This is a genomic window from Halomonas sp. DP5N14-9 (genome assembly GCF_019802175.1).
In the GTDB taxonomy this organism is placed as follows: domain Bacteria; phylum Pseudomonadota; class Gammaproteobacteria; order Pseudomonadales; family Halomonadaceae; genus Halomonas; species Halomonas litopenaei.
The window spans coordinates 1-57671 of record NZ_JAHVHR010000010.1 but is presented as its reverse complement, the minus strand read 5'-3'; the positions used below and the strand labels follow the sequence as shown (position 1 = coordinate 57671).

Genomic DNA, 57671 nt, shown 5'->3' with positions numbered 1-57671 from the left:
GTCGGATCGCTACATCCGCATGCAACTGCTCTACACCCAGGAGATCGAAAAGGCCGAGCGCGAACACCATGGGCTGCTCGACTTCGCCCGTCAGGGCAAGGCCGACGAGGCCTGCGAATTGCTCCAGCGCCATATTCAGGAAGCCTGTGAAGGCATCGTGACCCTGCTCGAAGAACGCGCCCAGCGCGGCGACGCCAACTGAAGCGCCATCCCTCCCCTTGTGCTTGCCCTGTCGGCGCCTTGCGGGCGCCGACTCGCTAGAACCCTGGCGTCAACGCCATAGCCCCCTGAACGTCCGCGGGTGAGCTGCCCGCTTTCGCTGTCGTCGCCCTTGGCCTGCCAGTGGCGTTATCGCCCCCGTCGTCGCCAGCCGCCTGTCATCAACGTTTCCTCCTGCGCTGGCTTGTTCAAGGCCCTGCCCTGAACGCACCGTCCTGACGCTCCATCCCCTTGGCACGTTTTCAGCGCTCCGAACACGGCGCGGTTTTTCATGCGCCCCGAACCCGGCGCGTTCCTTTGCGCTCCGACCCCAGCACAGCTTTCTCGGCGCCCCGAACACGGCGCGGTTTTTCATGCGCCCCGAACACGGCGCATTCCTTTGCGCTCCGGCCCCAGCACGTCGTTCATGCGCTCCCCCTCAGTGTATCGCCCATGCAGACCGTCCCAGCGGATAACGCCAACGTTGAACATCGCCGCTATTGATCCGAAAGGGCACCTATCTTATATTTTATACAATCGACAAAGACAAACGCTGCAGAGGCAAACCATGGGTTCACCCGGCTCGCGACAAGACCGCCAACCCGGCGACACGCGCATTACCGTGATCGGTGCTGGCGTCATCGGCCTCGCCTGCGCACTCGAGCTGCGTCGCCAGGGCTTTTCGGTGCAGGTACTGGATCGTCAGGCTCCCGGCATGGGGGCGTCATACGGCAACGCCGGGCACATGGCCACCGAACAGGTCTTTCCCATCGCCGACGCCTCGATCCTGACGCAGCTTCCCGCCATGCTGCGTGATCCGATGGGGCCACTGCGACTGGACTGGCGCTACCTGCCCCGCGCCCTGCCCTGGTTCACTCGTCTGTTGCTGAACCTGCGCTCTGCCCCCTACGCCAACAGCGTGGCCGGGATTCGTGCCCTCAACGAGGTCAGCCTGGACGCCTGGCGCAAGCTGCTCGATTCGATCGATGGCCGCCATCTGATGAAGGAGGACGGCTCGCTGCTGGTCTATGAGCAGGACCAATCAAAGCCCCGGATCGACCACCTGGCTGGTGCCATGTCGGCCCAGGGGGTAGCCCTCGAATCCTGGTCGGGCGACGCCATACGCGAGCTCGCGCCGTCCCTCTCGGCCAAGCTCCGAGGCGGCCTCTTCTTTCCCGCTACCGCCCATGTGGTCGACCCCGCCGCCATCTCCCGGGCCCTGGTCGACGCCGCCCGCCATGAAGGCGTTACCTTCGCCACGGCGGAGGTACGCGCTGCTCGTGTCCATGGCCAGGGCGTCAGCCTCCAGACCGATTCTGGGGCGCTGGACTGTGAACGGGTACTGCTGGCCTGCGGCGCCCACTCGGCCCGCCTGGCCGCAGACCTCAGCGGTCGCGGTGTGCCACTGGATACCGAGCGTGGCTATCACCTGATGCTGCCGGCAGAGCGGCACCGATTGCCGGTGGCGGTCACCTCGCTGGAGCGCCGCTTCATCATGACGCCGATGAGTGACGGCCTGCGCCTGGCCGGCACTGTCGAATTCGCCGGCCTCAAGCGCCCCCCCAACATGGCCCGCGCCTGGCAGCTCCACCGCCTGAGCCAGGGTCTGTTCGAGCACGACCTGGACAGCACCGATGCCAAGCCCTGGATGGGCTTTCGCCCTTCCCTTCCCGATTCGCTGCCGATCATCGACAGCGCCCGGGATGGCCGCGTGCTGCTGGCCTTCGGGCACCACCATCTGGGACTGACCCAGGCCGCTGTTACGGCACAGCTTATCGCCCGCCTGGCGACGGGGCGGACGGGCCCAGCGACCGGATCCGGCCCGGTGTCACTCCCGCCACTCCCGCCACTGTCGCCCTATCGGCTCGAGCGCTTCTGAGCATGACCGCTCGGCCCCTGCACCGCAGAACCCACAACAACACCAAAGGAGATCCCATGACGTCGTCTTCCACCCCCATCCGCCTACCCGGCATGGCCGAGGTTCTGGCCGTCATGATCGGCTTCATCGCCATCATGTTCTTGAGCATCAATGTCCTTGGCCTGCCCATCCAGCTTGCCCTGTTCGCCTCCTGGTTTCTGGTCATGGCGCTGGGCGTCAGGCTCAAGATCCGCTACGCCAGCATGCAGGAAGGACTGATCAACGGCATTCACAACGGCATGGAAGCCGTACTGGTGCTGACTACCGTCGGCGCCCTGATCGGCACCTGGATCGCCGGTGGTATCGTGCCGAGCATCATCTACTACGGTCTGACGGTGATGGACCCGCAGATCTTCCTGTTCGCTGCCTTCATCATCTGTGCCCTCACCTCGCTGGCCACCGGTACCTCCTTCGGTACCGCAGGCACCGCCGGTGTCGCCATGATGGGCATCGGCCACAGCTTCGGCATCCCGCTGCCGCTGGTCGCCGGCGCGGTGATCTCCGGTGCCTACGTCGGCGACAAGATGTCGCCGCTGTCCGATACCACCGTGATGACCGCCTCGCTGTGCAAGGTCAATCTGATCGACCATATCCGCTCGATGATGCTGGTCAGTGCACCGGCAATCCTGATCGCCGGCGTGCTGTTTCTGGTGGTCGGCTTCTTCTTTATCGACGGCGACGTCGACACCTCCCGTGCCACCGTCGCCATGCAGGCGCTGGAGACCCACTTCACCATCAGCCCCTGGCTGTTGCTGCCGGCGGTGATCGTGATCGGCCTGCTGACGCGCCGATTCCCCGCCATCCCGGTAATCACCTTCGGCGCCGTGCTGGGCAGCATCTGCGCCTGGTGGGCCCAGGACGTGTCGCCGGTCGATGCCATTCGCATCGCCTATGACGGCAACGCCATGGCCTCGGATGTGGAATTCCTCAATACACTGCTCAATCGCGGCGGCATCCAGTCGATGCTCGGCGTGGTGGCACTGATCCTTTTCGCCCTGGGCCTCGGTGGCCTGATGGACCGGGTCGGCATCCTCAAGGCGATCAGCAACGGCTTCCTGCGCTGGGCCAACAACCCGGGCCGGCTGACCCTGTCGACCATGCTCGGTGGCTTCTTCGGCAATTTCTTCGGGGGCGCCGCCTACGTCTCGCTGATCACCGCCAGCACCATCACCGAGAAGAACTACGACGACCAGGGCATCGATCGTCGGGTGCTGTCGCGCAACGCCGAAGCCGGTGGCACCGTGACCACCCCGATGGTGCCCTGGACCGATGGCGGCGTGTTCATGGCCACCACCCTCGGCGTGTCCACCATGGCCTACCTGCCCTTCCTCTGGTATCACATGCTGGTCATCGCCATCTCGTTGTTCTACGGCTACGCCAATATCGCCATCTGGCGCACGACGTCGTCCACCGAGAAAGCGACCACCTCCAGCGGCGAATTTCAGACCACCTGAGCCGTCACCAACAGCAGGCAACCAAAAGCCCCCGCTCGCCTTCACGGTGAGCGGGGGCTTTATCTTGTGCAATGGGGCCAAACAACCAAGGCCTAGCCCAGGCAGTGCTCCAGCACCTCTTCCATGGCCTCGACCAGGCGACGGCATCGGCCATCGTCCATGGCGTGGGCATGCGGCGGCGAGAAGCCCTTGCCGTCGTTGTCGTAGTACTGGCCGCCGGCGTTGTCGAACTCCTCGGACAGCGCCGCCTTCACCAGAATGTCGACGCCGATGGACAGGTCGTTACCGGCCACGCCAAAGCCTTCCTTGACCATCTTGCTGGCCAGCAAGGAGCCGGGGTTGACCGCCACCACCATGGGATCACCGGCACTGGACCTGGAGGCCAGGTCGCGGGTCCACATGATCAGCGCCAGCTTGCTCTGGGCGTAGGCGTCGAAGTCACCGTCGGCGTCGGCGGTGCCGGCAAGCGCCGCCAGCGACACCGGCGCCTGGGCAGCGGAGGCCAGATTGACCACCCGCCCCTTGTCTCCGAGCAAAGCCGCCAGGCGACGGGCCAGCACATAGGGCGCCAGGGTATTGACGGCAAATCGCACATCGAGGCCGTCTGCGGTACGGGTGTCCGGGGTGCGGTAGACCCCGGCGTTGTTGATCAGCACATCGATGCGCTCGTCACTCTGCTCGATCTCCGCCGCCAGCGCCGACGCTTCGGCCAGGCGTGACAGGTCGGCGACATGCCCTGCGGGCACCTCGCCTTGCGAGATCGCTGCCAGCTGCTCACGAGCCGCCGCGAGCTTGTCCGGGTTGCGTCCGTGCAGGATGACGCGATGGCCCTGGCGCGCCAGCTCGCTGGCGGTGGCAAGGCCAATCCCATCGGTGGACCCGGTGATCAATATCGTCTTCATGGCAATCTCCTGGCGGCGCCGGTCACCGGATAACGGTGCGGCGACATGTTTTCCCCCATGCTAGTGCAGCCCTGTGCCGACGATAAGCCGGCAAGCGGCGCAATCAGTTTTCGGTTTTCTAGCAAAGCCATCGCCTGCACCACGCCGGCAGCCTCGCCTATCCCGACCCTGTCGCCACGGCTGCGACTTGCGCCCGACATAAAAAAGCGCTACCGAAGGAGGACGGTAGCGCCAATGGGCGATGCAAAGAGATGAGGCTCAGCCTTTAGACAAGCCTTAGGCGCTGTCCGAAAAGTCGACGAGCGAAGGTTAGACAAGGCAAAAATCGGTGAGAAAGCGCAGTTTACGGGGTGTAAATGAGCATGTTGATCCGATTTTTAACGCCGTATTACCGAGCGCAGGCACTTTTCAGACAAGCCCTAGAACAGCAGATGGGTCGCCAGCGCCACCATGGGCATGGCCACCAGGGTGCGCAGCAGGAATACCACGACCAGGTCACGCACCGTCAGCGGGATGTCCGACTCCAGCATGGCGTTGGCACTCTCGGTGAAGAAGATGATCTGCACCGACGACAGGGTGCACACGAAGAACACCGCCATGGGGTCGACGTCGGCGCCGGAGATGATGATCGCCGGCAGCGCGATCTCGGCGATCGACACCAGCACGGTGGGGGCAATGGCGCTGGCATCCGGCAGCTGAAGCGCAGAGATCAACGGCTCCACCAGCACGCCCAGGTAGTCGAATACCGGGGTGTAGGTCGCCAGCAGCAGCGCCAGGGTGGCGATGGCCAGGATGTAGGCGACGATCTTCTGGGCGAAGGTGATGGCCTCCCAGAAGCCCTTGTAGAACACATCGAGACGGGTCTGGGAGGCGCGCTCGGCGGCGGCACCACAGGCCCGGGCCAGGATGTGTCCATCATTGGAGACTTCGAGATCCTGAGCCGTCTGGGTGTTGCCCTGATGGTAGACGTCGAGCTTGCGCGACAGCGGAGGAATCCTGACCATCAGCGCCGCCAGGGTGAAGTTGATGATGAAGGAGACGATGATCATCTGCGGCAGGTAGGCCATGATGCCGCCGATGGACGCCAGCAGGGCGAAGAAGCCCAGGCTGCAGATACTGAAGTTGGTGGCAATGCTGGCCGACTCCCGCTGGGTATAGTGGCCTTCCAGATAGAGCTTGTTGGTGATGAAGATGCCCACCGCCGGGGCGGCGACGAAGGAGGCAACCGCGTCCACCGCAGACTTGCCCGGCAGACGATAGAGCGGACGCATCAAGGGCTCCATCAGGGTGCCGACAAATTCCAGGAAGCCGAACTCGGTCAGAAACAGCACAAACAGGCCGGCGATGGCCACGGTCAGAAAGACGCTGCCCCCCAGATACAGCGCCAGCCCACCGACATCCTTGTGCAGCAGCCAGTCGGGGCCGATCTGGAACACCAGCATGAAGGTGAACACCGCCGCCAGCAGGAAGGTCAGCCCGGTCATGGTGCCATCCTTCTCATGGTAGGCGGCGACGGCTCGGCGCCAGGGAGACGACGCCCCGGAGGAAGCCACCCGGCGTGACAGCAGCCAGGTCACACACAACAGGGCGACCAGGCCAAGCGTCAGATACTCGAGGGCCCCGCCGAGCGAAGACTTCAGATAGTCGATGATGATCACCAGCGGGATCTTCAGCGAGCCATCTGCCGTCGGGAAGGGGAAAAAGAAGATGCAAAGGCCAATCAGGCTGCCAACCAGCGAGGTCACGCCAGCGCTGCGTGGAGGGGCTGCCACCTTGGGATTGTTCATGTTGTGTCTCCAGTGGGGCTTGGGATGAGCACCGCCCGCGGGGGCGGATGCTCGGTGGTGCCGGCGCCGTCATCGGCGCCAGCGGAACGGATGATATTCAGGGGTTGAATGGCCAGCGCCGTTAAGCACGGAACTGTGGCCAGCCGCGTCAGCGCTCGGCCAGTGCCTGGTCGAGTTCGGGCAGAGCCTGGAACAGGTCCGCGACAAGACCGTAGTCGGCGACCTGAAAGATCGGCGCCTCCTCGTCCTTGTTGATGGCGACGATGACCTTCGAGTCCTTCATCCCTGCCAGGTGCTGGATGGCGCCGCTGATACCCACCGCGATATACAGCTCCGGCGCGACCACCTTGCCGGTCTGCCCCACCTGCAGGTCGTTGGCCACGAAGCCGGCGTCCACCGCCGCCCGCGACGCCCCGATGGCGCCGCCAAGGGTATCGGCGATACCTTCGAGCAGGGCAAAGTTGTCACCGCTGCCCATGCCGCGACCGCCGGAGATGACCACCCTGGCAGCGCCCAGCTCCGGGCGCTCGCTCACCGCCCGGGTCTCGCCGACAAAGTGCGAGTGCTGATTGACGATGGCGATGTCGACGGACTCGATGGGTGCTGCGCTTGAGGCCTCGGCCACCGCCTCGAAGGCGGTGACCCGCACGGTGATGACCTTGACCGGGTCCAGGCTCTGTACCGTGGCGATGGCGTTGCCGGCGTAGATCGGCCGCTTGAAGGTATCGGCGGACTCGACCGCGATGACCTCGGAGAGCTGGGCGACATCCGCAAGCGCCGCTACCCGCGGCAGCACATTCTTGCCGCTGGTCGATGCCGCCGCCAGCACGTGGGTGTAGTCCCCGACCAGCGCCGCCACCAGATCGCCCATGGGCTCGGCCAGTTGATGAGCAAGGCTCGCCTGATCGGCCAGCCGTACCCGGCTGACGCCCTCAAGCCTTGCCGCCGCCTCGGCGATGCCCGCGACGCCCTCACCGGCTACCAGCACATCGATATCGACGCCACTTGGGTCCGCTGCGGTCTGTGCGATCTGCCGGGCGGCGGCGACCACCCGCGCGGTGGCCTCGCCAAGCTGTCCTTTGTGATGTTCCCCCACGACCAGAATCTTCATGCGATCACCTTGGCGTCGTTCTTGAGCTTGTCCACGAGTTCGGCCACCGAGGCCACCTTGATCCCGCCCTGCCGCTCGGGCGGCGGCTCGACCGCCTTGAGCCTGAGCCGAGGGCTGACGTCGACGCCCAAGGCGTCGGGTGTGGTCATGGCCAGGGGCTTCTTCTTGGCCTTCATGATGTCCGGCAGCTTGGCGTAGCGAGGCTCGTTGAGGCGCAGGTCGGTGGTGATAACCGCCGGCAGCGCCAGCGACAGGGTCTCGAGGCCGCCGTCGATCTCGCGGGTGACCTTGATCTGGCCCTGCTCTACCTCCAGGGCGGAAGCGAAGGTGCCCTGGGGCATGCCGCCGAGGGCGGCCAGCATCTGGCCGGTCTGATTGTTGTCACTGTCGATGGCCTGCTTGCCGAGCAGCACGAGCTCCGGCTGCTCCTGCTCGACGACCGCCTTGAGCAGGTGCGCCACCGCCAGCGATTCCAGCGCGACCTCGGTGTCGATGTGCAGAGCACGGTCGGCGCCGAGGGCCAGCGCCGTGCGCAATTGCTCCTGCACCGCCTTCGGCCCGGCACTGACCACCAGCACCTCACTGGCCACGCCGGCCTCCTTGAGGCGAACCGCTTGCTCCACGGCGATTTCACAGAACAGGTTCAGGGCCATCTTGACGTTGGTGAGGTCCACGCCGGAGTGGTCCGGCTTGACCCGGATCTTGACGTTGTGATCAATGACGCGCTTGACCGCGACAAGGATTTTCATGGGCTATCTCCCTTGCTGGGCGGTCAGGAGGTGATGGCACGGCCGATGATGATCTTCTGGATCTCCGAGGTGCCCTCGAAGATGCGGGTGATGCGGGCGTCACGGTAGTAGCGCTCGATCGGCAGGTCGGAGATGTAGCCGTAGCCACCATGGACCTGCACCGCGGCGTCGGTGACCTTGGCCGCCGCCTCGGAGGCCACCAGCTTGGCCACCGCCGACTCCAGGCTGAAACGCTGGCCGGAGTCCCGCGCGTCCGCCGCCTTGTAGGTCACCAGCTTGGCGGCCTCGAGCTGGGCGTGCATCTCGGCCAGCATCCACTGGATGCCCTGGTGCCGGCACAGCGGCTTGCCACCGACGATGCGCTCCTTTGACCAGGCCAGCGACGCATCCCGAGCGGCCCGCGAGATACCGACGCTCATCGCCGCCACCTCGACCCGACCGCGATCCAGCACCTCCATGGCGGTGGCGAATCCGGCCCCCTCCTCGCCCATCAAGGCATCCAATGGCAGCACACAGTCGAAGCCGATCTCGTAGATATGGCTACCGCGCAGGCCCAGGGTCTTCTCGGGACTCGAGAACTCGAGACCCGCGGTGTGGCGGTCGACCAGAAAGGCCGAGATGCCGCGGTGGCCCTGATCGGGGTCGGTCTTGGCGTAGACCACCAGGAAGTCGGCGAAGGCGCCGTTGGTGATGTAGTGCTTGGTGCCGGTCAGGTGCCAGCCGTCGCTGGTGCGTACCGCCCGGGTGCGCATCTCGGCGGGATTGGAGCCGGCCCCGGGTTCGGTCAGGGCGAAGGCGCCCAGCTTCTCGCCGCTGGCACACTGGGGAAGCAGCGCCTGCTTCTGATCCTCGGTAGCACCGATCAGCACCGAGTCGGTGGCCAGAAAGTGAGCGGTCAGCGATGAACAGGTGGCCGCGCAGTGGTAAGCGATCTCTTCTACCGCCAGCGACATGGCGATGCTCGAGATCTCCACACCGCCATACTGCTCGGGCAGGTTCATGCCCCAGAAGCCCAGCTCGCCCAGGGCGTCGAGGCTCTCGCGGCAGAACTCCCGCGTTTCGTCGTAGCGCGCCGCATTGGTCTTGAGCACCTCAGCGCAGACGCGGTGAGCTGCGTCCTGGAAGGCGATGTCATCTTCATTGAAGGTAAAGTTCATGCGTCGATCTCCTTGTCGAGGTGCTGTGATTCGAGACAGGCGTTGTGTTGGCCAAGCGTCGGCGCGGGGCGATCGCAGACGACCCGTCGGCCATTGAAGAACACCGGTTGAGCCGGCGAGCGCCAGTGCCCCATATCGAGCAGCAGCTGGCGGTCTTCGGCATGCCAGGATTCGGCAAGCTGGGCGATGTTCCAGATCGGAGACGCCGGCACTCCCGCCTGATCGAGACGCGCGCAGACCTCCTCCACGGTGAACTGGCCGGTCCAGTCTTCGATCAGCGACTTGAGTTCGGCCTGGTGGAGACAGCGCTGCTCGTCGTCGACAAAGCGCGCATCCTCGGCGAGCTCTGGCGCCTGCATGCACTCGGCCAGGCGAGAAAACAGCGTGTTGTTGATCACCGCGATGATTACCTGGCCATCGTTGGCCTCGAAGCTGTCGAAGGGCGCCGACAGCGGATGGCGGTTGCCGATAGGAGAAGGCGCCTGGCCGCTGGCGACGAACTGCGCCAGGTTGGTGACCTGCATCGAGAACAGGCAATCGAGCATGGACACATCCAGGTGACAGCCCTGGCGCTCGGGGTCACGTTCACGCGCGAACAACGCCGCTGCGATCGACCAGCTGGCGAACATTCCTGCGCACACATCTCCCAGCGACTCGCCGATGCGGGTCGGCATGCCGCCATCGGGACCGGTGGCCGCCATCATGCCCGACAGCGCCTGGGCGATGATGTCGTAGGCCGGCTTGGCGCGCATGGCACCGCTCTGACCGAAGCCGGAGATCGAGCAGTAGATGAGACGGGGGTAGCGCGCACGCAGCGTCGCCTCGTCGATTCCCAGGCGCTCGGTCACCCCGGGCCGGAAGTTCTCCACCACCACGTCGGCGCGCTCGCAAAGCCGATGAAAGCGCTCCAGGTCCTGGGGGTCCTTGAGGTTCAGACACAGGCTCTTCTTGCCACGATTGAGCATCGAGAAGTACAGGCTTTCGCCCTCGACGTAAGGCGCAATATGACGGCTGTCATCGCCCTGCCCCGACTCGACCTTGACCACTTCGGCGCCCAGGTCGGCCAGCATGGCGGTGCAGTAGGGCCCGGCGAGCACCCGGGACAGGTCGAGGACGGTGATCCCCTTGAGTGGTTGCATAGCGTCTTGCCTCCGGTCTTGTTGTTGGCAGTGACATCGAGCGCTGACGGCCGCTCAATATGTATATACATATCTATCGCCAAACTGCTCAGCTTTCCACCCAGACATTCTTGCCAAAAATCTCACAACAAAACTTATTTATTGTTTTTTAAACATTTTCTATAAACCAGGCCTTGAAAATTATCGACCAAGGTCTAATGAAAAATGGTGACACCAGGCGCTTGTGGCATATATTGGTATATACATCTAGCGTCATCGACGGCCCGCACCGATGTCGAGGGAGTCCGCGGCACGACACCCTGAAGCCCGCCGGGAACCCGAGAGATGGTCATCGAGGGCAACGTCAGGGAGGGGGAGAACGACGGGCGCCAAGCGTTCGTCAGCGCTGCCAGTAGAGAGACAGCAGAGAGATAGCAGGGTGATAGGAGGGTGATAGGAGGGAGTTCGGCGAGAGAGCTTGCCGGGGGAGATCACCGAGAGAGTGAGGTGAAAACGCGAGCGCTGCATGACACCAAGCCACAGCCGTCGCCACCCTCACAGTAAAGACCTGCGAAGGGAAGCCGTCCGAACAGCGCGGCGATGCGCCAGGGTAGCTTCAGGTATTGCGGGAGGCGTTCAGCTTGTAGCGCTTGCCGGGATGCAGAAGCTGGGTGTAGCTGATCAACAGCTCCCCGGACCAGGTGCGACGAATCACCAGCAGGCAGGCGTCGCTGGGAGACATCTCCAGCAGCGCCGCTTCCTCGTCACTTGGCAGCATCGCCTCGACGCTGTTCTCGACGTCGGTGACCGGATAACGCGCCACCAGGATGGCGTTGGGCGTCTGGCGCTCGAAGTCCTGCTGCAGGTAGTCCGGCGCCAGCTTCGGGTTGACGTGGCGCCGCTCGAGCTGGATCGCCACGCCATTTTCCCGATGCACGATCTCGGAGTAGAACACCCGGGTCCCGGTCCTCACCCCCAGAAAGACGGCGACCTCTTCGGATGCGGCCACCTCCTTCAAGGCGATGATCTGGCTTGAGTGCTCGCCGCCTCGCAGGCGGATCTCGTCGGCGATATTACGGATGTCGAACAGCGACGATTCGGACTTGCGCTGACTGACGAAGGTACCGGACCCCACCCGGCGCACCAGCAAGCCCTTCTGTACCAGATCGCGTATGGCCTTGTTGGCGGTCATGCGGCTGACCCCAAACTGGGTAGCCAGCGCATTCTCGGCAGGGATTCGATCACCGGCGACGTAGGCCCCGCTCTCGATCTCGGACAGCAGATATTCCTTTATTCTTGCGTAGCTGGGCCGCGAGCTTGCCATGCAACGTCCTGTGGGCAATGGGAAACGCCAAGTGTAGCCATGTCCCTGACGCCAAGGAAAGCGAAAACCTGTCGCCACCTGAGCCAGCCATTGTCCGTAAATTCCGAATAGTGTGTTTGGCGGCCGCCGGTGTTTCACGACTCCATAGCACGCTAAGGTGTTGCCATTGATGAACACCTTACGGGAGATCCCATGAAAGCTATCGGTTACCACGCCCCCGGCCCCATCGACCACGACGACGCCCTGGTCGATCTGACCCTCGACACACCACAGGCCAGCGGTTTTGACCTGCTGGTCAAGGTCGAGGCGATTTCGGTCAACCCGGTGGACGTCAAGATTCGCCAGGCCCGTGCACCCGAAGAAGGCCAGCCTGCGGTAATTGGCTGGGATGCGGTCGGCGAAGTAGTCGCCGTCGGCGACCAGGCCTCACGCTTCGCCGTGGGCGACCAGGTCTGGTACGCCGGCGATATCTCCCGCCCGGGCACCAACAGCGAGTACCACCTGGTCGACGAGCGCATCGTCGGGCATGCGCCTCGCTCCATCCCCACCGCCCAGGCAGCGGCGCTGCCGCTCACCACCCTGACCGCCTTCGAGATGCTGTTCGATCGCCTGCGGGTGCTTGATCCGGTCCCCGGTGCCGCCCGTGCGGTGCTGGTGATCGGCGGTGCCGGCGGCGTGGGTTCCATCACCATCCAGCTGTTGCGTGCCTTGACCGACCTGCAGATCATCGCCACCGCCTCACGCCCGGAGACCCAGGCCTGGGTGAAGGAACTCGGCGCCCACCATGTGATCGACCACAGCCAACCGCTGCCCGAACAGGTCGAGGCGCTGGGCCTGGGTGCGCCAGCCTTCGTCTTCTCGACCAACTATTCGGAGCACTATGCCCCCCAAGTGGCCGAGTTGATCGCCCCCCAGGGCCGCTTCGGGCTGATCGATGACCCAGAGACGCTGAACATCACCCCGTTCAAGCCCAAGGCGGTGTCGATCCACTGGGAGCTGATGTTTACCCGCGCGCTCTTCACCACCGACGACATCGCCCGCCAGGGCGAGATCCTCGACAAGGTCGCGGGGCTGATCGACACGGGTCGGATTCGCTCCACCGCCACCGACAGCTACGGCACCATCAACGCCGACAACCTCAAGCGCGCCCATGCGCTGATCGAGAGCGGTAAGGCCAAGGGCAAGATCGTGCTCGAAGGTTTTTAAGGCGCAGACGAAAAGACGCCCGCCCCGCTCGGCAGTGCCGAACGGGGCGGGCGTCTTGCGTATCGAAGACGGTCCGATCGAATCGAAACCACGACCAGCGTCAGTCGAGCTCCAGAACCTCGGTCTCGAACCTCGGTTTCGAACCTTGGTCTCGAAACTCAGGGCCGAATCAGGCCCGGACCTCGGCCCCGAATCTCGGAGCCTGACCTCGGTCTCGCACCTTCCACTCTGCGGTCAGGACAGGCGTTCGCGGAAGTCCTGATAGCCGAACTCGCGGATCACCCTGAGCTCACCGGTCTCTGAGTTCCACACCGCGATGGCCGGCAGGCGCGTGCCATTGAAGGTGGTGGTCTTGACCATGGTGTAGTGGGACATATCCTTGAAGATCAGCTTCTGACCGATCTCAAGCGGCTCGGGAAAGCTGTAGTCGCCGATCACGTCCCCGGCCAGACAGGTCAGCCCGCCCAGTCGGTAGGTGTGCGGGTACTCGCCTGGCTTCCCCGCCCCCAGCAGACCGGGACGATAGGGCATCTCCAGCACGTCCGGCATATGGCAGGTGGCCGAGGTGTCGAGAATCGCCTGGTTCAACGCATTGAAGCTCGTGTCCAGCACCGTGGTCACCAGCACCCCGGAACCGATGGCAATCGCCTCGCCGGGCTCCAGATAGACCTGCACCTGGTGACGCTCGGCGAAGTCACGCACGCAGCGGATCAGGTCGTCGCGCTGGTAGTCGGGACGGGTGATATGGTGGCCACCGCCGAAGTTGACCCACTGCATGCGCCCGAGCAGATGGCCGAAGCGCTCTTCCACCGCCGCCAGGGTACGCTCGAGCGGCGGGAAGTCATGCTCGCACAGGGTATGGAAGTGCAGGCCGCTGATGCCGTCGAGGCTCTGCTCGTCGAGCTCGGACAACGGGATACCGAGCCGCGACCCCGGTGCGCAGGGATCATAGATCGGCACATCGCCCTCGGAGTGCTCCGGATTGATGCGCAGCCCGAAGCGCAGCCCCGGACGACGCGCCAGCGCCTCGCGCACCAGCGGTTGAGCCCGCCGCCACTGAGCCGAGCTGTTGAACACCACATGGTCGGCGATCTTGAGGATCTCGGCCAGATCGGCGTCACTGTAGGCGGCACCGAAGACGTGGACCTCGCCACCATAGTGCTCACGCCCGAGCTGCGCCTCGTGCAGGCCGCTGGCGCAGGTGCCGCTCAAGTAGCGCGAGACCATCGGCGCGAAGTGCCACATGCTGAAGGCCTTGAGCGCCGACAGCACCTTGGCACCGCTGGCCTCGGCGACCTCGGCGAGGATCGCCAGGTTGCGCTCCACCGCCACCTCGTCCACCACGTAGCAGGGTGACGGCAGCGCCTCGGCGTCCAGCCGCGTGATATCCGTGAACTGAAGGATCTCCACGCCTTAGAGGTCCTCGCCCTTCTGCACGTCCAGACGGAACGACGGATCCAGCTCGATGACCTTCCACGGCAGACCGTACTCGTTCATGTCGGCCATGAACGGATCGGGATCGCACTGCTCCATGTTCCACACGCCCGGGCGCTTCCAGTGGCCCTCGAGGATCATCTTGGCGCCGATCATCGCCGGCACGCCGGTGGTGTAGGAGATCGCCTGGGACTTCACCTCGGCGTAGCAGTCCTGGTGGTCGCAGATGTTGTACAGGTACATGACCTTTTCCTGGCCATCCTTCTTGCCGCGCACCACGGTGCCGATGCAGGTCTTGCCCTTGGTGCGCGGACCCAGGGTGGAGGGGTCGGGCAGTAGGCTGGCCAGGAACTGGATGGGCACGATCTGCTGGCCGTTATACTCCACCGGCTCGATGCCGGTCATGCCGACATTCTTCAGCACCTCCAGGTGCTTGAGGTAGCTGTCGCCGAAGCTCATCCAGAACTGGGCGCGCTTGAGGCTCGGGAAGTGCTTGGACAGCGACTCCAGCTCCTCGTGGTAGAGGCGGTAGATGTTGTAGTCACCGACCTCTTCGGGGCAGCTGAAACGCGCCATCTTGGACATCGGCGGCGTGGTGACGAACTCGCCATCTTCATAGTGGCGGCAGTCCGCGCTGACCTCCCGGATGTTGATCTCCGGGTTGAAGTTGGTGGCGAAGGGGTAGCCATGATCGCCGCCGTTGACGTCGATGATGTCCAGCTCCTCGATCTCGTCGAAGTAGTGCTTGGCGAGATAGGCGGTGAACATGTTGGTGGCGCCCGGATCGAAGCCGCTGCCGAGCAGCGCGGTCAGGCCGGCCTGCTTGAAGCGATCCTGGTAGGCCCACTGCCACTTGTACTCGAACTTGGCGGTATCCAGCGGCTCGTAGTTGGCGGTGTCGAGGTAGTGCACGCCGGCGGCCAGGCAGGCATCCATGATGCTCAGGTCCTGGTAGGGCAGCGCCACGTTGATGACCAGCTCCGGCTTCTCGGCTTCGAGCAGGGCAGTCAGCTCGGCGACGTTGTCGGCGTCGACCTGGGCTGTGCGAATCGGGCGCGGCAACTGCTCGGCGATGGCCTTGCACTTGGACTCGGTGCGACTGGCCAACAGGATATCGGTAAACACCGATTCAAGCTGCGCACACTTGTGAGCGACGACACTGCCCACACCGCCGGCACCGATGATGATCACTTTTGACATAACAATACGCTCCCGCCTGAGTACAACGACCCGTCAAGATGGATAGGCCCGGTCGAGGTGAGCCGAATCGCGACCCACGAGGCTCGTCCACCCGACGAGCCTCCTACCCTACTACCGGACGGCGCATGCTAACCAGATTTGCCGTTTCACGCCACGGCTTTTCGCCCCTTGCCTGTGCGTCGCCGAGGTGGATGTTAAGGCGCCCCACCGACCTGGCGACAGTGTAGTCAATCACCACCAGATGACAGCTTGATGTGACGCTGTCGAGCGCCTGGTGCGAGCCCATGCACGACCCGCCCTCACCTCGCGCCAGCACACTCCAGCTCATTCCAGCTCATTCCAGCTCACTCCACTTCAGGCCACCTGACGTCACTTGCCCCAGCCTCCACCCGACGCTACAGAGCTCGCACACCATCCTTAAATCCATAAAAAAGACTACGTAGTCACTAAATTAAACTAAAGTATATTTAATTGATATTCAGCAACTTACTTCACATACATGGATCATAGAATTTTCTATTGTTGAATACGTATGTCGTTTGGATTTACAAGTGTGCACTCCGCAGCGCCACCACCTCGAGCGCCGCCGATTGCCCCTCGCTGCCGGCCAGGGGCTCACAACGACAACAGGAGAGCTCCATGCGCCACTTTCACCCCCTCCCCTTCAGTCTGACCGCCCTGACCGCCGCTGTCGGTCTTGGCCTGTCCGCGACCGCCCTGGCCCAGCAGGAACGCACCATCGACGTCAGCCTGCCGCTGGGACCCGAGTCACAGCAGGGCATCGGTATCCTCAAGTTCGGCGAGGAACTTGAGCGCCTGTCGGATGGCCGTCTGACCATCGAACCTCACTACGACAACGCCCTGGGGGCCGAGCGCGAGGTCATCGAGGGCATGGGGCTCGGCATTATCGACGCCGGCATCGCCTCCACCGGCCCCATGGGCGGTTTTGTCGACGAGTTCCTGCTGTTCGACCTGCCCTACATCTTCGAGGACCACGAGCACGCCTACGGCTTCCTCGACAGCGAACACGGCGAACAGCTCGCTCAACTCGCCGAAGAGCAGATGAACGTCAAGTTCCTGGCCTGGATGGAAAACGGCTTCCGCCACAACACCAACTCGGTACGCCCGCTCGAGCACCCGAGCGATCTCGACGGCATCAATCACCGCACCCAGGAAAGCCGCGTTCAGGTGGACACCTGGGAAGCGCTGGGCGCCAACGCCACGCCGATGGCCTGGACCGAGGTCTACACCGCGCTGCAGCAGGGGGTCATGGATAGCCAGGAAAACCCTCTGGCCACCATCTACGACGTCAACTTCTACGAGGTCCAGGACTACCTGAACATCACCCAGCACGTCTATTCGCCGGCGCCGCTGATGATGAGCCTGAACCTGTTCAACTCGTTCAGCGAAGAAGATCAGCAAATCATCCTCGAAGCCGCGCAGATCGCACTGCCGGTGCAGCGCGAGGCCAGCCAGGAACTGGAGCAGCGCTACAAGGGCGAACTGGCGGAACTCGGCATGACCGTGACCGAGCCGGACCTGGCCCCCTTCCGTGAGGCCGTCCGTCCGGTCATCGACAAGTGGGCGCCGACCGTGGGCGAGGACCTGGTCGACGCCGCGATCAACTTCGACCACTAAGCAACAAGGCGCCAGCCGAGCCCATGGCAAGGCGGGCGCCGACTCTTCCTGCGAGGCATCCCATGCAATCCTTCCTGCAATTCGTCAACGCCGGGATCGGGCACTTCAACCGCTTGATCGGCTGGGGCCTGGCGCTGCTGCTGCTGGTCATGACCGTACTGATCTTCTGGCAAGTCTTCGCCCGATTCGTGGTCGGCAGTCCCTTGTTCTTCTCCGACGAGATCGCGCGCTTTTCGATGCTCTGGCTGACCTTTATCGGTGCCGGCTACGCCTACCGCAAGGGCACCCTGATTTCGGTCGACATCGTGCTGGAGTATTGCGGCGAACGCGTGGGCCGCCTGATGCGCATCCTGGTTGTGCTGTGCTCGGCGGTGTTCGCCTTCGTCATGATCAAGTACGGCTTCGAGCTGGTCGGCCGGGTCTCCAGCCAGACCGCCCCCAGCACCCGTATTTCGATGATGTGGCCTTACCTCGCCATCCCGGCAGGCGGCATCGTGATCATGGTCAACAGCCTCGGCCTGCTGATCGACGAAGCCCTGGGCCAACCGGTCCACCACCATCAGGAGGTGAACTGACCATGGCACTGTTACTGTTCGTCCTGCTGATTTCACTGTTCATTCTTGGCGTCCCCATCGCCTTCTCGCTGGGCTTGGCCTCGGCCATCACCGTCTGGCACGGCGACCTGATGCCGATGCTGATCGTCGCCCAGCAGATGCTGGCCTCGGTCAATTCCTTTCCGTTGATGGCGATCCCGTTCTTCATCCTGGCGGGCTACCTGATGCAGGGTGGCGGCATCTCCAAGCGCCTGGTCGACTTTTCCAACACCCTGGTGGGCAGCATGACCGGCGGCCTGGCCATGGTGGCTATCGTCACGTCGCTGTTCTTCGCCGCGATCTCCGGCTCCGGCGCCGCCACTACCGCCGCGATCGGCGCCATCCTGATTCCCGCCATGCTGTCCAAGGGCTATCCCGGTGGCTACGCCGCCGCCAACCAGGCCGCCTCCGGCGCCCTCGGCGTGATCATCCCGCCCAGCATCCCGCTGATTCTCTACGGCATCGCCGCCAACGTCTCGGTGGGCGACATGTTCATCGCCGGTATTCTGCCGGGCATCCTGGTGACCCTGACCCTGCTGGTATTCGCCTACTTCTTCGCCCGTGCCAATGGACTTGGCGGCGGAGAAAAAAGCTCGCTCGGCGACGTCTTTCGCGCCGGTAAAAAGGCGATTCTGGCCATCCTGATGCCGGTGATCATCCTCGGTGGCATCTATGGGGGTGTCTTTACGCCCACCGAAGCCGCCGTCATCGCGGTCGCCTACTCCTTCGTCATCGGCACGCTGATCTACCGCGAGATCAAGTTCACAAGCCTGGTCGGCATCCTCAAGCAATCCGCCGTGACCACCGCGGTGGTGCTCAGCATCATCGGCGCCGCCGGGCTCTATGGGCGCATCCTGCAAAGCCTGCGGGTCCCCGACATGATCTCGGACTTCGTGATCTCGGCCATCGACAGCCCACTTCTTTTCATCTTGCTGGCGAACCTGTTGCTGCTTCTGGCCGGCATGTTCATCGAGGCCGCCGCCGCCATCCTGATCTTCGTGCCGATCCTGCTGCCGATCGCGGTGAGCTACGGCTTCGACCCGATCCACTTCGGCATCATCATGGTGGTCAACCTGGCCATGGGCATGTTCACCCCGCCGGTCGGGCTCAACCTCTTCGTCGCCTCCCAGATCACCAACATCGGCATCGCTCGTCTGACCTGGGCGGTCATGCCCTTTGTCGCGATCGTGCTCGCCAACCTTCTGATCATCAGCCTACTGCCGGTGTTGTCCACCTGGCTGCCGTCGCTGTGACCCCACACAAGGAGAACACCATGAACGTCGTTGAAAGCCTCACCCCGCGCCAGGGACTGCGCGTGCTGGTCACCGCCGGCGCCTCCGGCATCGGCCTGGCCATCGCCAAGGCCTTCGTCCAGGCCGGCGCCAGGGTCCACGTCTGCGACATCGACAGCGAGGCCCTGGCCGCCCTGCCAGACGGCATCACCCATACCCGTTGCGACGTCAGCCGCGAGGACGAGGTCGCCCGCCTGTTCGATGACGCCCGCGCACTCGGCGGTCTCGATGTGGTGGTCAACAACGCCGGGATCGCCGGCCCCACCGCGGGCATCGACGAGATCGATCACGCAAGCTGGACCCAGACCATCGACATCAACCTGAACGGCCAGTACCGCGTCGCCCACCGCGCCGCGCCGCTGCTGCGCGACAGCCAGGGACTGCTGGTCAACCTGGCCTCGGTAGCCGGACGGCTTGGCTTCGCCTACCGCACGCCCTACGCCGCGAGCAAGTGGGCGGTGGTCGGCCTGACCAAGAGCCTGGCCTGCGAGCTTGGCCCGGACGGCGTGCGGGTCAATGCCATCCTCCCGGGCATCGTGCGCGGGCCACGCATCGAGAAGGTGATCGAGGACCGCGCCGCCAAGCGCGGCATCAGCTACGCCGAGATGGAAACGGAGAACCTGTCGAAGATCTCCATGCGGCGCATGGTCGAGCCCACCGATATCGCCGCCATGGCGCTGTTCCTGGCGGCGCCGGGGGGCACCAACATCAGCGGCCAGGCACTCAGCGTCTGCGCCAACGTCGAATCCCTGTGACCACGGAAGCCTCCTTATGACCAGACCCGTAGGTATTCTCGGCGCCGGCCTGATCGGCCGCGCCTGGGCCATCGTGTTCGCCCGAGCCGGCATCGACGTGCGCCTGCATGACGCCGCAGACGAGGCGCTCGAGCGGGCCCGCGACGCCATCGCCACCTCCCTCGATGACCTCCACCAGGCGGGGCTGATCGAGGACCCGGAGCGGGCGATTTCGCGTATCCGCTACGACAGCGACCTGGCATCGGCCATGGCCGGGGTCGGCTACGTGCAGGAGTGCGGGCCGGAAGATGTCGAGACCAAGCGGCGCATCTACAGCGACCTTGAAGCCGTGGTGGCCAAGGACACCGTGCTGGCCAGTTCGACCTCCGGTATCGCCGCTTCGCGCTTCACCGATCACCTCCATCACCCTGACCGTTGCCTGGTGGCCCATCCGGTCAATCCGCCCTACCTGATCCCGCTGGTGGAAGTGGTGCCGGCGCCGGCCACCGGGCAAGCCGCGGTGGCGTCCACCATGGCGCTGATGGAGCGGGCCCGGCAGACACCGATCCTGGTCAACAAGGAAGTCCCTGGCTTCGTGCTCAATCGCCTGCAAGGCGCCTTGCTCAACGAGGCGCTGAGACTGTTCGCAGACGGGGTGTGCTCCGCCGAGGATCTGGACAAGACGGTCAAGCACGGGCTGGGCCTGCGCTGGTCGTTCATGGGGCCCTTCGAGACCATCGACCTCAATGCGCCCGATGGCGTGGTCGACTATGGCAACCGCTATGGGCCGCTGTATCGCGACGTCGACCGCGAGCGCGGTGACGACGATCCCTGGCAAACCACGACCCTGGCGGCACTCGACCAGCAGCGCCGTCAACAACTGCCGGCCCAGCGCCTGGGCGAGCGACAGGCCTGGCGCGACCGACGCCTGATGGCGCTGATCGCCCACCAGCAGACGCTGACAAACGATTGACCCGGGCCAACGACGGACCCAGACCAGCCACTGTCCCACCTTACCCGCCTATCCATCATTCAAGGACCCGACCCATGGCAAAGCAACGCAAGGTCATCATCACCTGCGCGGTCACCGGCGCGATCCACACCCCGTCCATGTCGCCGCACCTGCCGGTCACCCCGGAAGAGATCGCCGAGGCAGGCATCGCCGCCGCCGAGGCCGGCGCCTCGATTCTGCACCTGCATGCGCGTGATCCCGACAACGGCAAGCCGACCCAGGACCCGGCCATGTTCGAGCGCTTCCTGCCCCGCATCAAGGACGCCTGCGACGCGGTCATCAACCTCACCACCGGTGGCAGTCCGCACATGACGGTGGAGGAGCGCATGCGCCCGGCCATGGAGTTCAAGCCCGAGCTTGCCTCCATGAACATGGGCTCGATCAACTTCGGGCTGTTCCCGATGCTCGACCGCTACGCGTCGCTTGAGCACCAGTGGGAGCGTGAGCACCTGGAGAACAGTCGCGACCTGGTGTTCAAGAACACCTTCGCCGACATCGAGAAGGCGATGACCCTGGGCGCCGAGAACGGTACCCGTTTCGAGTGCGAGTGCTACGACATCGGACACCTCTATTCCCTGCGCAACCTGCTCGACCGCGGCGTCATCGGCGGCCGCGTATTCGTCCAGAGCGTGTTCGGCATCCTCGGTGGCATCGGTCCTCACCCGGAGGACGTGATCCACATGCGGCGCACCGCGGACCGGCTGTTCGGCGACGCCTACGAGTGGTCGGTGCTGGGCGCCGGCAGCAGCCAGATGCGCATCGCCGCCCAGGCCGCCGCCATGGGGGGACACGTGAGGGTCGGGCTCGAGGATTCGCTGTGGCTGGGCCCGGGCAAGCTGGCCGAGACCAACGCAAGCCAGGTCGCCAAGGTGCGCGAGATCCTCGAGGGTCTGTCGTTTGAGGTGGCGACCCCGGACGAAGCGCGTCAGATGCTGGGACTCAAGGGCGCCGACCAGGTCGGCTTCTAGGGAGACGGACGATGACCCTGTATCGACTCGGGGGCGAGGCCCCCGATATCGCCGCCAGCGCACTGGTGTTCGACGAGGCCACGCTGATCGGCGACGTACGCCTGGGTGAGCGCGTCAGCGTGTGGCCCGGGGCCGTGCTTCGTGGCGACAATGCGCCTATCGTGGTGGGAGACGACAGCAACCTGCAGGACGGCTGTGTGGTTCACTCGGACCCCGGCTATCCGGTTACCATGGGACGCCAGGTCACGGTGGGTCACCTGGCCATACTGCACGGCTGCCGCATCGGCGATGACGTGCTGGTGGGAATGAATGCCACGGTACTCAACGGTGCCGACATCGGTGATCGATGTATCATCGGCGCCGGCGCGCTCGTCACCTCGGGCAAGCGCTTTCCCCCTGGCTCGTTGATCGTCGGCAGTCCAGCCAAGGTGGTCAGAGAACTGACCGAGGACGAGATACAGTCGGTGCGCGACAATGCCAGCGTCTACACCGACAAGATCGCCGCCTATGCGTCTCTGGAGCCTGTCGAGCCGGCGTGATCGCCGGCCATTTCTGCCACCCGACACGACATGACTCGATGAAAAAGAAATCCGTCACCTCACACGATGTCGCCCGTCTTGCCGGGGTCTCGCAGTCTGCCGTCAGCCGGACCTTTTCGCCGGATGCCAAGGTGTCGGACAAGACCCGCAAGAAGGTCATGGAAGCGGCGCGGCAACTGGGCTACCGGCCCAACACCATCGCCCGCTCTCTGATCACGCGATCGAGTCGCACCATCGCGGTGGTCGTCTACAGCCTCGAGAATCCCTTCTACAGCTATATGCTGGAAAAGGCGTCCCGCTTCTTCAAGCAGCAGGGTTACCACCTGCTGCTGTTCTCGGCGTCCAGCAGCGACGGCTTCGATGACGTGCTCGACGACATCCTGAGAAGCCAGGTCGAAGGCATCCTGATGCTGGCGATCACCCTCAATGACGACCAGGCAGCTCTGGTCTGCGACTACGGCATTCCGGTGGTGATCATCAACCGTACGGTCGACTACGCCGGCATCAGCCAGGTCGCCTGTGACAACTTCCAGGGCGGCTACTGGGCGGGCCGCCACCTGGTTTCTCTGGGCCATCGCCGCATCGCCTACCTGTCTGGCCTGGTCGACTCCTCCACCGACATCCAGCGTCGAGCAGGCTTTGTCGAGGGTCTGGCCTCCATGGGTGCCGCGCTTCACGACAGCGGCATCGGCCACTATCAATACACCAGCGCCTGCCAGGCCACCCGTCTGCTGTTCGCCAGCACCACCCCGCCCGACGCCCTGTTTGCCGCCAACGACCTGATGGCCATCGCCGCCATGGAAGTCATCCAGAGCGAGTTCTGCCTCAAGGTGCCCGAGGACGTCTCGGTCATCGGTTTCGATGACGTGCCCATGGCCGCCTGGCCGAGCCACTCGTTGACGACCCTGCAGCAGCCGGTACAGACCATGATCATGCGTGCCACCGAATTGCTGCTGGCCCAGATCGACCAGCCGGACACCCCACCACAGCAGATCACCCTGCCGGTCACGCCGATGCTGCGCGGCAGCGTCAGGCGCCCTTCAGGCGACGTCAACGACACCTAGTGAAGCGACGACCCTCTCGCCATCCGCCGACGCATGCGTGAGCATGCGCCGGCGGATGGGCCAGCGCCTATTCCACCTCGAGCTGTCCATGGTCGATCAATCGATCGAGGAAGGCGTCGCTGGATGCTCCGCCCATGCGCACGCCGGCCAGGACGATAAACTGATCGGCGCCGGCGCCGTGTGCGCCGATACCACCATCGGACTTGACCGCGATGACGGTATCGTCCCCCTCCTGACTGGCGTGCAGGAAGTCCGACACCTGGTGGTCACGGGCGTCATCGAGCAGATCAGACAGATCGAGCCGGTCTGCCTCGGGGTTGCGGGCGGTGTTGCCCAGGGTGAAGTCCTTGATCTCGTCTTCTGCAGGCCTGCGCACACTGCCCGCATCCCCCGCCTCGTAGCCAAAGGTGTCGGCGCCAAAGCCGCCCCACATCACGTCGCCACCGCGACCGCCGATCAGCACGTCGTCACCACCACCGCCGATCAGCACATCGCGCCCCCCTTGCCCAAGCAGGGTGTCGTTGCCGCCATCGACACGGTCTGTATCCATCAGCTCCCGGTAGTGGTCCTGGATATAGGCAATGATCTCTGCGTCGCTCGCCTCGGCGCCATTGCCATGGTGAACCGACCACTTGAGGTACTCGGTCAGCCCTTCGTAGCCGAGGCCGTCGTGGCTGCCGGCGGCAAAGCTCTCGTTGGTATCGCCGTCTCTCCAGCGGAGGTGGTCGGAGTTGACGGTGTCGCCAAACAGAATATCGGCCTTCACCCCGCCGGCAAGCACATCGTCACCGAGCACCTCGAGCGGTGCGTCGGGGCCACCCTGCGCCAGCGCGGCGTTCAGTACCTCCTGGGTGTTGACGATGACCGACTCACCGGCGGGTGACGTCCACTCGGTGCCGTCCTGCAGGGTGATGGTGCGAGCCCCCTGGGTCTCGGTATTGTCGAAGATGTCCAGATAGTCCTTGCGCAGTAGACCCGCAGGATCCGGCTCCCCCGCGACCTCTTCACCGATGCCGAAGGTATGCACCTCGGACAGCCGACCGAGTTGAAGGAACTGTTGATACGCCTTGTGGACAGGGGTAAAGGCCCCCGCCACATCGCTCTCCACGATGTGTCCACCCTCCCGGTAGGCGGTTGGGAGACCATCGGTCAGGAACATGGTCAGCGACCTGTCTCCTTCATCTTCCTTTGCGACATGGTATTTTCTGGCGGCGGAGAGGGCTGCCTGATAGTTGGTGGAGCCCTGGGCGGCCGCACCGTTGACGTAAGCGATAAGGCCAGCCACGTTATGTTCGTTCAGACCATCGACCGCTCTGGGTGAATGCGCCTTGTCGTCAAAACGCACCACTTGTACGTCGACATTTCCGTCGTGACCCGCCAGACGTGTGAGCAACAGATTGACGTTCTGCTGCAATAGCTGTAGCCGACTCAGACCATCGGTGCCGGACGGCTGGCGCATGCTGCCGGACTCGTCGATCAGGATCGAGATATTGTAGTCGACACCTGACGCAATCAATCCCTGCTTGCCGCCCAGGTCGCCGATCAGGACGTCATCACCCGGGCCGGTCGACCCATGATTATTTCCGTTGTCACCGACATAGAGTTCGCCATCTTCCCGGCCCGCCATCACATCGACCGTCAGTGACGCCGAGGTAATATCACCGTCGCCATCGGTGCCGGTGTAGTCGATCACTGCGTCACCGGCGAAGCCCTGGTGCGGGACGAAGGTCAGGGTGCTGTCGGGGTTGATGGTGACGCTGCCGACGCCAGCACCACCCTGAACGCTGGCCCTGATGACATCGCCCGGGCCATCGGCACCATGCTCATCGTTGGCCAGCACATCCACACGCACCGGCGTGCCGCTGGCGGTAGTGGCACTGTCGTCATGGGCGATTCCGCTGTCGTCATCGATGATGATCTGCACAGCTCCGTCAGCGCTGTCGCCGTCCCCATCCGTGACGGTGTAGCCCACCGTGAACTTGATATCGTCTTCAAACGTACCGCTGCGGTGGTCCAGCGGACCTTCGACAAACAACTTGTAATAGGCCGTTTCAGGGCCATGCAGTATCCAGATAACGCGGTCACCGTTGTCGTCGAAACCTTCCAGCGAACGACCGTTACCACTGAGCTGCCAATTGATCGGGACGCCGCCGGAGGTCAGTGCCGGCAGCCCGGCGGTGTGCCAGGTGAAGGAGCTCACGCCGTCGTTACCGACGTCATAGTTCAAACGAGCGGCGGTAAAGCTCTGGAAAGTCAAGGCGTCCCCTACGCCACCTCGAATGCCGCCGGGCAGGCCCTCTTCGTCAACCACCGACCTGATCAGACCGGCGGTCGGGGTATGGTCGTGTGGACTGTCGATCGAGGTGTAGGTGCTCGCATTGTCTGTTTCGGAATCGGTATTCATGACAGTCTCCTGTCCTTTAGTGGGTCGAAATTCGTGTATGACTCCTTGAAGCTAGGCGGTCGATACCGACCTCGACACTGGACTGGTGGCCACCACTTTTCGCCCCATTACTCCTCGATATCTTGCGCCAAACGCGACTTTCATAAAAAACCGACACTTGCGAATCAGCAAAAAACCACTTCGCATAAAAAGCCACGCGAAAGAAAATTCACGAAATCTCTTACCGACTGATACATAACAACTTTATGTTTTTCCACCGATTTTAAGACATGAGATTCCGGCATCGAAAAACTCGAAACAACACACTTCTGTAGGCCGGGTCAACGCCGGCGCTGCCATGGCTTATAAAAGCCAACAGACCACCTTGTAGGTCACCGCTACCTTTTGGAATATTGATCGATCAACATTGATCACACGACAGGAAAAACATCCATCAATCATCAAGACGTCGAGGCAGCGTTTCAGCCGGTTTATCGACACAAAAAGACGCGAAGAATATCGCGATAGCCGACAAGACATCACCCAGCCAAAGGCCGGGTGATCGAAGGGAATCTTCGCTGGAGTGATCCACCGCTTACTCCACTCTCTACTCCACTCCACTGCCTACTCCACCAGCAGCGCAGCCTCCTGGCCGATGCGCTCCAGGGTGGTGTCGCCGGCACCGGCGCCGTTCAGGGCCAGTGCTTGTTCACTATCTGCGCCGCTGTCCATGCCGCCACCACTGCCTCCACCACTGCCCCCTGCCGACGCGGGGCCTACGCTGTCTGTCTGGTCCTGTGGCAGCCAGGCCGCTACCTCCTCGTCGCTCTCGTCATCGAGCAATTCCGACAGCGCCAGCCGGCCCGCCTGGGCAGCGATTTCCTCGCCTGTCACAAGCACACCCGTGTCGCCAATGGCAGAGGCACTGACGTCAGCATCCGCTGGCGCTGGCGCCACGTTGGCTCTAGCGAAACTGCGAGCCTCATCGTATTCGCTATCAGCAGCATCTACCCAGAGACTCGTTTCACTGATAAAGCCCCCGTCGTACAAGAACGTCACCGTATGATCGGGATTGATCGTCACCTGGCCACCATCACCGCTGGAGACTCTCACCCCCAGGAAACCGTAGCCATCGCCGCCGAAGTTCACCAAATCGAGGGTCACCGGAATGCCGCTATAAAAGGTAAAGCCTTCCAGATCAGCAGTGATCACAGGCGTGTCGTCATCTACCGTCAGCCGGAGTTGTCCTTCAGCAGTATCGCCGTCACCGTCGGTAATGACGTAGCCGACCGCGACATTGATATCAATCTCCCCAAAGCCACCTTTGTGGTCCAACGGACGATACAGCTCGACGCGGTAGTCGCCGCTGTCGATATCGGTCATCTCGATGCCAATCACAGTATTACCGTCGCTATCGGAGGCCAGGAGGCTGTGGCCGGAGCTACCGAGTGACCAGGCCAGGGGGCGTCCTTGCGACGTTAAAGACGGCATGCCTTCTGTCGTCCAGCGGAAGCTGCCACGCCCTCCCTCACCGAAGTCATAGCCCAGCGAACCGGTCACCACGGTCTGCTCACCGGGAACGTCATTGAAACCGCCGGGGTTGCCGCCGAGGCCATCCTCATCGACGACGGCCTCGGCCACCATGGTGGCGGGGTCGCCATCGGTTTCCGGGGTCGTCGGTCTGGTGGGGTCGCCACCCGTCACATCGATAGAGAGCGTCGCCTCGCTGCTGTCACCGTCGTTGTCGCTGCTGCTGTAGTCGATCTCCGCCACGCCGGAGAAGCTCGGGTTGGGTATGAAGGTCACGGTGTCATCGGCATTGACCCTGATGCTGCCGACCCCTGCCCCTCCCTGAAGGCCAAACCCGCCGATGCTCCCCGGCCCATCGGCGCCATATTTATCGTTGGTGGACACATCCACGGTAATCGGGGTGTCACTGTCGGTACTGGCGCTATCATCGCTGGCGCTGCCGGCGTCGTCGTCGACAAAGAGCAGGAAGACACCCTCGGCACGGTCCCCGTCGCGATCGGTGACGGTATAGCCAACCTCTAAGGCGCGGTTATCCTCTACAACATAAGACAACGAGGGGGACGGCTCGTGATCCAACGGCTGGAACAGCGCCACTCGATAGCTACCGCTGGCAACATCGGTCAATTGCACCGAGATCACCCGGTCGCCACTGCTATCTACGCCCAGCAGCGAACGCCCGTTACCGCTTAACTGCCAGGTCACCGGATCTCCGCCGGTCGTCAGCGTCGGCAGATCGTCGCTATGCCAGGTAAAACCACCCTGACCGTTATTTCCGAAGTTGTAGCCCAGCAAGCCGGTGGCGACGGTGCGTTCGGTGGCAACATCCCCATCTCCTCCCGGGATACCGCCTGGCAGCCCGTCTTCGTCGACGAAGGTCCTGACAGGGACAGTGTTCGGATCGTCATCGGTTTCCGGGGTAGTCGGGATGTCATCGGTTTCGACGTCCACGACAAGCGTGCCGGTACTGATGTCACCGTCGCCGTCCATTGCGTCATAGTGAACACGCGCAACGCCAGAGAAAGACGAATCGGATTCAAAGGTCAAGGTACTGTTAGGGTGGATCTTGAGGGTGCCGACGCCGTCGGCGCCACCCTGAATGCGGGCGCCGACAAGACGTCCCGGCCCATCGGCGCCGAACTCATCATTGGCCAGCACATCCACCCTGACCCGGTCACCGCTCACGGTGCTGACACTGTCATCATTGGCGCGAACGCTGTCGTCATTCACGCTGACATTGAGCACGCCTTGCGCAGCCTCGCCGTCACGATCGGTGATCACGTAGCCCAGCGCCATGTCGATACTGTCCTCGCTCATGGCATCATCGTGATCAAGCGGTCGGAGCAGTGACACGCAATACTCTGCGTTGAGAATATCGATGATTCTGACGCGCAGGACGTCATTGCCCTCGGTATCGGAGGCCGTCATGGTATGGCCGGTGGCATTGAGCGACCAGCTCAATGGGCGGCCTTGTGACGTCAAGGAGGGCAGACCGTCGGTGCTCCAGCGGAAGGTTCCACGCCCATCAGAGCCAAAGTCATAGCCCAGCGAGCCGGTCACGACGGTCAGCTCGCCTGGCGCATCACCCGGACCACCGGCAACACCACCGGCCAGGCCGTCCTCGTCGACAACCGCCGTGGCGGGTCCGGTGGCTGGATCGTCATCGGTCTCCGGGGTGGTAGGACGATCCGTGCCCTGGTCGACACTGACGCTGAGCTGTCCAGCGGTAATGTCGCCGTCTGCATCGCTGCCGGTGTAATCAATCAGCGCGGTGCCGGTAAAGCTTGCCTGTGGCACAAAGGTCAACACGCCAGCGCTGGTTAGCGTGACGCTGCCGACATCCGCGCCTCCCTGGACACTGGCAGCGATCACCCGTCCCGGGCCATCGGCGCCATGGTCGTCATTGGCCAGCACGTCCACATCGACCGCTGTCGCGCGATCGGTGCGCGCACTGTCGTCGTTGGCACGACCACGGTCATCATCCACGGTCACGCGCAGCACACCCTCAGCAGTGTCACCGTCAGCGTCGCTGACGCTGTAGCCCACGACGAAGTTGAGGTCGTCCTCGACCCTGGCGTTGGCGTGGTCCAGCGGCCTTGCCACTGCCACCTTGTAGCTGCCGGTCGCCTGATCGACAAGCTGAACCGAGATGGCCCTATCGCCATTGCTGTCAAACCCCACCAGCGAACGACCGTTACCGTTGAGCCGCCAGGTCACCGGATCACCGCCGCTGGTCAGCGACGGCAGGCCGTCGGTGCTCCAGCGAAAGTCTCCCTGGCCATCGCTGCCGAAGTCATAGCCCAGCACGCCCGTCGCGACCGTGAGTTCGGTGGGCGCATCCCTGACACCGCCGTGGATGCCGCCCGCCAGGCCATCCTCGTCGACCACGGCCTTGGCGGGGTTGGACAGGGGGTCGCCGTCGGTCTCCGGAGTGATGGGAATACCGGCATCATCGCTCTTGACCACAACGCGGAGCTGTGCACTGCGGGTATCACCGTCGGCATCGCTCGCGGTGTAGTCGATCAGCGCACTCCCTGAGAAGTCAGGGTGGGGGATAAAGGTCAGGGTGCTGTCGGGATTGATGGTGACGTTGCCAACCGCTGCCCCACCGCGCACGCTGGCGGAGACGAGACCACCCAGGCCATCAGCGCCGTACTGGTCGTTGGCCAGCACGTCCACGCTGATCGGGCTGGCCTTGTCAGTAGTGGTGCTGTCATCGACCAGCAGCATACTATCGTCATCCACGCTGATCCTTAGCTGGCCCTGGGCAGTGTCGCCGTTGCCGTCGGTGATCATGTAGCGAACGGTCAGATCGATATTGTCCTCGAGGCTGGCATCGTCGTGGTCAAGCGGCCGGTGCAGCTCGACACGATAGAGCCCCTGCTCGAGATCGGTGATGCGGACGCTGATCACCTCGTTGCCAAGCGCATCCACGCCCGTCACCTCATGCCCGGTACCGTTGACCAACCAGCTCAACGGGCTACCCTGTGAGCTCAGCGCCGGCAGGCCATCGGTGACCCAGTGGAAGGGAAACAGCCACGGCCCGTCCTTGCCGAAGTCATTGCCCAACGATCCGGTGACGACCCTGGCCTCTCCGGCCACGTCCCCCGGGCCGCCGGCGATGCCACCGGCGAGGCCTTCCTCGTCGAGCACGGCCCGGGCCGAGACGGTGGCAGGGTCGCCATCGCTCAGCGGCGTGATCGGTACATTGTTGCCAGAGGCGCCGACACTGACCTCGGCACGTCCGCCGGTCTCATCGCCATCACCGTCAGTGTATCCGAGCTGCAACAAGGCCGTGCCGTGGAACTCGGGATGCGGCGTGAAGGTGGCATAAAAATCACCCTCTTCGTGGCTGACCTGGCCAACGCTATCGCCGCCGACGACCTCGGCGCGAAAGTTGGCGACCCGCTCGAAGTCGGCGCCGATAAGGATGTCATCCCGCAGATCAAACCTGACCGGGGTATCGGTGCCAGTGAAGTACCATCCCCTGTACCCACCACCACGGGGACTGTCGTCGTCCACCAGGATGTCCAGCGAGCCTTGCGCACTATCGCCGTTGCCATCGGTGATGACGTAGCCGACGCTGAAGGTGATGTCGTCTTCCAGGTAGGGGTCGCTGTGATCCAGTCCCTTTAGCAGTTCAACTTTGAAGATGCCCGGCTCCAGGCCCAGGAGCTTTATGCTGATCACGTCTACCTGGTCATAGTAGCCGAAAATATTGAGACCGCGGGCCTTGCCGATCAGGCTGTTACCAGCGGCGTTGAGCGACCAGGTCACAGGCTCACCATTCGCACTCAATTCGGGCAAGCCATCGGTGGACCAGCGGAAGCTGCCAGGCCCAGCCTCTCCAAAGTCGTAGCCCAGAAAACCGTCGTAATAGGCTTGGTAGTATCCGATATCGCCGGAACCACCTTCCAGGCCAGTCATTTCATAGGCATACAAGTAAAGCCGGTCCTCATCGACGATGGCGGTGGGCGCCACGTTCTCAGGATCACCGTCGCTGTCCGGGGTGGTGGGGCCGCCGGCGTCGCCACCTTCGACGACGACGCTGAGTGTGGCGGCGGCGGTGTCACCGTCGGCGTCACTGACGACGTAATCGATCAGCACCTCTCTGCCGAAAAGCTCCGGGTGAGGCACGAAGGTCAGGCTGTTGTCGGGGTTGATCGTGACGCTGCCGACCGCTGGCCCGCCGCGCACGCTGGCGTCGATGATGCCCCCAGGACCATCGGCGCCCAGCCCGTCGTTGTCCAGCACCGCTACCCTGATCGCCGTGTCGACGGCGATTGTGGCGCTATCGTCTCGGGCCACCAGGCTGTCGTCGTCCACCACGATGTCAAGCCTGCCGGCGGCAACGTCTCCGCCACCGTCGGTGACGGTATAGCCCACCTCGATAGAGAGGTCGTCCTCGATGCCCGAAATGACATGATCCAGCGGCTTGTCCAGCGTCACCTTGTAGCGGCCGGTCACCACGTCGACAAGCTGCACCGCGATGACCCTGCCGCCACCGCTGTCGACGCCCAGCAGCGAACGGCCATTGCCGCTTAGCCGCCAGCTCACCGGATCGCCACCGGAGGTCAGTATCGGCAGGCCATCGGTGTGCCAGCGGAAGCCACCCGGACCATCATTGCCGAAGTCGTAGCCCAGCGATCCGATGGTCACGCGACTCTGGGTAGCCGTGTCGCCGGCCCCCCCGGCGATACCGCCTGCCAGGCCATCCTCGTCGACCACCGCCTTGGGCGACCGGGTGTCGGGGTCGCCATCGGTCAGTGGCGTGATCAGCCCGTCAGGATTGACGGCCGCAACAGACACGGTGAGGGTGCCGACGGGGAAGTCACCGTCGCCATCGGAGCGGGCGTAGTCGATAAGCGCATCGCCGGAGAATCCCACAGCGGGAACAAAGGTCAGGGTGCCATCGGGATTGATCGACACGGTGCCCACAGCGTCGCCGCCCTGAACGCTTGCCTGCATGACCTTGCGTACGCCCTCGGCGCCGATCTCGTCGTTGCTCAGCACGTCCACGATGACCGGGGTGGCACTGAGGGTGGCGGCGCTATCGCTGTTGGCGCGGCCGGCGTCGTCATTGACACGGATCTCGAGTACGCCTTCAGCCGTGTCGCCGTCACCATCGGTAACGACATAGTCGATCACAAAGTCGACATTGTCCTCGATGCTTGGATCCGAGTGATCCAGCGGCTGGAACAGCTCGAAGCGATATTCACCCGTCGTGATATCGACAAGTTCAAGCCTGAATACCGAGCCGAACTGCGCGTCCTTGGCAATCAAGGTCCGTCCATTATTCACCCGTGACAGGCGCGGCACTTCCCCTCTCACCTCCACATCTACCAAATAGGAGCTACGAATCCAGGAGAAACCAGCAACCCCAGCGTCGCCAGCGTCATAACCCAGGAAACCGGTGGCGACCGTTGACTCGCCGGCGATATCGCCGATACCGCCAGCAATGCCGCCGGGCAGCCCCTCCTCATCGACGACGACCCTGGCCGGTTGGGTGTCGGGGTCGTCGTCGGTTTCCGGAGTGGACCGCGTCGTCGAGGCAGCGTCGCGGACATTGACGGTCAGACCTCCTTGAGTGGTGTCACCATCGCCATCGCTGCTGGTGTAATCGATCAGGGCATCGCCCAGAAAGTCCGGGTGAGGCACGAAGGACAAGCGGCCATCGCCCCGGACCGTGACGCTACCGACATCGGCTCCCCCTTGAACGCTGGCCGCGACAACCCCACCCGAACCGTCGGCACCGAGAACGTCGTTAGCCAGCACGTCGACGATGACCTGGGTGTCCTTGGACGTGGAAGCCCTGTCGTCGTTGGCGCGAGGAGCGTCATCATTGACCGTGACCTCGAGCACGCCGAAAGCGCTGTTGCCAGAGACGTCGACGACGACATAGCCCAACTCGAAGTGAATACTGTCATCGTTGCCAGCGCCTGAGTGATCCAGTGCGGCAATCTGGTCGCGGTCAGCAAAGTGTCTAACGTCAGGCAACCGTACCTCATAGCTGCCGGAGGCTAAGTCGGTAAGCACCACCTCGATGACCGCATACTCCTCCTGGGCGTCACTATCGTAGGCAACCCCACGCACCCTGTGGCTACTAGCGTCAATCAACCATGACACCGGATAGCCGTCGGCGGTCAGACGCGGCAAACTGGCGACATCCCAATCGAAGCTGCTCACCCGTTGAATTTCGTAGCCAGTTTCTTCTGAGCAATCGCTGCCGAGGTCATAGCCCAGCGACCCGGCCGCCACGACCGTTTCGCCTGTGCCTGAGCCGCTGGCACTGCCGTAGTAAGAGGCGGCTTCATCGACGATAGCGTGGGCCGGTTCGGTGGTGGGATCGCCATCGGTCTCCGGGGTGGTCGCCACCTCGCTGTTCTCACATTCTCGGATATCGAAGTGGGCCTCGATGTTCACCCGGTCGCCGTCACCATCGATGACAACGATCTGGAACTCGAACGATCCCTCGGCATCGGGGTCGGCCTTGAACACCCAATATTCCAAGTTGACGGCGAGCAGGCCTTTGTCGGTGTCGATCATCGCCCCCAGTGGATATTCGGTGTCGTCACCGGGCAGGCTGACAAAGACGCGGTCGAGGCCTTCTTTGCCAGCATCCATCCTCCAGCGATCGACGACAAAGTTCCCCGGAACGACCGAACTGGGAGTATCGATGCCGTTGTACCCCGAGTAGGTGGGTGGCGCTACATCAACCACATTGATGTCGACCCAGGCCTTCTCTTCCCTGCCCTCGTTGTCGGTGGCGATGAAAGGAAACGATAACGACAGAATGTCGTCGAAATCAGGCCCGGTATGGTCCAGTTTCCGATTCACCGAAACAGTGACCAACTCGTCGTCGTCAGTCAGTTGCAGGATCAACAGGGCTCGACTCGGATCCTCGTTCAGCAAACTCTCCTCGAACAGCATCAATCGCTGCCCGTCGGGTGAAATCCGAAACCCCACTGGCTCACCGTCCGCCGTCAGTTCGGGGAGGTCAGGAGCCACCCAGCGATAGGGCTCATTGCTGGCAGGATCTCTGTTGTATCCAAAGTCGTGGTTCAGCCTGAAGCTATAACTCCCACCGCCATCGGTGACAGAGAGAAGGACAGCAGCCTCCGCGCCGCGGGTATTCATCAGCGCAGTGGCGCTGGCATTGGCTCTTTCAGTGTCGGTATTCATGGGAGTGTCCTCGCCGCCGGTTGGTGGCGGCAAACAACGAAAACAAGGCAACAAGCACGGTGTGATTCCTGCGTCTGCCTTAAACCTAGGCACTGATTTTCGCTCTCGACACTGGACTGACGAACATCATTATCACTCGAAGCCTCCTTGTTTTCCGACATCAAAAATTTCTTTTTCATAAAACAGATAATTGCGCGTCAGAAAACGCCTCAGCCACCAATTCACACTTTGTGATAAAAAACTCACAAATTTTTAAATGATTGATAATTCGACACTTTACTTTATAAACAAATACCAAGGTCGCTGCTATCAAGCGACTACACAATCGATTAAGCACAATTTTGCATGCTTATTCCACGCCTCGGGCAACGATGACTGCGAACAATCACACAAAACACTCTATATTTTACGTCACGATTTTCTTCCCTTGTCAGTTCGACAACTGAAAAAACAAAAACCACGCTTCCATCTTTCCATAAGCGAGTACACGCCGGCCTTTACGCACGTCGCTATAACGCCATAACAAAAAATTATCACCTTTTGATAAAAACCCCGATTGGCCGAATTCAAGTGCTGATGTTGTGGGTCGAGATCACCGCCCGAAGAACAGCCGATAGTTGCTGCGCTTGCAGGATGCAGTGCACGGCCCTGTCGCTGGGAGGGGGCTGGGAGAGAGGGCTGGGAGCGCTCGTAGCGATGCGAGATAGCCGAGGCGTCTCGTACTCGAGGGAGGCTCGTCGCTATGCAAAAAACATCACCCGGCCAAGGGCCGGGTGATCGAAGGGGACTTTCGCTGGAGTGATCCACCACTTGCTCCACGGCCTATTCGACCGCTTGCTCCACGGCCTATTCGACCGCTTGCTCCACTCTCTACTCCACTGCCTACTCCACCAGCAGCGCGGCCTCCTGGCCGATGCGCTCCAGGGTGGTGTCGCCGGCACCGGCGACGCTCAGGGCCAGCGCTTGTTCGCTGTCTGCGCCGCTGTCACTGCCGCCACAGCGCCATTGGGATGATCAGCCCAGCAGCCTTCGAAGCTCGAATGATCGCATAGACCGGTGTCCACTTTTGTTGGGCAAGATCAGGAAGCACCCGCCTGGCGATGGAGCCCAGGCCGTTATGCCTTTCGGGGGATGGCGCCCTCCCACCTCACTCGCCACACTGCGACCACGCCCGAGCAACACGCCAATGCTGCCCATCCTGGCACCACCCGACGGATACCGGGAAGACATCAGGCGCCAGACAGCGTCCTGCTTCAGTGATCACATGTCTCCCCTGGCACCGCGGCTCTCTTCTTTCCCTGGGCCCGACACATGGAGTGGAAAATGAGGACTTCCATCGCTGCGACAATGCTGACCGTGGCCCTGTCGGCAGGCCTGTTGGCGGCCAAGGCCCCCATCGCCATGGCCAGCACGCTGTCCCGGGCGGTGGCGGAAAACGACCATCGCCAACCGGCCATTCCCCACCCCCAGCAGCAGGCTGCGGCCGCCCAGGCACTGGCGGACTTCGAGGCCCGCGCGGGCCAGAAGCCTAATATCCTGCTGTTTATCGTCGATGACCTGGGCTACGGTGACCCCGGCGCCTTCGGTGGTGGCGAGGCCGTCGGCGCCCCCACCCCGCATATGGACCGGCTGGCCGATGAAGGCCTGATGCTGACGTCGACCTATTCGCAGTACACCTGCACGCCCACACGTGCGGCCATCTTTACCGGCCGTCTGCCGGTACGCACCGGACTGATCCGCCCGATCCTTGCCGGCGACAGCGTCAGCGTGAATCCATGGGAAGGCGAGACGTCCATTGCCAGGCTGCTGTCGAACCAGGGCTACTACAGTCTGCTGGTGGGCAAGTGGCATATCGGGGAAGAAGAAGGCATGCGCCCCCACGATGTGGGCTTCGATGAGTTCTACGGCTACTATCGCGCGCAGAAGGAGTACACCCAGCGCTTCGACGAGCGTCGCTATCCCGACCTGGTACTGGATGACGACAAGCTTTCACGCTACGACCGAATCGGTGCCGATGACAACCTGGTCCACGGCCTCGCCGACGGCACCACCGAGGTGGTCAGCCAGGTCGACTCCATCGAGGACATGGCCGAGGGTGACGCCCGACTCAGGGACTACACCGTCGACAGCATCCAGCGGCTGTCGCAGCAGGACGCGCCCTTTTTCATCACCCACGCCTTCATGAAGGTGCACGCCGACAACTGGCCATCGGAGGCGTTTCGCGGCGCCAGTCCATCGAAGTATCCCTACAAGGACGCCGTCGTCGAGGTCGACAGCTATATCGGTGACATCGTTCAGGCGCTGGATGACAGCGGCGAGCTGGAGAACACCTTCATCTTCGTCACCTCGGACAATGGGCCCCAGATGGATAGCTGGCCGGACAGCGGCTACACCCCCTTCCGTGGCGCCAAGGGCACCACCTGGGAAGGCGGCGTGCGGGTCCCGGGCATCGCCTACTGGAAGGGCATGATCCCGCCCGGCCAGCGCTCCGACGGCCTGTTCGATCTGATGGACCTGTTCAATACCTTCGCCACCCTGGGCGGCGCCGAAGACGGCATCCCTCAGGACCGCTACATCGACGGCATCGACCAGACGTCCTTCCTGCTTACCGAGAACGGTCAGTCCCACCGCGAGCAGGTCTACATGTGGCTGGGTAACCAGTTCACCGCCCTGCGCATGCGTGAGTACAAGATGCATACCGCCGTGGTGCGCGCCGACGATGGCCTGCGCTGGATCGACATGGCGACGGTGGAAAGGACCGCCTTGGCCCCTTGGCTGTTCAATCTTTACATCGACCCCAAGGAACAGATGACCGTCGGCCACCGACGCAACGCCTGGCAGGCCTCGATGGTGGCCGAAGCCGGCGCCCATCGCGCCACCTTCGAGAAATTCCCGGCCAAGAACATCGGACTGGAGTAGCCCGGGCGCCGAGCTCAAGGCCCGCAGCGCCCCTCGCAGGACTGGTCTCTGCCAGGTCGGCAGACGGTGACGACCGTGGCGCCGACGACGTCTGTGCTATCGAGGCGACTTGCCTACTCTGAGGCTGTCGCCGCACGGTGCTTGAGCAGGCTGATACCGGTCACCGCGCCGAGAATCAGCAGCATGCCCCCGACCTGAGGCAGGGTCAGGCTCTCGTCCAGCACGAACAGCCCGAACAAGGTCGCGGTGACCGGTTCGACCATGGCGACGATGGAGGCCATGGTCGGCAGCGTATAGCGCACGCCGACAACGTAGCAGAAGAACGACAGCGCGCCGCCCAGCACACCGACCAGCAGAAACAGCGAAACGTCAGCGGACGCCGGCACCGAGGCCAGCGTCGAGAAATCCGCCAGCGGCAGGATCAACAGGGCGGCGGTGGCCAGCGCCATCGGCAGCGCCGCCGTGGCCGAGCCATGCAATGCCGCAAAGCGAAAGCCGAAGATGAAGAAGGCGTAACCGACGCCTGCCAGCAAACCGGCGGCGATCCCGAAAGGCGTCACCACGCCGGCGTCGGCGCGGTAGATGCCGGTCAACAGCACGATACCGCCCATCACCACCGCCATGGCCAGCCACTGCACCAGTGACGGACGCTCGGCCCCGGTGAGGAAGGACACCACGAACACGAAGATCGGCGCGCTGTACATCAGGGTCGCCGCCACCGCCACGCTGCTCTCGCTGATGCTGATGAAATAAAAAGTGAAGTTGGCGGCGATACCGCACCCGGCGAGCATCGCCCACATCACCATCCGGCGGTTGACCGTCGGTCGCCCGCGCCGCCACCAGGACAGCGCCAGCCACACGAGCATCACACCCACCCCCACCAGCGCCCGCCAGAAGGACACCGCCTCAGGCGTCCAGTCGCGCTGCAACAGCAGGCTGCCGAAACCACCGGCGAGCCCCCACTGCAGCGATGCCAGCATCACCAATAACGTCCCTGTCATTGCCATGACATGCCCTCGCTTCGAACAAATGAGCTCTCGGTCGGGCGTCGCTGCCCAACCGTACCCCAGCGTAGGAAATGATCACGGCGCGTCCTAGAGGCGCGGCAATGACTTCGTGTAAGCCTCATGTACCTTCGGCCGGGCGGCGACACCTTCGGCTAAGGCGCCCCGTGTCATCTCACGCCAGCAGCGCCTCGATATCATCGAGCAGCGCCTGGGGCACCCAGGCGCCACGGGATTCACTCAGCGCCCGCTCACGGTAACGACGCTGGGCCGGCAAGCGTGCGCCCTGGCCCAGCAGCTCGTCGAACAACCGCTCGGCCCTGTCCATGTGCGCCTCGCTGGTGGCGCCTGCGGTGCGCGCCGGGTCGATGGCGATGATCAGTTCGCCGTGGTACGGAAGTCCTGCGCGACCGGCGTCGTGCTCGCTTGACTCGACGCTCAGCAGGTCACCGATCATCGGGCCGGCGATCAGCTCGACCATCAACGCCAGTGCCGAACCCTTGTGCTGACCAAACGGCAGCATGGCGCCGTGATCCAGCACTTCTTCGGGGTCGGTGCAGGGCGCCCCGTCGCGATCGACCCCCCAACCCTCGGGGATCGGCTTGCCCTCGCGGCGATGCAGCTCGATATCGCCCCGGGCGATGGCGCTGGTGGCAAAATCAAACACCAGTGGCTCGCGCCCGGGCCTGGGCCAGCCAAAGGCCAGCGGGTTGGTGCCCAACAGCGGACGACTGCCGCCGTGGGGCGCCATGTAGGCCTGGGTGGGGTTACAGGCGATCGCCACCAGGCCCTGTTCCGTCAGCCGCTCGAGTTCGACCCACAAGGCGGTGGAATGCACGCAGTGATTGATCGCCATCAGCGCGACCCCGGCGTCGCGGGCCTTGTCCACCAGCAGCGGCAGCCCCAGCTCGAAGGCCAGCGGTGAAAAACCACCGCCGGCATCGACCCGCACCACCCCCGCGGCCACGTCTTCGACCTCCGGGACGGCGTCAGCGACCGCCGCGCCCTGGCGCAGCGTCTGGACGATCCCCAGCAGACGGTAGAGCCCGTGGGAGTGGCTAGCGTCCATCTGCGCCGCCACCAGGGTCTCGCCGAGGGCCCTGGCCTGCTCGGCACTGAAGCCCTGGTGCTCCAGCACGCGGCGACTGAGCGACATCAGCGCCTCGCGGGTCAGGTAGGCCCCGTTGTCGACGGTGGTGTCGGAGTCCTTCATGGGGGCGTCTCCTTTGTCAGTGTCCGGGGTCATTTCCACGAGGGGCCGCTCAACTGCTCGGGTAGCCACAGCGCCAGCGACGGGAAACTCAGTACCAGTGCCAGCACCACCAGCTGTACCACGATAAAGGGCACCACCCCGATGTACATGTGCTTGAGCGTCACCTCCGGCGGTGTGATCGCCCTGAGGTAGAAGATCGACGGTGCCAGCGGCGGCGTCAGATAGCTAGTCTGCATCACCACCAGGAAGGCCACGCAGAACCAGATCTCGTCGAAGCCGAGTGCACGCACGATGGGCATGGCCACCGGGATGACGATCAGCACCACCGAGATCATGTCGAGCACGAAGCCGGCCAGGAAGGCGATCAGCAGGATCATGCCGAGGATCATCCAGGGGCTCATGCCGGTGTCCATCAACAGCGACTGCACCGTGGCCATGCCGCCGGCGGCGAAGAACACCCCGGCGAACATGTTGCCCCCCAGCACGATCAGCAGAATCATCGCCGAGATATTCAAGGTCCGCTTGGCCGAGTTCCACAGCACGTCCAGCGTCAGGTTGCGATAGGCCAGCGCCAGCACCACCGATCCCAGGGCACCGCAGGCAGCCGCCTCGGTTGGCGTGGCGATGCCGAGCAAGATCGTCCCGAGCACCGTCATGATCAGCGCCATGGTCGGCAGCAGCGCACCGAAGGTCATCTTGAGCTTCTCGCCGAGGGTCGCCCGCTCGGCGTCATCCTGCGCCATGCGCGGTGCCATCTCCGGCTTCAAGTAGGCGATCAGCACGATGTAGAGCAAGAAGAACAGCGCCATCAGGAAACCTGGGAACATCAGGCCGCTGAACAGCGACCCCACCGAGACGCTGGCCACAGGGCCCAGCACCACCACCGTGATAGACGGCGGGATCGCCGTCCCCAGCGAGCCGCTGGCACAGATGGTGCCGGACATCAGCGACTTGCTGTACTGATGCTTGAGCATGACCGGGATGGCCAAGAGCCCGATCACCGCCTCGGTGGCACCGACCACGCCACTGGCTGCGGCAAACAAGGTCCCCATGACCACCGCGCCGACGCCCAGTCCCCCCGGCAGCCGACGGGTCCAGAAGTGGATCGCCGTGAACAGCCGCTCTGCGATACCGGAGCGCTCGAGCATGGCGCCCATGAAGATGAACAGCGGCACCGCCGCCAGGATCGAATTGGAGGCGGTGTCCTCGATCTTGGTCAGCAACTGATAGGCGGCAGCGTCGCCGAACTGCATGATGCCGAACAGCGTCGCCACCAGAATCATTGAAAATGCGATCGGAAAGCCGGCGATGATGAAACCGATCAAAGCCGGGAACATCACCAGCGCAAGATAGTCGCTCATGCCGCGCCCCCCTGTTCGGGCGTGCGCCCTTGCATGATATGAACCGCCTTGAGGATCTCGGCCACGACCTGCAGCGCCAGCAGCACGAAGCCGGCCCACCAGGTCAGAAATACGGGCCAGATCACCGGGTTCCAGGCCGAGCGGCCAGAGCGCTCGTTCGAGGCGAAGGCCTCCAGCGCATACTGCCCCAGCTCCCACACCAGCCAGCCCAGCACCGGCAGAAACAGCAGGTAGCCGACCAGGCGCACCGCTGCGTTGGTGCGATCCGACCAGCGCAACGTCAACAGATCGACGCTGACGTGCTGGCCCAGGCGCAGGGCGTTGGCCATGCCCAGCATGAAGATGGCACCCATGACCATGTAGCTGACCTCGAAGGCCCACAGGGTCGGGCGGCCCAGCACGTAACGGCTGAACACCTCATAGACCAGGGCCGCGATCAGCGGAAAGGTCAGCATGGCGCCCAGCCCTCCCGCCAGGCGGGTCAGCCGCTCGATAGCGTGAATAAGCTTCATCTCGTTTGCCCACAGGTGGTGGTAAAGACAGCGGCCCGACCAGGCAGCAAGGGGGTTAGCTCTTGCTGTCTGGCCGGGCCGCAAGACGTGTGGTCAGTCGCGACCCATGGCACCGATCGGCAGGCGATACTGCTGCCAGTTGGTCATGCTGGCCTTGAACTCACGCTGGGACTCGAGCACCCGGGCAAACCACTCGTTGCTCTCGGCGTTCTCGTCTTCCCACTTACGCGTTTCTTCATAGATGGCGTCGATGAACGACTGATCCAGCTGGACGATCTCGTTGGGACCGTCGACCAGCTCCTGATAAGCCTCGAGGTCGGCGTAGGAGCTCGCGAGCCAGGAGTCGAACACGCTTAGCTTGCCGGCCAGACGCAGCAGCTCCTGCTGTTCGGCGCTCAGCGCATCCCAGGCGTCCTGGTTGACCTGGCACTCGAGGAAGCCACCCGACTGGTGCACGCCAGGCAGGATCACGTACTGCGCCACGTCCTGGAAGCCGGTGGGCTTGTTCATCTCGGGGCTACCCCACTCGGCGGCGTCGATCACGCCACGGTCCAGGGCGTTGTAGATCTCGCTGCCCGCCATGACCACGGTGGACGCACCCAGCTGAGAGGCGATCTCGGCCCAGGCGCCGGAGGTGCGCAGGCGCAGCCCCTGAAAGTCCTCCAGCGTCTCGACCTTCTTGTTGGAGTGCAGGAAGATCTCGGTGCCCAGAATCGAACAGGGGAAGGCCACCACATCGAAGACGTCACGGCGGAACTCTTCATACAGCTCCACGCCGCCGCCCTCGTACATCCACATCATGAACTCTTCCGGCGTCAGGCCGCTGGAATGCCCGGCCAGCAGCGCCGCGGTGGGATCGGTGCCGTAGTCGTAGTTGACATAGTTGTGGCTGACCTCGGCCACCCCGGCCTTGACCGTATTGGTGACCCGCAGCGCCCCCCCCAGGGTGCCACCGGGGAACACCTCGATGGCGATGTCGCCGGCCGTCAGCTGGTCGACGTAGTCGGCAAAGGTCTGGGCATCGCGCTCAAGCCAGGGACCGCCGCCCCAGGGTGTGGCCATCTTCCAGTTCATTTCCTCTGCACTTGCACTCAGCGAGGCACCCGCCAGCGCGGCCGCCAGGGCGACACCGCCCGCCAGTCGATTCAGTTTGTACATTATTATCCCCATTGGATTTTCTTGTGGAAATTAGGCGCTGTCCGAAAAGTCGACGAGCGAAGGTTAGACAAGGCAAAAATCGGTGAGAAAGCGCAGTTTACGGGGTGTAAATGAGCATTTTGATCCGATTTTTAACGCCGTATTACCGAGCGCAGGCACTTTTCAGACAAGCCCTAGGAGCGCAATGACCGTGCTGGCAAGCGCTTTGGCAACCCCGGGATCACGCCGGAGCGCCCGCTCACACGCACACACCTTGCTATTGTCGCGTTCGTGAATGAGGATTGCATATACGCAATATTCAGTCAAAACTATAAAAAAAGACCAACAATCAACGCTTTTTCTTGAAAAATTCGAGACGAAGGCGTCGGAGGCCAGCATGAGCGACACCGTCACCCCGCCCCCACGCGTCAGGGAGCATCCGCGCAAGGCAGGTTCCATCGGCACCAACCTGAAGGCACTCAGAAGCGATAGGGGCCTGACCATCGCCCAGATGGCCGAGGCCTCGGGCAGTTCCGCCGCCAGCATCTCGCGTATCGAGAACGGGCGGCTATCCCCGACCTACGACGTGATCGTCAAGCTGGCCGCCGCCCTGGAGGTAGATGTCAGCGAACTCTTCTATCACAACGAACGCAGCGCCCTGAGCGGCTGGCGCACCCTGACCCGGGCGGGCCAGGGGCCGGTGGTCGAGACCCCCAACTATCGCTTCGAGCTTTTATGCAACGACATGGTGGCCAAAGACTTTCTGGTGTTTTCCACGACGGTGCTCAACACCAGTATCGAAGAGTTCGGCGAGTTGCAGCGCCACGCCGGGCATGAGCAGATCGTGGTGCAGCAGGGTGAGGTGGAGGTGTGGACAGAGCACTACGCGCCGACCCGGCTAAAGGTCGCCGACAGCATGTCCTTCGACAGCCAGATGGGCCACGCGGTGATATCGGTCGGCGATCAACCGGCGCGGATACTGTGGATCTGTACGTCCTGAGGGGCCCGGCAGCCGTAGGCTCGTCCCGACATCGAGCCCCATGCACACTGCGCCGGCCCGGGACAAGCGCCGGCGTGGCCGGCCACACAGGGGCCGACCACGCTCGTCGCCCGTAGCGCTTGCGTACAGGCAGACGAGCGATGGCTCAAGTGCGAGCGATAGTGCCAACGGCTTGCCGGGCAACGTCGCAACATCACCGATACGCTGGCGATGCCTGACGATGGCGACATCGATATCGACTTAGAACCTCCTCGTGCGGAGATCGCCACCAGACCAGCCGATGACTCATGATGCTGCTAGACTGCGCAAGGGCCAGTAAGGCAAGGCTGGTCCTGCAGTGGCGGCCTGCGCCCAAAGCAGCAACGCACGGGTTACCCGTTCAGGACGAGATATCGCTGGAAGACATTCTGACGAACCGGCGCCTGCCGAGATCCACCAGGCTACACAGGACAAACACCACAGCGGCGAGGCTGACGATGGTCGGACCGGTGGGCGTGTCGAGCCAGTAGGCCGCCTGAAGACCGCCGGTGGTAGACGCGGCTCCGATCACCGCTGCCACCAGCACCATGGCTTCCGGGGTGCGGCAGAAGGGTCTGGCGGCGGCGGCGGGAATAATCAGCAGTGCAGCGATCAACAGTACCCCCACCACCTTGAGCGCCACCGCCACGACCACCGCCAGGGACAGTGTCAGCACCAGCTGCTCGCGCCCGGGATGGATGCCATTGGCCCGCGCCAGATCCGCGTCAAGGGTCGCCGTCAACAGTGACGACCAGCGCCACCCCACCAGCGCCATGACCAGCAAGGCGCCGCCGGCGATCAACACCAGATCCCCCTTGCCGACCGCCAGAATGTCACCGAACAGATATGCCATCAGGTCGATACGCACCCCGGACACGAAGGACACCGCCACCAGCCCGAAGGCCAGCGCCGAGTGAGCCATGACCCCGAGCAAGGTGTCCATGGCATAGCCACGACCGCTGAGCAACGAGACCAGGATCGCCATCAGCAGCGACACCACCAGCACTCCGGCGAAGATCGAGGTCGACAGCAACAGCGACAGTGCCACACCAAGGATGGCGGCGTGCGCGGTGGCATCACCGAAGTAGGCCATGCGGCGCCACACCACAAAACAGCCCAGCGGGGCGGCGGCCAATGCCACACCGATACCGGCGAGCGCCGCACGCAGCATGAAGTCATCGAGCATCAGGCCGAGACCCCCAACGAGCGGGCAGCGCCCACCTGCGCCAAGGCCGGGCTAGCGGCGTCTTTTTCGCGCAGATGTTCGTGGCGGTAGAAGGCGAGCGCGTCAGCGGTATCGGGGCCAAACAGCGCCTGATAGGCCGGGGACGCCAGCACTCGCTCAGGCGTGCCCTGGCAGCAGACGTGGCGATCGAGGCAGATCACCCGATCCGAGGTGCGCATCACCACATGCAGCTCATGGCTGACCATCAGGATCGCGCAGCCCGTTTCGCGCCTCACCCGCTCGATCTGGCGATAGAAATCCGCCGTACCCCGGTGGTCGAGGCCCTGGGTTGCCTCATCGAGCAGCAACAGGTCGGGCTTCTCCAGCAGGGCTCGCGCCAGCAGAACACGCTGTCGCTGGCCGCCTGACAACGACAGCAACTGTTGCGAGCCCAGCTCAGGCACGCCGGCCTGCGCCAGGGCCTGCTGCACGGCTTTGCGGGAACGTCGACGAGGCAGGTTGAGAAAGCGCGTGACCGTCATCGGCAGGGTCGGACCGATGGCCAGCCGCTGCGATACATAGCCGATGGTGAGCCCGGGCCTTCGCACCAAACGTCCGCCAGCGGGCGTCAGCGCACCGATGATGGTACGCAAAAGCGTCGATTTGCCCGACCCGTTGGGGCCGACCAGCGTCACGATTTCGCCGTATTCGAGCTTGAGGTCTATGCCCTCGAGGATGGTCTGCCCTCCCAGGACGACCCGCAGATCATCGATCGACAATAGCGGCATGAACATTCTCCAGAGCCTTTCTCGATTACGAAAACAATGTTATATCATAACAAAACATGCCACAATCACCCGCCCCGAGAACGCTCCAAGAGATCGATGACGATGCACACCTCGCTACGCCCCCTTCTCCTCCCTTGCCTGCTGCTTCCTGCGGTGGCTGCCGCAGAGGTCCCCTCGGTGGCCGTGGATATTCCGCCGGTCCACAGCCTGGTGGAGCGCGTAATGGGAGACCTGGGGACGCCGCAACTGGTCATCCAGCCTGGGGCCTCTCCCCACGGCTACGCCATGCGTCCTTCCGAGGCCGAAGCCCTGGCGCAGGCCGACGTGGTGTTCTGGGTCAGCGATGGGTTGACGCCCTGGCTTGCCAAGGCACGCCAGTCACTGGCGACGGATGCGCAGCAGGTGGAGTTGATGGAAAGCGCCGGCACCCAGCGCCTGACCTATCGACAGGGCGCCACCTTCGAGGCCCACGATCATGATGAGCACCATGAGCACGAGGAGCATGAGGGCCACCGGCACCACGAACAGCATGACGGCCATGAGTACGACGCGCATGACGGGCACGGGCACGAACAGCATGTCGGGCACGACCATCACGACCATTCAGGCTGGGACCCCCACGGCTGGCTGGACCCGGTCAATGCCCAGGCCTGGCTCGATGCCATAGCAACCTCACTGGCCGAACTCGATCCCGACAACGCCGACATCTATCGACACAACGCAGAGGAAGCCCGCAGCGAGCTCGACGACCTGATCGATGAACTGGAGACCCGCCTCCAGCAAGCCCAGGGTACGCGCTTCATCGTCTTCCACGATGCCTACCAGTACTTCGAGCGCCGCTTCGATGTGCCGGCGGCCGGGGCGATCTCCCTGGGGGATGCCTCGGACCCGAGCCCTGCGCGCATCCGAGAGATCCAGCAGCGTGTCGCCGAACTCGGCGTCCAGTGCGTCTTCCGAGAGCCCCAGTTCAACCCGGCGCTGGTGGACAGCGTGTTCCAAGGCACCGGGGTCGAGACGTCGCTGGTCATCGATCCCCTGGGCGTCGACCTGCCGCTCGGTACCGAGCTCTATCCCGCATTGCTGCGCCAACTGGCCGACGGCGTCACCCGCTGCGCCGCCGAGGCCGAGTGATGAAAGCCCTGTTATCTCCAAGGCCTCCCCGGGGAGGCCACAACGCCCCACCGATCATCCCAAGGAGCAAGACGATGGACCCGATTCTGACCCGCCGCATGGCCGTCGCCGCAATCAGCGCCCTGACACTGGCGACCGCCCCCCTGGCCTTCGCACAAAGCGATTCCGCGGCCAGCGAAACGCACGATCACGATCACGATCACGATCACGATCACGATCACGATCACGATCACGACCATCATGATCATGAGCATGATCACGCCAAGGACATCTACGCCGGCTATTTCGACGACGACCAGATCAAGGACCGGCCGCTGTCCGACTGGGAAGGCGACTGGCAGTCCGTCTACCCCTACCTGCTGGACGGCACCCTCGACGAGGTGTTCGCCCACAAGGCCCAGCAGAGCGATGACAAGACCGCCGAGGAATACAAGGCGTACTACGAGATCGGTTACGAGACCGACGTCGACCGTATCGTCATCGATGGCTCTACCGTCTCCTTCCACGAAGATGGTCAGGTGCTCTCCGGCGAATACGCCTCCGACGGCTACGAAGTCCTGACCTACAAGGCCGGCAACCGTGGCGTTCGTTACATCTTCGAATACCAGGGTGAAGACGACAGCCTGCCGAACTACATCCAGTTCAGCGACCATGCCATCTACCCGACCGAGGCCGACCACTACCACCTGTACTGGGGTGACGACCGTGCGGCCCTGCTTGAAGAAGTCACCAACTGGCCGACCTACTACCCCTCCGAACTGGACGGCCAGGGTATCGTCGATGAAATGCTGGCCCACTAAGGCCTGAGTAAAGAAGGACCAAAGCCCCTCGAACGAGGGGCTTTCTTCGGCAGCCCGCACTATTGCGCAATCGGAAGAGTCTTTAGGTGAGTCTCGATCGCCTCTCGAACTTGCGATGTCATCGGAAGGTCAAGCTTTTCAGTCTGCCAATGCTGCTGAAACAGCGCGACGGTCTCCAAAGCCGTATCCCGAACCAGTTTTCCGGGAAGGGCAGCCTTGGCTGCCATATGCTTCAGTTCGTCAAAGGTCAGCTCGGAAAACGCGCGAGTCCGACTCACCCTGAGCCCCAGGTCATCACTCGGGATATAGGGAATCGTCGAGACCAGATCATAAGCAGGAGCGAGCGCGGCACGACGCCGGTCGGGGTAAATCAGCGACCAGTTTTTCAGATGCATATCGCCGTTTCCGATCAGCGCGCAGAACACCAGACGCCGCACGAACTCTACGATGTCCGCCTCACAGGTCTCGGCAGCCAGCACTTGAGCGATGTTGCGCATGGTCGCTTTCTGGTATTTTTGCTCGGCGTAGACACCATAGACCTGCGCGAAATCTTCGATATGAACGGCGCTACCATCTGACAGCCTATCAAAGCGTTCGATCACAAAGGCACGCTGTCCGACCTTGTCGATACCTTCAGGCAAATTGTCGATAGCGTCAGTGTCGACAAGATCGATCAGTGGGACATCTATCCCGACAAGACGCGCAAGCGTCATCATCGAATACTCGTTCTCAGGCACTGCGTCGAACTCTCGCGACGGGAGTTTCACGATCCAGGAACCGCCCACACCAGATGCGGGAATCGTCAGACCACCAGACGGTGCGAGAGCCGCAGATAACTTTAGCTGAACGCCCGCGAGCGAAAACCGCAAGGCACCCATGGAGGGAACTGAGCCGGCGTCAGCGGCACCATTTGCGCCACCGCCCGACGCCGACCACGCCTCGTCGTTGGCGAACCTGATGGTGACCGCGCCGGGCAGGTCGTGGCCGAGTGCCGACAGTAGATGAAATTCTCGCTCGGCGTTCACGCCAGCCTTTTCTGCAAGATAGGTGCGCAAATGCCCTTCCGGCAGAAGGTTGGAAAAAAAAGGCATCAGGCGCTTTTGATAAACGCGGAAGTCCGAAAGCAGTCCACCGAACTCGTCCTTGAAAGCGAGCCCCAGGGTCAGCCTGTCAGGGTCATCAATATAGCCATCATTGAAAGCGAAGATCGTCCGGTCGCCACCCACGTTGGTGAGCGTACCGACCGGCTCTCCGTAAAGCAGTACATCGAGCACAGAGACATCAGTCATCGCCCTCCTCCTCCAGGTGATAGGCTGGCCTGGGCGCACGCGACGTCGCTTGAGATGCCGCGTGCCGGGCCAACTGAGTGCGCAGGGTGGCGATGGCTTTCGCAGCGCCCTCGATCGCCTCCTGGCTGGCGGCAGGCTCAATCGACTCGACGGCGCATCGCACCTGTTGCACTACATCGGGGTCAAGCTGACTGTGGATCTGGCTGATCTCGCGCATACGGCGCTTGAGAGCATCGTAATTCCCCGTGGGCATCTGGGTAGCGAGTACATCGACCTTGTCGCGCAGGCGCTGGAGTTCTCGCAGAGTCTCTCCGTTGGCGGGCGGCGTGTCGGCGACGCTACGAACAATCGATTGAACCGCCGGGATCGCCTTGCGAGGAACGAGCATCAAATCCAGTTCCAAAGCGTGGGCGATCGACGAAAGACTCGAGACACGCAAGTCAACGCCATGGTTCTCGATCTTCGAGATATGCGACTGCGGCACGCCTGCAAGCTTGCTCAGCTCCCGCTGACTAAGCCCCTTGGCCTCCCGAGCGGCCTTGAGTCGTGCCGCCAGGTGCTCTACCCCGTAACTCATCGATTCGCCCTACCATCCCGACAGACATCAAATATATATAAAAATAGATCGGAAGGACCAATTGATCAATTTTTATAGATCACCAGTGACGTTCGTCTACGCCATGGTCGACGACAGCGCAGTGTCGGCGCGAGGCCCCGGACTGGACGCCAGAAAGAACGCAGCACGGGCTTCACCCACAAGGGGACGCGCCTCGCAGCGCTCTGCCAATGGTGCCAATGCATCCAGTATCGGTCATGTACCGACAAGACTAGAAAGGTAAGTCCGGCAAGCCGAGTAGCGCGACAAGGGAGCGAGATAAAGCCGCCATGAGGTTAGGCGCTGTCCGAAAAGTCGACGAGCGAAGGTTAGACAAGGCAAAAATCGGTGAGAAAGCGCAGTTTACGGGGTGTAAATGAGCATTTTGATCCGATTTTTAACGCCGTATTACCGAGCGCAGGCACTTTTCAGACAAGCCCTAGAACCGAAACGGGTCAAGGCGCTGAAGTGCGATACCGGCGAGATAAGGCAGACAAAAGAGATCCCGAGAATGGCATCAAGGTAAGGAAGAAAGCCTCTCCTCTCCCACGGCGTTCGACCAGGAAAAGCGGGAAGGTAGCGGGGCTAGATGGCGGGGCTGGATTACCGGGCTAGATAAACGGGCCAAGCGGCTTCGCAAGACAACCCGAGCATGCGGAGCCCGAAAAGAAGATCAAGGCCGACCACGCACGGCCAACACTTGTATTTTGCCCATACAAAAACGACAAGACCCGCCGAAGCGGGTCTTGTCATTCATCTAAGCTAGCTAACTAGAAGTTAGATAACCTTGATGTTAGAAGCCTGAAGGCCTTTCTTGCCCTGGGTCACGTCAAAAGAGACCTCTTGACCGTCCTGCAGGGACTTGAAACCTTCAGCCTTGATTTCGGAGAAGTGGGCGAACAGGTCGTCACCACCGTCGGCCGGAGAAATAAAGCCGAAACCTTTAGCGTCGTTGAACCACTTAACTGTGCCAGTTGCCATGATCGATTTCCTTAACGCAGAGCGTTGTCATTACAGTTTGCCGGGTGTCATCCCAGAAATATGGATATAACAAGGGGGATATTGCCAGGCTACCGAATGATTCGATCACTACTGAAATATACGACTTGCTAACCAACGAGAAGCATCCTCTCACGGCTCGCCGCGCCTTGTCAAACCTTTTTAAAACATGGCAACAGAACTTTCGCACGTTGCGCTGCTGGTGCCTGGGACGAGGCTGGCGTCGCTGACCTCCCCCCGCTCCCACCAAGGACCCGCAGGGCCGCTCGCGTTTCACCAAGCGAGCAACCCATCATCCGGAACCCGGCTGTACCGATCACCACAGCCAACCGGCAAAAACGACGACATCACTCGCTGGTCTTGGCTTCCACACCAGGGATGGGCTGGGTTGACCTGGGAAATTCTCCTTTCAATACGTCAACGCCCGACTGGGGATTGGCCAGCGGCACCAGATCTTGCCGGGCCTGACGCCGCTCCTCTGTGTCGATCCCCATACGCTGGTCTCGATCTTCGACCAGGTCCGGCTGCGGCTCTCCGGTACGATTAAAGGACCAAGCCAGATTGGGCTTACCCAGTGGCAAGGCCTGGTCTTCTTCATCGCTGTGTGAAGTGCTCCATGTGTGCCACGTCTTGCCATAGCTGTTCATCTTGGATTGCATCAGCTCATGATCGGCACTTTCAGGCAGGTTGGGGGCGACCAATTAGCCAGACAGAATCTCCCCGTTATGGGGATGCCAATATTGCTTCTCTTCTTCAGGCAGGCTCTCAAAAACGCTTTCGGATATGATGTATTCCACCCCGGTGAGGTGGGCATCCGCGGTATTTCCATCGTAAAGCGCACACTGCATGAAGTCTTCATTGACCTGCTGGCAGAAATGATGCGCTTCGAATTGATGGCTTGGCTCATCCTTCATGGGATGGAAGCCAACAAGATAGATATTGAGCTGATCCGTCGGTGCATCGGTCTGCAATGCACTGGCTCCTGCTTCCAGCACATTGGTCTTGGTGCTTTCTGGCTGTCCGGGCACGTCGGCTGCAGGGCCCGTCTCGGCCATACCGGTACAGCCATTTAGAGCGACGACACACAGAGCCGCTGACGCACCGCGATAAAACACTGGAGCTACAGGCACACGCTTATCTTTCATGACCATTCCCTTGGCACGATAAATATCACGCTCACCAATCACACAATCTGACAGATGCGTCTGGGAGGCGTCTTTGCAATAGCAACTTGACTATACAAGCCGGCCCTTATTTACATCAACACGCCGAATGCCAACTTTATATGGCGTCAGCCTTGTCCTTGGCGGTCCCCCAAGCCGTTGGTTATCAGTTGCTTAGCGGTTTATTGGGATGGAAACAAGGACGGAGACGGAGACAACATGCGGAAGCCACGGACGCTTGTCAGCCGTTGATTATTGCCACTCGTGCAATAACAAATTGCAGACAGGCGCCTTTTTTGTGTCTGCACCAATGCACTAAGCTCGCCAACCAGCCTCTTGGACTCGCCACAGCACAGGCGGCCGGCCCAAGTGCATGTCAGTGCTCATCCTCTGACAACTCATCGTGAAGGAGGTCTCGATCATGTCAGCGCCCATCCTTACCCGCTTGGCGTTCGTCAATTATCAGCTCGATCGCCCGGAAGGTCTGCAGATCAAGGTGGACCCGGACGGCGAGACCGGTCGGCGCATTGAGCCGAAGCATGATCGCCAAAGCGTCAGCTTGCAGGATCTGCGCGCCACTCCGCCAAGCTTCGCGTCCCATGGCCTGCTGTTTCTCGATACGCCCGAGCTTGCCGTGGATGTACGCGACGCCAAGGCGCGCGACCGCCTGCACACGCCAGCCATCGAGGCGTTGCTCAAGCAGCAGCTCGGTGTCAGTGAGGTGCATGTGTTCGACCACACCTTGCGTGGCTTCAAAGGTGAACGCGTGCCGGCGCAGCATGTGCATGTCGACTACTCGCCACACTCTGGCCCGCAGCGCGTGCGCGATCTGCTGCCGCCCGAGCAGGCGGAGCATTGGCTGAGCGGCCACTACGGCATCGTCAATGTCTGGCAGCCCGTCGAGCAGGCCGTCGCGCGTGACCCGTTGGCATTCGCCGATACCCAAAGCGTGCACCACGAGGACTGGGTCAACATCGACATCCTCTATCCGGATCGCTGCGGCCAGATCCAGGGCCTCGTCCATAATCCGGATCACCGCTGGTACTTCGTCTCACACATGCGCCCCGACGAAGCCATCGTCTTCAATGCCTTCGACAGCGCCGGCAAGCCACCGGTCGCGCATACCGCGGCCGAGCTGCTCGACACGCCCGAAGATGCGCCGACACGCACCAGCCTGGAGACGCGGGTATTGGTCCGCTATCCCGACTGAGGTGCATCGGCCGTTGGTGGCGGCTGAGTTCCACGGTCAACAAGGCGGATACCTGGCCCATCCAGGTAGCTGACCATTTCTCCTCGGTACCGACACTCACCGCCAGATGACAGGCATCCAGGCCTTCCTCCGGCAGGCCTCGCCGTCACCACGTTTTCGCCTCACATTCTTTGTCATTCAGGAGCTTTGCCATGAGCTTGTCATTCCATGTCGTCAGCCACGAACGCGGCTTCTCCCCCACGCCCCTGCCCATCTGGACGGACAACGGCGACGTGTCTGACCTCTTCGAAGCCGACGCGACGCCAGAGGTTATCCGTCAGGAGGTCGAGGGTGTCCCCGGCGCCTTCCAGCTGCTCAATGTGCTGACACCTGCCGAGGCCGATAACTTCGTTGCCGTTCTGGAGGACATGGGCTTCGAGGAAGATGCGCCGGTCTCCCTGCCGCGCTCGGTACGCCACAATCACAACGTCAACTGGGTCGTCAGTGAAGCGGTCGATCAGGTCATCTGGCAGCGCTCAGCGCCGCTGGTCACTGAGCAGATCCGAGGCGAGGGAGCCAAAGGCATCAATGCACGCTTTCGTGTCTATCGCTACGAGGCCGGCGACTTCTTCAAGCCGCACACCGATGGCGCCTGGCCGGGCAGTCGCGTCATCAAAGGCGAGGTCGTCCAGGACGCCTATCCGGGCCTGATGAGCCAGTACACCTTCCTCATCTTCCTGAGCGACGGCTACACTGGCGGGCGCACCGAGTTTCTGGTCAGCCGCCGTGATCCCGACAAGCCGGCTCAGTCGCGGGACGATATCCAGACGGTCTCGGTCTCCACGCCCAAGGGTGGCGTACTGTGCTTCCCGCATGGCTCGCATCCGCAGCACTGCGTGCACGCCAGCGAGCCGATCCGCGACGGAGCCAAGTACATCATCCGCAGCGATATCCTCTACTGAAGGCTCTCAGATGAGCACCATCGGATAAAAACCGCCTGATGAGTATCGTCCAAGCAGTCGCGACGTGCGCACAGGGCCCGATCTCCCTTTAGATCGGGCCCTTCGTATATCTGGACGGCGGACAGCGCTCACGCCTGGCTAGCGACAGGACAGCCGCTCGCGGCGGGACAGCAAGAAATCGATCCAGGCGCGCACGCGCGGGTTATGTTGATTCTCGCGCGCGTAGACGACATGGATACCGGTGTCGAAATCCGATGAGGTGACCTGATAGTCCTCCAGCACCGGCATCAGGCGGCCACTTGCCAGCTCTTCCCGTATGGCCCAGAGCGGCTGTACCACGACGCCGGCGGCGCCCAGCGCCGCCTGGGTGAGAATGTCGGCATTGTTGGTGCGCAACGCACGGGCCCGCACCGAGATACGATGCTCCCGATCCCCCTGCACCAGTCGCCAGTGATGATTGGCGGTGGTATAGCTGAAGGTCAGCAGACGGTGCTGCTCCAGGTCTTCCGGCCGATGGATCGGGGGCCGGGCCGCGAGGTAAGACGGCGCGGCGGCCAGCACGAAGCGCTGATCACTGATGTGCCGCGCGATCAGGCTCGAATCTTCCAGGTGACCGATGCGCAGAGCCACGTCGAAGTGGTCCTCGATCAGATCCACACGCTGGTCGCTGCTGACGATATCCAGCGCCACCTCGGGATAGCGCTGCATGAACTCGCTCACCAGCGGCGCCAGATAGAGGCGTGAATAGCGCCACGGCACCGAGATACGCAGCGGCCCCGCGACGCGCTCACTCAGCGTCTCAAGCTCATCCTCCAGTTGTTCTACCTCGGCCAGAATGGCGCGAAAGCGGATCAGGGCACACTCTCCAGCGGGCGACAGCCGCACATGGCGAGTGGTGCGCACCAACAGCGGCTCGCCCAGCTGGCGCTCCAGATGATTGACATGACGCGTCGCCGTGGAACTGGCGATATCCAGCTCCCGCGCCGCCACATTGAAGCTCTGATGCTCCGCCACCTTGAGAAAGGTGCGCAGGCGTTGAGTCAGTTCGTTCATGGTGCTCCTGCGAATCCTCGGCGTCCTTGTCGCGTGCCCCACAGGTCAACCGGCTGGCCAATCACCTGACCAGTAGACTCGGCAGTCGGTGGACGAAGTCGCCTGGCGATGACGGTTGGCGATGGTCGGGCTCGAGCATATCATCGTCGCAACGCTGGATGGCCGAAAGGGAGGACGAATGACATGGACATCATGAGCAGCATGAAAGGACTCGCCGGCGGCGTCCTGATCGGCCTCTCGGCAGTGATGCTGATGGCCTTTCTGGGACGTATCGCGGGTATCAGTGGCATCACGCGGGGAGCGCTTCTGGAATCAGGCCCGGACCACCGCTGGCGCATTGCCTTCGTGCTCGGGTTGATCAGCGGCCCGCTGCTCCTTGTGCTGTTCAATCTTGACTGGGGCAATGTGGCCGAGCGCTCAGATGCGCTGATCGGCAAACCCACCAGCGGGGGTCTGAGCATGATGTTCGCAGGCCTGCTGGTAGGCGTGGGAACAGGCATCGGGGGCGGCTGTACCAGTGGCCACGGCGTCTGCGGTATCGCTCGTCTTTCACCCCGCTCGCTGGTGGCCACTGTGGTGTTCGTGGCCGTCGCCATGCTGACGGTCTTCGTGAGCCAACACCTGATGGGAGAGTCACCATGAAAGCTGTCATCGGCTTCATCACCGGCCTGGTCTTCAGCCTCGGGCTGACACTCAGCGGCATGACCGATCCCGCGCGTGTCGTCGGCTTTCTCGACGTGGCCGGTGACTGGGACCCCACACTGATTTTCGTACTGGGCGGTGCCGTCATCACCACCTTCATCGGTTATCGCCTCGTCTGGCGGCGTGGCGCTCCCCTGCTGGGCGAGCGCTTCCAACTGCCCAGGCGTCGCGATATCGATGGCCGCCTGCTGCTCGGCGCGGCCCTGTTCGGTATTGGCTGGGGCCTGAGCGGTTACTGCCCCGGGCCTGCCATCGTCTCCAGCAGCGCCATGAGTCTGCCATTGGCGGGTTTTCTGCTGACGATGCTACTGGGCTGGTGGCTGGCCACACGCCTGACTCGCGGTCACTGACCCGAGCGCCACGCTTCGCCCAGCAAACGCCGGCCATCCGGCCGGCGTCACAACGGCGTCACACGGGATCTTGTGCGGCAGCTGGTTTATTTATCACTCTGAAAACGCCATTCAAGGCCGCTTTCAGCAGATAATTTAAACCGAAAGCCGAGTCTCTGGCCCTGCTTGAGGCCAAAATCAGTCGAAGGAAGCTTGAGGGACGAGGGCAGGCTGAGAAGTCCGCTGCAGAGAACGAAATGGCCACCCATCACGTCAATCCTGATAGTGCGTGTACTTTTTCGCGCTTCCCTTCACCTGGTCGGCGGGATACTTCTCCGCATTCTTCTCCATCTTTGCCCGGCACGCCGCTTCGATATCCACGTCCAGCTTGCCTGCCAGCCGGATCAGGTAGAGCTGAACATCGGCAATTTCATCGCGCACGGCGGCCAGTTGCTGCTCATCCAGCTCCCTGGACTGCGCCTCGGTCAGCCACTGGAAGCACTCCTGCAGTTCAGCTGCCTCTACCGTCAGCGCCATGGCCAGGTTCTTGGGTGAGTGGAACTGGTTCCAGTCACGCTCGGTGGCGAACTGCTCCATGGCGTCTCGAAGTTGCTTGAACGGGTCTGACATCTGGGGGCCACCTGGTTCTGCGGTATCGGATAGCGCTGAGCATGCCTGCTCTGCCGCTCGCTATCCAGCCAGCACCAACAAAGGCGACCATCCGGCTGTCGACTCGCTCACAGCACGAAGAGGAATTTTCCGATGCCAGTCAGGTCCCCGACCTTCTCACTCTGATACAGCTTGATCGTGAAGCTGCCGGCGTGGTCCAGGTCCTAAATGACGCTATGCTGCACCACAACGACCTTGCCTTGTCGTGTGTGGCCAGGTTTGGCGCGGAACAGACACCAGGCGCCGTTGGGGATGCGCCCTCACCGCACAAACGATAGTCTATCTACCATTGAGTAAGAACAGCGTGATATCCAGAGCCTGACGTGTGTCTCGAATAGTCGGTGCGATTCAGTACCGGTGGTGTACCTGTTCAGGGATGATGCGAGTGGATGCATGGCATACTTCCCGTGCTATCCCGTGGTCACCGTGTAACACATGAGGATGTGTGTCATGAGCGATGCTACCTTCACCTTTCGGGTCGATGAGAGCCTGAAAGCAGAATTTGCCAGTGCAGCCAAGGCACACGATCGTACCGGGGCACAGCTTCTACGCGACTTTATGCTCAACTACGTAGCCCAGCAGCAGGAAGCGCAGGACTATGATGCCTGGCTGATGTCCAAGGTGGAGCAATCACGAGCCTCGGCAGAAGCTGGTGATCTAATACCTGCTGCCGATGTGGAAGCCAGGTTTGCTGCCCGTCGTGCGTCTACCCGTGCTCGTCTGGCGAAGCCGAATTGATGGAGCTGGCCTGGACGCCAGGGGCGATGCAGGATCGTGACGACATTTACGATTACATAGCGCCAGAGAATCCGCTGGCAGCCTTAAGTTGTATGAACTGTTTTCAGAGAAGGCGGCACAGCTGGCAGGCCCCCTGGCAGCGGACGGCCTGGCGGTGCTCCGCGAGCTGGTTGTTCACCCCAGCTATATGTTGCTCTATGACGTTGTGGGGATGCAGGTGCGGATACTGGGTGTAGTGCACACAGCTCGCCAGTGGCCGCCTTCACTGGGATAAAAAGGTTCTTCGTCACTTCGTGTGGATTTGACCTGATCCAGCATGCGCCACACTGAAGTGGACCCCATTCGTCGGACCACCTGACAGGTCATCTAAGCTCGGATCAGTAGGTCATTGGCGTCAGGCCGCCTGGGTCAGTGATGGAGAGAAGTAGACTTCATCCGGAGTCGC

The 57671-nt window shown here is 62.6% G+C and carries 44 protein-coding genes and 1 pseudogene (1 of these 45 running past the window's edge); 21 read left to right on the top strand and 24 right to left on the bottom strand.

What is annotated here, in order from left to right:
• The 3 genes from KUW00_RS08400 to nhaC form a co-directional block, all read left to right on the top strand.
• On the top strand, positions 1-202 hold the 3' portion of the coding sequence (locus tag KUW00_RS08400) for a GntR family transcriptional regulator (RefSeq protein ID WP_222568810.1). The gene continues 470 nt to the left of window position 1, outside the view; 202 of the gene's 672 nt are visible here — the last part of the coding sequence; its start codon lies off the left edge, out of view; it ends in the stop codon at positions 200-202.
• Between the two features lie 564 nt (positions 203-766).
• A complete protein-coding gene (locus KUW00_RS08395) occupies positions 767-2077 on the top strand; it encodes an NAD(P)/FAD-dependent oxidoreductase (protein ID WP_222568809.1) in 1311 nt (436 codons plus the stop codon).
• A 56-nt stretch (positions 2078-2133) separates the two neighbouring features.
• Positions 2134-3570, top strand: a complete 1437-nt coding sequence (gene nhaC, locus KUW00_RS08390; protein WP_045992545.1) for a Na+/H+ antiporter NhaC — start codon at positions 2134-2136, stop codon at positions 3568-3570.
• Positions 3571-3662: 92 nt separating this feature from the next.
• Here nhaC and KUW00_RS08385 read toward each other — a convergent pair whose 3' ends face one another.
• The 7 genes from KUW00_RS08385 to hutC form a co-directional block, all read right to left on the bottom strand.
• Positions 3663-4472, bottom strand: a complete 810-nt coding sequence (locus tag KUW00_RS08385; RefSeq protein WP_222568808.1) for an SDR family NAD(P)-dependent oxidoreductase — start codon at positions 4470-4472, stop codon at positions 3663-3665.
• A gap of 419 nt (positions 4473-4891) precedes the next feature.
• A complete protein-coding gene (locus tag KUW00_RS08380; protein ID WP_222568807.1) occupies positions 4892-6259 on the bottom strand; it encodes a YjiH family protein in 1368 nt (455 codons plus the stop codon).
• Between the two features lie 148 nt (positions 6260-6407).
• A complete protein-coding gene (locus KUW00_RS08375; RefSeq protein ID WP_222568806.1) occupies positions 6408-7370 on the bottom strand; it encodes an electron transfer flavoprotein subunit alpha/FixB family protein in 963 nt (320 codons plus the stop codon).
• Complete coding sequence (locus KUW00_RS08370) at positions 7367-8119, bottom strand: electron transfer flavoprotein subunit beta/FixA family protein (RefSeq protein ID WP_222568805.1); 753 nt, start codon at positions 8117-8119, stop codon at positions 7367-7369. The genes KUW00_RS08375 and KUW00_RS08370 overlap by 4 nt, the downstream gene beginning before the upstream one ends.
• A gap of 23 nt (positions 8120-8142) precedes the next feature.
• Entirely contained in the window at positions 8143-9276 is a 1134-nt protein-coding gene (locus KUW00_RS08365; RefSeq protein WP_222568804.1) for an acyl-CoA dehydrogenase family protein, read from the bottom strand.
• Positions 9273-10415, bottom strand: coding sequence for a CaiB/BaiF CoA transferase family protein (locus KUW00_RS08360; RefSeq protein ID WP_222568803.1), 1143 nt, complete (start codon positions 10413-10415; stop codon positions 9273-9275). Before KUW00_RS08360 ends, KUW00_RS08365 begins: the two co-directional genes overlap by 4 nt.
• Before the next feature lie 595 nt (positions 10416-11010).
• The gene (gene hutC, locus KUW00_RS08355) at positions 11011-11718 is read right to left on the bottom strand and encodes a histidine utilization repressor (protein WP_222568802.1); all 708 of its coding nucleotides are present in this window, start codon (positions 11716-11718) and stop codon (positions 11011-11013) included.
• 192 nt (positions 11719-11910) lie between these two features.
• Between hutC and KUW00_RS08350 the strand changes: the two genes are divergently transcribed.
• Positions 11911-12924, top strand: a complete 1014-nt coding sequence (locus tag KUW00_RS08350; protein ID WP_222568801.1) for a zinc-binding alcohol dehydrogenase family protein — start codon at positions 11911-11913, stop codon at positions 12922-12924.
• 234 nt (positions 12925-13158) lie between these two features.
• Here the strand turns inward: KUW00_RS08350 and nspC are convergent, their stop codons facing one another.
• Together nspC and KUW00_RS08340 are read right to left on the bottom strand one after the other, a co-directional pair.
• Complete coding sequence (gene nspC, locus KUW00_RS08345) at positions 13159-14334, bottom strand: carboxynorspermidine decarboxylase (RefSeq protein ID WP_315901117.1); 1176 nt, start codon at positions 14332-14334, stop codon at positions 13159-13161.
• 3 nt (positions 14335-14337) lie between these two features.
• Positions 14338-15558 carry a saccharopine dehydrogenase family protein gene (locus KUW00_RS08340; RefSeq protein ID WP_045992530.1) on the bottom strand — a complete coding sequence of 407 codons (1221 nt, stop codon included), beginning with the start codon at positions 15556-15558 and terminating at the stop codon, positions 14338-14340.
• A gap of 639 nt (positions 15559-16197) precedes the next feature.
• On the opposite strand from KUW00_RS08340, the gene KUW00_RS08335 reads away from it, so the two are divergent.
• The 8 genes from KUW00_RS08335 to KUW00_RS08300 all read left to right on the top strand — a co-directional run bounded on the left by KUW00_RS08335 (position 16198) and on the right by KUW00_RS08300 (position 23398).
• Positions 16198-17196 carry a TRAP transporter substrate-binding protein gene (locus KUW00_RS08335; RefSeq protein WP_222568800.1) on the top strand — a complete coding sequence of 333 codons (999 nt, stop codon included), beginning with the start codon at positions 16198-16200 and terminating at the stop codon, positions 17194-17196.
• Between the two features lie 62 nt (positions 17197-17258).
• Positions 17259-17771, top strand: coding sequence for a TRAP transporter small permease (locus tag KUW00_RS08330; protein ID WP_045992527.1), 513 nt, complete (start codon positions 17259-17261; stop codon positions 17769-17771).
• A gap of 2 nt (positions 17772-17773) precedes the next feature.
• Positions 17774-19042: a TRAP transporter large permease gene (locus KUW00_RS08325; RefSeq protein ID WP_222568799.1), complete on the top strand. Its 1269-nt coding sequence runs from the start codon at positions 17774-17776 to the stop codon at positions 19040-19042.
• Positions 19043-19062: 20 nt separating this feature from the next.
• Positions 19063-19836: an SDR family oxidoreductase gene (locus tag KUW00_RS08320; RefSeq protein WP_222568798.1), complete on the top strand. Its 774-nt coding sequence runs from the start codon at positions 19063-19065 to the stop codon at positions 19834-19836.
• Between the two features lie 16 nt (positions 19837-19852).
• A complete protein-coding gene (locus tag KUW00_RS08315) occupies positions 19853-20788 on the top strand; it encodes a 3-hydroxyacyl-CoA dehydrogenase (RefSeq protein ID WP_222568797.1) in 936 nt (311 codons plus the stop codon).
• Between the two features lie 74 nt (positions 20789-20862).
• Positions 20863-21795: a 3-keto-5-aminohexanoate cleavage protein gene (locus KUW00_RS08310; protein WP_045992523.1), complete on the top strand. Its 933-nt coding sequence runs from the start codon at positions 20863-20865 to the stop codon at positions 21793-21795.
• Positions 21796-21806: 11 nt separating this feature from the next.
• Entirely contained in the window at positions 21807-22334 is a 528-nt protein-coding gene (locus tag KUW00_RS08305) for a gamma carbonic anhydrase family protein (protein ID WP_222568796.1), read from the top strand.
• Positions 22335-22372: 38 nt separating this feature from the next.
• The gene (locus tag KUW00_RS08300) at positions 22373-23398 is read left to right on the top strand and encodes a LacI family DNA-binding transcriptional regulator (RefSeq protein WP_045992521.1); all 1026 of its coding nucleotides are present in this window, start codon (positions 22373-22375) and stop codon (positions 23396-23398) included.
• Positions 23399-23465: 67 nt separating this feature from the next.
• On the opposite strand, the gene KUW00_RS08295 is transcribed toward KUW00_RS08300, so the two are convergent.
• Complete coding sequence (locus KUW00_RS08295) at positions 23466-25802, bottom strand: type I secretion C-terminal target domain-containing protein (RefSeq protein WP_222568795.1); 2337 nt, start codon at positions 25800-25802, stop codon at positions 23466-23468.
• A 603-nt stretch (positions 25803-26405) separates the two neighbouring features.
• Positions 26406-34490 (bottom strand): Ig-like domain-containing protein, encoded by an 8085-nt coding sequence (locus KUW00_RS08290; RefSeq protein WP_222568794.1) that lies wholly within the window; start codon positions 34488-34490, stop codon positions 26406-26408.
• 1323 nt (positions 34491-35813) lie between these two features.
• Here KUW00_RS08290 and KUW00_RS08285 point away from each other — a divergent pair.
• Complete coding sequence (locus tag KUW00_RS08285) at positions 35814-37409, top strand: arylsulfatase (RefSeq protein ID WP_222568793.1); 1596 nt, start codon at positions 35814-35816, stop codon at positions 37407-37409.
• A 113-nt stretch (positions 37410-37522) separates the two neighbouring features.
• Here KUW00_RS08285 and KUW00_RS08280 read toward each other — a convergent pair whose 3' ends face one another.
• The 5 genes from KUW00_RS08280 to KUW00_RS08260 form a co-directional block, all read right to left on the bottom strand.
• Positions 37523-38416: a DMT family transporter gene (locus KUW00_RS08280; RefSeq protein WP_261392059.1), complete on the bottom strand. Its 894-nt coding sequence runs from the start codon at positions 38414-38416 to the stop codon at positions 37523-37525.
• A gap of 172 nt (positions 38417-38588) precedes the next feature.
• Positions 38589-39626, bottom strand: a complete 1038-nt coding sequence (locus KUW00_RS08275) for an Ldh family oxidoreductase (protein ID WP_261392058.1) — start codon at positions 39624-39626, stop codon at positions 38589-38591.
• A gap of 29 nt (positions 39627-39655) precedes the next feature.
• The gene (locus KUW00_RS08270) at positions 39656-40987 is read right to left on the bottom strand and encodes a TRAP transporter large permease subunit (RefSeq protein ID WP_045992516.1); all 1332 of its coding nucleotides are present in this window, start codon (positions 40985-40987) and stop codon (positions 39656-39658) included.
• On the bottom strand, positions 40984-41499 hold the full coding sequence (locus tag KUW00_RS08265) for a TRAP transporter small permease subunit (RefSeq protein WP_108133679.1): 516 nt from the start codon (positions 41497-41499) through the stop codon (positions 40984-40986). The genes KUW00_RS08270 and KUW00_RS08265 overlap by 4 nt, the downstream gene beginning before the upstream one ends.
• Positions 41500-41592: 93 nt before the next feature.
• Positions 41593-42657: a C4-dicarboxylate ABC transporter substrate-binding protein gene (locus KUW00_RS08260; RefSeq protein ID WP_213231816.1), complete on the bottom strand. Its 1065-nt coding sequence runs from the start codon at positions 42655-42657 to the stop codon at positions 41593-41595.
• Between the two features lie 376 nt (positions 42658-43033).
• Between KUW00_RS08260 and KUW00_RS08255 the strand changes: the two genes are divergently transcribed.
• Complete coding sequence (locus tag KUW00_RS08255; protein WP_222568792.1) at positions 43034-43636, top strand: helix-turn-helix domain-containing protein; 603 nt, start codon at positions 43034-43036, stop codon at positions 43634-43636.
• 379 nt (positions 43637-44015) lie between these two features.
• On the opposite strand, the gene KUW00_RS08250 is transcribed toward KUW00_RS08255, so the two are convergent.
• Entirely contained in the window at positions 44016-44840 is an 825-nt protein-coding gene (locus KUW00_RS08250; protein ID WP_222568791.1) for a metal ABC transporter permease, read from the bottom strand.
• Positions 44840-45607, bottom strand: a complete 768-nt coding sequence (locus KUW00_RS08245) for a metal ABC transporter ATP-binding protein (protein WP_222568790.1) — start codon at positions 45605-45607, stop codon at positions 44840-44842. The genes KUW00_RS08250 and KUW00_RS08245 overlap by 1 nt, the downstream gene beginning before the upstream one ends.
• A 96-nt stretch (positions 45608-45703) precedes the next feature.
• Between KUW00_RS08245 and KUW00_RS08240 the strand changes: the two genes are divergently transcribed.
• On the top strand, positions 45704-46738 hold the full coding sequence (locus KUW00_RS08240) for a zinc ABC transporter substrate-binding protein (RefSeq protein ID WP_315901116.1): 1035 nt from the start codon (positions 45704-45706) through the stop codon (positions 46736-46738).
• 74 nt (positions 46739-46812) lie between these two features.
• A complete protein-coding gene (locus KUW00_RS08235) occupies positions 46813-47538 on the top strand; it encodes a ZinT family metal-binding protein (protein ID WP_222515876.1) in 726 nt (241 codons plus the stop codon).
• Positions 47539-47597: 59 nt separating this feature from the next.
• Here the strand turns inward: KUW00_RS08235 and KUW00_RS08230 are convergent, their stop codons facing one another.
• The 4 genes and pseudogenes from KUW00_RS08230 to KUW00_RS22370 form a co-directional block, all read right to left on the bottom strand.
• On the bottom strand, positions 47598-48827 hold the full coding sequence (locus tag KUW00_RS08230; RefSeq protein WP_222568789.1) for a type II toxin-antitoxin system HipA family toxin: 1230 nt from the start codon (positions 48825-48827) through the stop codon (positions 47598-47600).
• Positions 48820-49404, bottom strand: a complete 585-nt coding sequence (locus tag KUW00_RS08225; RefSeq protein ID WP_222568788.1) for a helix-turn-helix domain-containing protein — start codon at positions 49402-49404, stop codon at positions 48820-48822. The genes KUW00_RS08230 and KUW00_RS08225 overlap by 8 nt, the downstream gene beginning before the upstream one ends.
• 795 nt (positions 49405-50199) lie before the next feature.
• A complete protein-coding gene (locus KUW00_RS08220; RefSeq protein ID WP_045993826.1) occupies positions 50200-50403 on the bottom strand; it encodes a cold-shock protein in 204 nt (67 codons plus the stop codon).
• A gap of 365 nt (positions 50404-50768) precedes the next feature.
• Positions 50769-51476 (bottom strand): annotated as a pseudogene (locus tag KUW00_RS22370) (OBAP family protein).
• Between the two features lie 529 nt (positions 51477-52005).
• Here KUW00_RS22370 and KUW00_RS08205 point away from each other — a divergent pair.
• Both KUW00_RS08205 and KUW00_RS08200 read left to right on the top strand, forming a co-directional pair.
• Positions 52006-52794: a CmcJ/NvfI family oxidoreductase gene (locus KUW00_RS08205; protein ID WP_222568785.1), complete on the top strand. Its 789-nt coding sequence runs from the start codon at positions 52006-52008 to the stop codon at positions 52792-52794.
• 191 nt (positions 52795-52985) lie between these two features.
• A complete protein-coding gene (locus KUW00_RS08200; protein WP_222568784.1) occupies positions 52986-53735 on the top strand; it encodes a 2OG-Fe(II) oxygenase in 750 nt (249 codons plus the stop codon).
• A gap of 138 nt (positions 53736-53873) precedes the next feature.
• Here the strand turns inward: KUW00_RS08200 and KUW00_RS08195 are convergent, their stop codons facing one another.
• On the bottom strand, positions 53874-54788 hold the full coding sequence (locus tag KUW00_RS08195) for a LysR family transcriptional regulator (protein ID WP_222568783.1): 915 nt from the start codon (positions 54786-54788) through the stop codon (positions 53874-53876).
• A gap of 183 nt (positions 54789-54971) precedes the next feature.
• Between KUW00_RS08195 and KUW00_RS08190 the strand changes: the two genes are divergently transcribed.
• Positions 54972-55430 carry a YeeE/YedE family protein gene (locus tag KUW00_RS08190; protein ID WP_222568782.1) on the top strand — a complete coding sequence of 153 codons (459 nt, stop codon included), beginning with the start codon at positions 54972-54974 and terminating at the stop codon, positions 55428-55430.
• Positions 55427-55840, top strand: coding sequence for a DUF6691 family protein (locus tag KUW00_RS08185; protein WP_222568781.1), 414 nt, complete (start codon positions 55427-55429; stop codon positions 55838-55840). The genes KUW00_RS08190 and KUW00_RS08185 overlap by 4 nt, the downstream gene beginning before the upstream one ends.
• Positions 55841-56092: 252 nt before the next feature.
• Here the strand turns inward: KUW00_RS08185 and KUW00_RS08180 are convergent, their stop codons facing one another.
• Positions 56093-56449: a nucleotide pyrophosphohydrolase gene (locus tag KUW00_RS08180; protein WP_222568780.1), complete on the bottom strand. Its 357-nt coding sequence runs from the start codon at positions 56447-56449 to the stop codon at positions 56093-56095.
• Positions 56450-56938: 489 nt separating this feature from the next.
• Between KUW00_RS08180 and KUW00_RS08175 the strand changes: the two genes are divergently transcribed.
• A complete protein-coding gene (locus KUW00_RS08175) occupies positions 56939-57226 on the top strand; it encodes a CopG family ribbon-helix-helix protein (protein ID WP_222568779.1) in 288 nt (95 codons plus the stop codon).
• Positions 57227-57671: the final 445 nt, after the last annotated feature.

What these genes read in the sequence shown, in the direction of transcription:
- KUW00_RS08365 (WP_222568804.1), bottom strand. Translation starts at nt 9,276, where the DNA reads ATGAACTTTACCTTCAATGAAGATGACATCGCCTTCCAGGACGCAGCT.
- KUW00_RS08330 (WP_045992527.1), top strand. Translation starts at nt 17,259, where the DNA reads ATGCAATCCTTCCTGCAATTCGTCAACGCCGGGATCGGGCACTTCAAC.
- KUW00_RS08310 (WP_045992523.1), top strand. Translation starts at nt 20,863, where the DNA reads ATGGCAAAGCAACGCAAGGTCATCATCACCTGCGCGGTCACCGGCGCG.
- KUW00_RS08255 (WP_222568792.1), top strand. Translation starts at nt 43,034, where the DNA reads ATGAGCGACACCGTCACCCCGCCCCCACGCGTCAGGGAGCATCCGCGC.
- KUW00_RS08220 (WP_045993826.1), bottom strand. Translation starts at nt 50,403, where the DNA reads ATGGCAACTGGCACAGTTAAGTGGTTCAACGACGCTAAAGGTTTCGGC.
- KUW00_RS08380 (WP_222568807.1), bottom strand. Translation starts at nt 6,259, where the DNA reads ATGAACAATCCCAAGGTGGCAGCCCCTCCACGCAGCGCTGGCGTGACC.
- KUW00_RS08370 (WP_222568805.1), bottom strand. Translation starts at nt 8,119, where the DNA reads ATGAAAATCCTTGTCGCGGTCAAGCGCGTCATTGATCACAACGTCAAG.
- KUW00_RS08360 (WP_222568803.1), bottom strand. Translation starts at nt 10,415, where the DNA reads ATGCAACCACTCAAGGGGATCACCGTCCTCGACCTGTCCCGGGTGCTC.
- KUW00_RS08325 (WP_222568799.1), top strand. Translation starts at nt 17,774, where the DNA reads ATGGCACTGTTACTGTTCGTCCTGCTGATTTCACTGTTCATTCTTGGC.
- KUW00_RS08340 (WP_045992530.1), bottom strand. Translation starts at nt 15,558, where the DNA reads ATGTCAAAAGTGATCATCATCGGTGCCGGCGGTGTGGGCAGTGTCGTC.
- KUW00_RS08300 (WP_045992521.1), top strand. Translation starts at nt 22,373, where the DNA reads ATGAAAAAGAAATCCGTCACCTCACACGATGTCGCCCGTCTTGCCGGG.
- KUW00_RS08245 (WP_222568790.1), bottom strand. Translation starts at nt 45,607, where the DNA reads ATGCCGCTATTGTCGATCGATGATCTGCGGGTCGTCCTGGGAGGGCAG.
- KUW00_RS08385 (WP_222568808.1), bottom strand. Translation starts at nt 4,472, where the DNA reads ATGAAGACGATATTGATCACCGGGTCCACCGATGGGATTGGCCTTGCC.
- KUW00_RS08395 (WP_222568809.1), top strand. Translation starts at nt 767, where the DNA reads ATGGGTTCACCCGGCTCGCGACAAGACCGCCAACCCGGCGACACGCGC.
- KUW00_RS08205 (WP_222568785.1), top strand. Translation starts at nt 52,006, where the DNA reads ATGTCAGCGCCCATCCTTACCCGCTTGGCGTTCGTCAATTATCAGCTC.
- KUW00_RS08270 (WP_045992516.1), bottom strand. Translation starts at nt 40,987, where the DNA reads ATGAGCGACTATCTTGCGCTGGTGATGTTCCCGGCTTTGATCGGTTTC.
- KUW00_RS08315 (WP_222568797.1), top strand. Translation starts at nt 19,853, where the DNA reads ATGACCAGACCCGTAGGTATTCTCGGCGCCGGCCTGATCGGCCGCGCC.
- KUW00_RS08265 (WP_108133679.1), bottom strand. Translation starts at nt 41,499, where the DNA reads ATGAAGCTTATTCACGCTATCGAGCGGCTGACCCGCCTGGCGGGAGGG.
- KUW00_RS08280 (WP_261392059.1), bottom strand. Translation starts at nt 38,416, where the DNA reads ATGGCAATGACAGGGACGTTATTGGTGATGCTGGCATCGCTGCAGTGG.
- KUW00_RS08305 (WP_222568796.1), top strand. Translation starts at nt 21,807, where the DNA reads ATGACCCTGTATCGACTCGGGGGCGAGGCCCCCGATATCGCCGCCAGC.
- KUW00_RS08275 (WP_261392058.1), bottom strand. Translation starts at nt 39,626, where the DNA reads ATGAAGGACTCCGACACCACCGTCGACAACGGGGCCTACCTGACCCGC.
- hutC (WP_222568802.1), bottom strand. Translation starts at nt 11,718, where the DNA reads ATGGCAAGCTCGCGGCCCAGCTACGCAAGAATAAAGGAATATCTGCTG.
- KUW00_RS08225 (WP_222568788.1), bottom strand. Translation starts at nt 49,404, where the DNA reads ATGAGTTACGGGGTAGAGCACCTGGCGGCACGACTCAAGGCCGCTCGG.
- KUW00_RS08320 (WP_222568798.1), top strand. Translation starts at nt 19,063, where the DNA reads ATGAACGTCGTTGAAAGCCTCACCCCGCGCCAGGGACTGCGCGTGCTG.
- KUW00_RS08190 (WP_222568782.1), top strand. Translation starts at nt 54,972, where the DNA reads ATGGACATCATGAGCAGCATGAAAGGACTCGCCGGCGGCGTCCTGATC.
- KUW00_RS08195 (WP_222568783.1), bottom strand. Translation starts at nt 54,788, where the DNA reads ATGAACGAACTGACTCAACGCCTGCGCACCTTTCTCAAGGTGGCGGAG.
- nhaC (WP_045992545.1), top strand. Translation starts at nt 2,134, where the DNA reads ATGACGTCGTCTTCCACCCCCATCCGCCTACCCGGCATGGCCGAGGTT.
- KUW00_RS08350 (WP_222568801.1), top strand. Translation starts at nt 11,911, where the DNA reads ATGAAAGCTATCGGTTACCACGCCCCCGGCCCCATCGACCACGACGAC.
- KUW00_RS08260 (WP_213231816.1), bottom strand. Translation starts at nt 42,657, where the DNA reads ATGTACAAACTGAATCGACTGGCGGGCGGTGTCGCCCTGGCGGCCGCG.
- KUW00_RS08250 (WP_222568791.1), bottom strand. Translation starts at nt 44,840, where the DNA reads ATGCTCGATGACTTCATGCTGCGTGCGGCGCTCGCCGGTATCGGTGTG.
- KUW00_RS08240 (WP_315901116.1), top strand. Translation starts at nt 45,704, where the DNA reads ATGACGATGCACACCTCGCTACGCCCCCTTCTCCTCCCTTGCCTGCTG.
- KUW00_RS08375 (WP_222568806.1), bottom strand. Translation starts at nt 7,370, where the DNA reads ATGAAGATTCTGGTCGTGGGGGAACATCACAAAGGACAGCTTGGCGAG.
- KUW00_RS08230 (WP_222568789.1), bottom strand. Translation starts at nt 48,827, where the DNA reads ATGACTGATGTCTCTGTGCTCGATGTACTGCTTTACGGAGAGCCGGTC.
- KUW00_RS08185 (WP_222568781.1), top strand. Translation starts at nt 55,427, where the DNA reads ATGAAAGCTGTCATCGGCTTCATCACCGGCCTGGTCTTCAGCCTCGGG.
- KUW00_RS08295 (WP_222568795.1), bottom strand. Translation starts at nt 25,802, where the DNA reads ATGAATACCGATTCCGAAACAGACAATGCGAGCACCTACACCTCGATC.
- KUW00_RS08200 (WP_222568784.1), top strand. Translation starts at nt 52,986, where the DNA reads ATGAGCTTGTCATTCCATGTCGTCAGCCACGAACGCGGCTTCTCCCCC.
- KUW00_RS08335 (WP_222568800.1), top strand. Translation starts at nt 16,198, where the DNA reads ATGCGCCACTTTCACCCCCTCCCCTTCAGTCTGACCGCCCTGACCGCC.
- KUW00_RS08175 (WP_222568779.1), top strand. Translation starts at nt 56,939, where the DNA reads ATGAGCGATGCTACCTTCACCTTTCGGGTCGATGAGAGCCTGAAAGCA.
- KUW00_RS08180 (WP_222568780.1), bottom strand. Translation starts at nt 56,449, where the DNA reads ATGTCAGACCCGTTCAAGCAACTTCGAGACGCCATGGAGCAGTTCGCC.
- KUW00_RS08290 (WP_222568794.1), bottom strand. Translation starts at nt 34,490, where the DNA reads ATGAATACCGACACTGAAAGAGCCAATGCCAGCGCCACTGCGCTGATG.
- KUW00_RS08235 (WP_222515876.1), top strand. Translation starts at nt 46,813, where the DNA reads ATGGACCCGATTCTGACCCGCCGCATGGCCGTCGCCGCAATCAGCGCC.
- KUW00_RS08285 (WP_222568793.1), top strand. Translation starts at nt 35,814, where the DNA reads ATGAGGACTTCCATCGCTGCGACAATGCTGACCGTGGCCCTGTCGGCA.